General features: G+C 67.0%; 54 protein-coding genes and 5 tRNA genes. 23 read left to right on the plus strand and 36 right to left on the minus strand.

Features of this window, described 5'->3' with window-relative positions; translation table 11 throughout:
- Positions 1-142: 142 nt before the first annotated feature.
- From rplL to XarbCFBP7408_RS00695, 19 genes are all read right to left on the minus strand, one after another.
- Entirely contained in the window at positions 143-508 is a 366-nt protein-coding gene (gene rplL / locus XarbCFBP7408_RS00600) for a 50S ribosomal protein L7/L12 (RefSeq protein ID WP_104560434.1), read from the minus strand.
- A 54-nt stretch (positions 509-562) separates the two neighbouring features.
- Positions 563-1,096 carry a 50S ribosomal protein L10 gene (gene rplJ, locus XarbCFBP7408_RS00605; RefSeq protein ID WP_016900680.1) on the minus strand — a complete coding sequence of 178 codons (534 nt, stop codon included), beginning with the start codon at positions 1,094-1,096 and terminating at the stop codon, positions 563-565.
- 546 nt (positions 1,097-1,642) lie between these two features.
- Positions 1,643-2,341, minus strand: coding sequence for a 50S ribosomal protein L1 (rplA, locus tag XarbCFBP7408_RS00610; protein ID WP_016900681.1), 699 nt, complete (start codon positions 2,339-2,341; stop codon positions 1,643-1,645).
- A gap of 3 nt (positions 2,342-2,344) precedes the next feature.
- Entirely contained in the window at positions 2,345-2,773 is a 429-nt protein-coding gene (gene rplK, locus XarbCFBP7408_RS00615; protein WP_046345810.1) for a 50S ribosomal protein L11, read from the minus strand.
- Positions 2,774-2,971: 198 nt separating this feature from the next.
- Positions 2,972-3,529 carry a transcription termination/antitermination protein NusG gene (gene nusG / locus XarbCFBP7408_RS00620; RefSeq protein WP_104560436.1) on the minus strand — a complete coding sequence of 186 codons (558 nt, stop codon included), beginning with the start codon at positions 3,527-3,529 and terminating at the stop codon, positions 2,972-2,974.
- A gap of 13 nt (positions 3,530-3,542) precedes the next feature.
- On the minus strand, positions 3,543-3,953 hold the full coding sequence (gene secE, locus XarbCFBP7408_RS00625) for a preprotein translocase subunit SecE (protein ID WP_104560438.1): 411 nt from the start codon (positions 3,951-3,953) through the stop codon (positions 3,543-3,545).
- 49 nt (positions 3,954-4,002) lie between these two features.
- Positions 4,003-4,078 (minus strand) — tRNA-Trp (locus tag XarbCFBP7408_RS00630).
- 106 nt (positions 4,079-4,184) lie between these two features.
- Positions 4,185-5,375, minus strand: coding sequence for an elongation factor Tu (gene tuf, locus XarbCFBP7408_RS00635; RefSeq protein ID WP_104560428.1), 1,191 nt, complete (start codon positions 5,373-5,375; stop codon positions 4,185-4,187).
- A gap of 46 nt (positions 5,376-5,421) precedes the next feature.
- A tRNA-Thr gene (locus XarbCFBP7408_RS00640) sits at positions 5,422-5,497 on the minus strand.
- Between the two features lie 33 nt (positions 5,498-5,530).
- Positions 5,531-5,604, minus strand: a tRNA-Gly gene (locus tag XarbCFBP7408_RS00645).
- Positions 5,605-5,633: 29 nt separating this feature from the next.
- Positions 5,634-5,719: transfer RNA gene (locus XarbCFBP7408_RS00650), tRNA-Tyr, on the minus strand.
- A 154-nt stretch (positions 5,720-5,873) separates the two neighbouring features.
- A complete protein-coding gene (gene ychF / locus XarbCFBP7408_RS00655; protein ID WP_104560440.1) occupies positions 5,874-6,965 on the minus strand; it encodes a redox-regulated ATPase YchF in 1,092 nt (363 codons plus the stop codon).
- A 78-nt stretch (positions 6,966-7,043) separates the two neighbouring features.
- The gene (pth, locus tag XarbCFBP7408_RS00660; RefSeq protein WP_104560442.1) at positions 7,044-7,625 is read right to left on the minus strand and encodes an aminoacyl-tRNA hydrolase; all 582 of its coding nucleotides are present in this window, start codon (positions 7,623-7,625) and stop codon (positions 7,044-7,046) included.
- 49 nt (positions 7,626-7,674) lie between these two features.
- The gene (locus XarbCFBP7408_RS00665) at positions 7,675-8,310 is read right to left on the minus strand and encodes a 50S ribosomal protein L25/general stress protein Ctc (protein ID WP_104560444.1); all 636 of its coding nucleotides are present in this window, start codon (positions 8,308-8,310) and stop codon (positions 7,675-7,677) included.
- 110 nt (positions 8,311-8,420) lie between these two features.
- Complete coding sequence (locus tag XarbCFBP7408_RS00670) at positions 8,421-9,380, minus strand: ribose-phosphate diphosphokinase (protein WP_002811729.1); 960 nt, start codon at positions 9,378-9,380, stop codon at positions 8,421-8,423.
- A 186-nt stretch (positions 9,381-9,566) separates the two neighbouring features.
- Positions 9,567-9,643: transfer RNA gene (locus tag XarbCFBP7408_RS00680), tRNA-Gln, on the minus strand.
- A gap of 3 nt (positions 9,644-9,646) precedes the next feature.
- On the minus strand, positions 9,647-10,534 hold the full coding sequence (gene ispE / locus XarbCFBP7408_RS00685) for a 4-(cytidine 5'-diphospho)-2-C-methyl-D-erythritol kinase (RefSeq protein ID WP_104560446.1): 888 nt from the start codon (positions 10,532-10,534) through the stop codon (positions 9,647-9,649).
- Positions 10,516-11,163, minus strand: a complete 648-nt coding sequence (gene lolB, locus XarbCFBP7408_RS00690; protein ID WP_104560448.1) for a lipoprotein insertase outer membrane protein LolB — start codon at positions 11,161-11,163, stop codon at positions 10,516-10,518. The genes ispE and lolB overlap by 19 nt, the downstream gene beginning before the upstream one ends.
- Entirely contained in the window at positions 11,160-12,848 is a 1,689-nt protein-coding gene (locus XarbCFBP7408_RS00695; protein WP_104560450.1) for a tetratricopeptide repeat protein, read from the minus strand. The genes lolB and XarbCFBP7408_RS00695 overlap by 4 nt, the downstream gene beginning before the upstream one ends.
- A 65-nt stretch (positions 12,849-12,913) precedes the next feature.
- Between XarbCFBP7408_RS00695 and hemA the strand changes: the two genes are divergently transcribed.
- From hemA to ppk2, 5 genes are all read left to right on the plus strand, one after another.
- The gene (gene hemA / locus XarbCFBP7408_RS00700) at positions 12,914-14,212 is read left to right on the plus strand and encodes a glutamyl-tRNA reductase (RefSeq protein ID WP_104560452.1); all 1,299 of its coding nucleotides are present in this window, start codon (positions 12,914-12,916) and stop codon (positions 14,210-14,212) included.
- Positions 14,190-15,275, plus strand: coding sequence for a peptide chain release factor 1 (gene prfA / locus XarbCFBP7408_RS00705; RefSeq protein ID WP_104560453.1), 1,086 nt, complete (start codon positions 14,190-14,192; stop codon positions 15,273-15,275). The genes hemA and prfA overlap by 23 nt, the downstream gene beginning before the upstream one ends.
- On the plus strand, positions 15,272-16,978 hold the full coding sequence (locus XarbCFBP7408_RS00710; RefSeq protein WP_104560455.1) for a tetratricopeptide repeat protein: 1,707 nt from the start codon (positions 15,272-15,274) through the stop codon (positions 16,976-16,978). Before prfA ends, XarbCFBP7408_RS00710 begins: the two co-directional genes overlap by 4 nt.
- Positions 16,979-17,323: 345 nt before the next feature.
- The gene (moaB, locus tag XarbCFBP7408_RS00715) at positions 17,324-17,842 is read left to right on the plus strand and encodes a molybdenum cofactor biosynthesis protein B (RefSeq protein WP_104560457.1); all 519 of its coding nucleotides are present in this window, start codon (positions 17,324-17,326) and stop codon (positions 17,840-17,842) included.
- Positions 17,843-17,872: 30 nt separating this feature from the next.
- Entirely contained in the window at positions 17,873-18,655 is a 783-nt protein-coding gene (ppk2, locus tag XarbCFBP7408_RS00720) for a polyphosphate kinase 2 (RefSeq protein WP_104560459.1), read from the plus strand.
- Here the strand turns inward: ppk2 and XarbCFBP7408_RS00725 are convergent.
- From XarbCFBP7408_RS00725 to XarbCFBP7408_RS00740, 4 genes are all read right to left on the minus strand, one after another.
- Positions 18,637-19,866, minus strand: coding sequence for a hypothetical protein (locus tag XarbCFBP7408_RS00725; protein WP_104560461.1), 1,230 nt, complete (start codon positions 19,864-19,866; stop codon positions 18,637-18,639). The genes ppk2 and XarbCFBP7408_RS00725 overlap by 19 nt on opposite strands.
- A gap of 84 nt (positions 19,867-19,950) precedes the next feature.
- On the minus strand, positions 19,951-20,217 hold the full coding sequence (locus XarbCFBP7408_RS00730) for an acylphosphatase (protein ID WP_104560463.1): 267 nt from the start codon (positions 20,215-20,217) through the stop codon (positions 19,951-19,953).
- Positions 20,217-20,825: a TlpA family protein disulfide reductase gene (locus tag XarbCFBP7408_RS00735; protein ID WP_104560473.1), complete on the minus strand. Its 609-nt coding sequence runs from the start codon at positions 20,823-20,825 to the stop codon at positions 20,217-20,219. The genes XarbCFBP7408_RS00730 and XarbCFBP7408_RS00735 overlap by 1 nt, the downstream gene beginning before the upstream one ends.
- Positions 20,822-22,099, minus strand: a complete 1,278-nt coding sequence (locus XarbCFBP7408_RS00740; protein WP_104560475.1) for a YihY family inner membrane protein — start codon at positions 22,097-22,099, stop codon at positions 20,822-20,824. The genes XarbCFBP7408_RS00735 and XarbCFBP7408_RS00740 overlap by 4 nt, the downstream gene beginning before the upstream one ends.
- Before the next feature lie 51 nt (positions 22,100-22,150).
- Here XarbCFBP7408_RS00740 and wrbA point away from each other — a divergent pair, with 51 nt between their 5' ends.
- From wrbA to ybaK, 4 genes are all read left to right on the plus strand, one after another.
- Complete coding sequence (gene wrbA, locus XarbCFBP7408_RS00745; RefSeq protein ID WP_181106139.1) at positions 22,151-22,807, plus strand: NAD(P)H:quinone oxidoreductase; 657 nt, start codon at positions 22,151-22,153, stop codon at positions 22,805-22,807.
- Positions 22,804-23,148 (plus strand): DUF2069 domain-containing protein, encoded by a 345-nt coding sequence (locus XarbCFBP7408_RS00750; protein ID WP_104560479.1) that lies wholly within the window; start codon positions 22,804-22,806, stop codon positions 23,146-23,148. Before wrbA ends, XarbCFBP7408_RS00750 begins: the two co-directional genes overlap by 4 nt.
- Before the next feature lie 85 nt (positions 23,149-23,233).
- Positions 23,234-23,719: an asparaginase domain-containing protein gene (locus tag XarbCFBP7408_RS00755; RefSeq protein ID WP_102583828.1), complete on the plus strand. Its 486-nt coding sequence runs from the start codon at positions 23,234-23,236 to the stop codon at positions 23,717-23,719.
- A 4-nt stretch (positions 23,720-23,723) separates the two neighbouring features.
- Positions 23,724-24,197 (plus strand): Cys-tRNA(Pro) deacylase, encoded by a 474-nt coding sequence (ybaK, locus tag XarbCFBP7408_RS00760; RefSeq protein ID WP_104560481.1) that lies wholly within the window; start codon positions 23,724-23,726, stop codon positions 24,195-24,197.
- Between the two features lie 207 nt (positions 24,198-24,404).
- Here the strand turns inward: ybaK and XarbCFBP7408_RS00765 are convergent, their stop codons facing one another.
- The 5 genes from XarbCFBP7408_RS00765 to sufT all read right to left on the minus strand — a co-directional run bounded on the left by XarbCFBP7408_RS00765 (position 24,405) and on the right by sufT (position 31,874).
- On the minus strand, positions 24,405-26,102 hold the full coding sequence (locus tag XarbCFBP7408_RS00765; RefSeq protein WP_104560483.1) for a S8 family peptidase: 1,698 nt from the start codon (positions 26,100-26,102) through the stop codon (positions 24,405-24,407).
- A gap of 342 nt (positions 26,103-26,444) precedes the next feature.
- Positions 26,445-27,854 carry a S8 family peptidase gene (locus XarbCFBP7408_RS00770; RefSeq protein WP_104560485.1) on the minus strand — a complete coding sequence of 470 codons (1,410 nt, stop codon included), beginning with the start codon at positions 27,852-27,854 and terminating at the stop codon, positions 26,445-26,447.
- A gap of 260 nt (positions 27,855-28,114) precedes the next feature.
- Positions 28,115-29,860, minus strand: a complete 1,746-nt coding sequence (locus XarbCFBP7408_RS00775) for a S8 family peptidase (RefSeq protein WP_104560487.1) — start codon at positions 29,858-29,860, stop codon at positions 28,115-28,117.
- A gap of 309 nt (positions 29,861-30,169) precedes the next feature.
- Positions 30,170-31,255: a branched-chain amino acid aminotransferase gene (locus XarbCFBP7408_RS00780; protein WP_104560489.1), complete on the minus strand. Its 1,086-nt coding sequence runs from the start codon at positions 31,253-31,255 to the stop codon at positions 30,170-30,172.
- A gap of 64 nt (positions 31,256-31,319) precedes the next feature.
- On the minus strand, positions 31,320-31,874 hold the full coding sequence (gene sufT / locus XarbCFBP7408_RS00785) for a putative Fe-S cluster assembly protein SufT (RefSeq protein ID WP_017156958.1): 555 nt from the start codon (positions 31,872-31,874) through the stop codon (positions 31,320-31,322).
- Positions 31,875-32,048: 174 nt separating this feature from the next.
- On the opposite strand from sufT, the gene XarbCFBP7408_RS00790 reads away from it, so the two are divergent.
- Entirely contained in the window at positions 32,049-32,468 is a 420-nt protein-coding gene (locus XarbCFBP7408_RS00790) for a hypothetical protein (protein ID WP_104560491.1), read from the plus strand.
- Between the two features lie 380 nt (positions 32,469-32,848).
- Here the strand turns inward: XarbCFBP7408_RS00790 and XarbCFBP7408_RS00795 are convergent, their stop codons facing one another.
- On the minus strand, positions 32,849-34,306 hold the full coding sequence (locus tag XarbCFBP7408_RS00795) for an NAD(P)(+) transhydrogenase (Re/Si-specific) subunit beta (protein ID WP_104560493.1): 1,458 nt from the start codon (positions 34,304-34,306) through the stop codon (positions 32,849-32,851).
- Positions 34,303-34,608, minus strand: coding sequence for an NAD(P) transhydrogenase subunit alpha (locus XarbCFBP7408_RS00800; RefSeq protein ID WP_104560774.1), 306 nt, complete (start codon positions 34,606-34,608; stop codon positions 34,303-34,305). Before XarbCFBP7408_RS00800 ends, XarbCFBP7408_RS00795 begins: the two co-directional genes overlap by 4 nt.
- Positions 34,609-34,731: 123 nt before the next feature.
- Here XarbCFBP7408_RS00800 and XarbCFBP7408_RS00805 point away from each other — a divergent pair, with 123 nt between their 5' ends.
- Genes XarbCFBP7408_RS00805 through XarbCFBP7408_RS00815 form a run of 3 tightly spaced genes read left to right on the plus strand, consistent with a single transcriptional unit; the run spans position 34,732 to position 36,139 of the window.
- Positions 34,732-35,295, plus strand: coding sequence for an RNA polymerase sigma factor (locus XarbCFBP7408_RS00805; RefSeq protein ID WP_104560495.1), 564 nt, complete (start codon positions 34,732-34,734; stop codon positions 35,293-35,295).
- Positions 35,292-35,636 carry a hypothetical protein gene (locus XarbCFBP7408_RS00810; RefSeq protein WP_104560497.1) on the plus strand — a complete coding sequence of 115 codons (345 nt, stop codon included), beginning with the start codon at positions 35,292-35,294 and terminating at the stop codon, positions 35,634-35,636. The genes XarbCFBP7408_RS00805 and XarbCFBP7408_RS00810 overlap by 4 nt, the downstream gene beginning before the upstream one ends.
- Before the next feature lie 5 nt (positions 35,637-35,641).
- A complete protein-coding gene (locus tag XarbCFBP7408_RS00815) occupies positions 35,642-36,139 on the plus strand; it encodes a DUF3106 domain-containing protein (protein ID WP_104560499.1) in 498 nt (165 codons plus the stop codon).
- A gap of 338 nt (positions 36,140-36,477) precedes the next feature.
- Here the strand turns inward: XarbCFBP7408_RS00815 and XarbCFBP7408_RS00820 are convergent, their stop codons facing one another.
- Together XarbCFBP7408_RS00820 and XarbCFBP7408_RS00825 are read right to left on the minus strand one after the other, a co-directional pair.
- A complete protein-coding gene (locus XarbCFBP7408_RS00820) occupies positions 36,478-37,569 on the minus strand; it encodes an NAD(P) transhydrogenase subunit alpha (RefSeq protein ID WP_104560501.1) in 1,092 nt (363 codons plus the stop codon).
- Between the two features lie 60 nt (positions 37,570-37,629).
- Positions 37,630-38,226 carry a TetR/AcrR family transcriptional regulator gene (locus XarbCFBP7408_RS00825; RefSeq protein ID WP_104560776.1) on the minus strand — a complete coding sequence of 199 codons (597 nt, stop codon included), beginning with the start codon at positions 38,224-38,226 and terminating at the stop codon, positions 37,630-37,632.
- 144 nt (positions 38,227-38,370) lie between these two features.
- On the opposite strand from XarbCFBP7408_RS00825, the gene XarbCFBP7408_RS00830 reads away from it, so the two are divergent.
- On the plus strand, positions 38,371-39,240 hold the full coding sequence (locus XarbCFBP7408_RS00830; RefSeq protein ID WP_104560503.1) for an alpha/beta hydrolase: 870 nt from the start codon (positions 38,371-38,373) through the stop codon (positions 39,238-39,240).
- 32 nt (positions 39,241-39,272) lie between these two features.
- Here the strand turns inward: XarbCFBP7408_RS00830 and XarbCFBP7408_RS00835 are convergent, their stop codons facing one another.
- Positions 39,273-41,630 carry a DUF1631 domain-containing protein gene (locus tag XarbCFBP7408_RS00835; protein ID WP_104560505.1) on the minus strand — a complete coding sequence of 786 codons (2,358 nt, stop codon included), beginning with the start codon at positions 41,628-41,630 and terminating at the stop codon, positions 39,273-39,275.
- A gap of 222 nt (positions 41,631-41,852) precedes the next feature.
- The gene (locus XarbCFBP7408_RS00840; protein WP_104560507.1) at positions 41,853-44,099 is read right to left on the minus strand and encodes a DUF1631 domain-containing protein; all 2,247 of its coding nucleotides are present in this window, start codon (positions 44,097-44,099) and stop codon (positions 41,853-41,855) included.
- A gap of 130 nt (positions 44,100-44,229) precedes the next feature.
- On the opposite strand from XarbCFBP7408_RS00840, the gene XarbCFBP7408_RS00845 reads away from it, so the two are divergent.
- Genes XarbCFBP7408_RS00845 through XarbCFBP7408_RS00860 form a run of 4 tightly spaced genes read left to right on the plus strand, consistent with a single transcriptional unit; the run spans position 44,230 to position 47,114 of the window.
- Positions 44,230-44,805 carry a nitroreductase family protein gene (locus tag XarbCFBP7408_RS00845; protein ID WP_104560509.1) on the plus strand — a complete coding sequence of 192 codons (576 nt, stop codon included), beginning with the start codon at positions 44,230-44,232 and terminating at the stop codon, positions 44,803-44,805.
- A 14-nt stretch (positions 44,806-44,819) separates the two neighbouring features.
- Positions 44,820-45,788, plus strand: a complete 969-nt coding sequence (locus XarbCFBP7408_RS00850; protein WP_181106138.1) for a 5'-3' exonuclease — start codon at positions 44,820-44,822, stop codon at positions 45,786-45,788.
- Positions 45,785-46,336 carry an NUDIX hydrolase gene (locus XarbCFBP7408_RS00855; protein WP_005988855.1) on the plus strand — a complete coding sequence of 184 codons (552 nt, stop codon included), beginning with the start codon at positions 45,785-45,787 and terminating at the stop codon, positions 46,334-46,336. Before XarbCFBP7408_RS00850 ends, XarbCFBP7408_RS00855 begins: the two co-directional genes overlap by 4 nt.
- Positions 46,329-47,114 carry an N-formylglutamate amidohydrolase gene (locus XarbCFBP7408_RS00860; protein ID WP_181106137.1) on the plus strand — a complete coding sequence of 262 codons (786 nt, stop codon included), beginning with the start codon at positions 46,329-46,331 and terminating at the stop codon, positions 47,112-47,114. The genes XarbCFBP7408_RS00855 and XarbCFBP7408_RS00860 overlap by 8 nt, the downstream gene beginning before the upstream one ends.
- Positions 47,115-47,290: 176 nt before the next feature.
- On the opposite strand, the gene pip is transcribed toward XarbCFBP7408_RS00860, so the two are convergent.
- Both pip and prmC read right to left on the minus strand, forming a co-directional pair.
- Complete coding sequence (gene pip, locus XarbCFBP7408_RS00865) at positions 47,291-48,232, minus strand: prolyl aminopeptidase (protein ID WP_104560513.1); 942 nt, start codon at positions 48,230-48,232, stop codon at positions 47,291-47,293.
- A gap of 213 nt (positions 48,233-48,445) precedes the next feature.
- A complete protein-coding gene (prmC, locus tag XarbCFBP7408_RS00870) occupies positions 48,446-49,297 on the minus strand; it encodes a peptide chain release factor N(5)-glutamine methyltransferase (protein ID WP_104560515.1) in 852 nt (283 codons plus the stop codon).
- Positions 49,298-49,502: 205 nt separating this feature from the next.
- Here prmC and ahpC point away from each other — a divergent pair, with 205 nt between their 5' ends.
- The 5 genes from ahpC to tal all read left to right on the plus strand — a co-directional run bounded on the left by ahpC (position 49,503) and on the right by tal (position 54,811).
- Positions 49,503-50,066: an alkyl hydroperoxide reductase subunit C gene (ahpC, locus tag XarbCFBP7408_RS00875; protein ID WP_104560517.1), complete on the plus strand. Its 564-nt coding sequence runs from the start codon at positions 49,503-49,505 to the stop codon at positions 50,064-50,066.
- Positions 50,067-50,281: 215 nt separating this feature from the next.
- The gene (gene ahpF / locus XarbCFBP7408_RS00880) at positions 50,282-51,874 is read left to right on the plus strand and encodes an alkyl hydroperoxide reductase subunit F (protein ID WP_104560519.1); all 1,593 of its coding nucleotides are present in this window, start codon (positions 50,282-50,284) and stop codon (positions 51,872-51,874) included.
- A gap of 79 nt (positions 51,875-51,953) precedes the next feature.
- On the plus strand, positions 51,954-52,895 hold the full coding sequence (locus XarbCFBP7408_RS00885; RefSeq protein WP_104560521.1) for a LysR substrate-binding domain-containing protein: 942 nt from the start codon (positions 51,954-51,956) through the stop codon (positions 52,893-52,895).
- Between the two features lie 452 nt (positions 52,896-53,347).
- Positions 53,348-53,770, plus strand: coding sequence for a nucleoside diphosphate kinase regulator (gene rnk / locus XarbCFBP7408_RS00890; protein WP_104560523.1), 423 nt, complete (start codon positions 53,348-53,350; stop codon positions 53,768-53,770).
- 75 nt (positions 53,771-53,845) lie between these two features.
- Positions 53,846-54,811 (plus strand): transaldolase, encoded by a 966-nt coding sequence (gene tal, locus XarbCFBP7408_RS00895; protein ID WP_104560525.1) that lies wholly within the window; start codon positions 53,846-53,848, stop codon positions 54,809-54,811.
- Positions 54,812-54,834: the final 23 nt, after the last annotated feature.

A 54,834-nucleotide genomic window follows, 5' to 3' on the forward strand; every position in this document is an offset into this window, starting at 1 on the left:
ATTGGGGATAGGCGAAGATTGCCTTCGAATCCCGAATGCCGACTCTCAAATCCCGGCTTTCCATCAACGGCCAAAGGCCGGGAGCTCTACGCTCCCAGCCTTCAGTGCATCACCGTGAAACGCTGGCGATGCAAGGGACTGCTTACTTGATTTCGACAGTCGCGCCAGCTTCGGTCAGTTCCTTCTTGATCTTCTCGGCTTCGTCCTTCGAAGCGCCTTCCTTCAGCATGCCACCGGCTTCGGTCAGGTCCTTGGCTTCCTTCAGACCCAGGCCGGTCACGGCACGGACGGCCTTGATGACGCCGACCTTGTTGGCGCCGCAGTTGACCAGCACCACGTTGAACTCGGTCTGCTCTTCGACCACGGCAGCCGGGCCAGCTGCAGCAGCAGCGACCGGAGCGGCGGCGGAGACGCCGAACTTTTCTTCGATGGCCTTGACCAGCTCCATCACTTCCATCAGGGACTTCTCGGCGATGGCGTCGACGATCTGTTCGTTGGTAAGGGACATTGTGATTACCTTTAAATGATTTTCTGGATTGGGGTTCTAGCGAACGCTAGGACATCAAGCTTCGGCAGTCTCGGCGACCGGCGCGGCGGCTTCGTCGCCACCACCTTGCTTGTCGCCCACGGCCTTGACGGCACGGGCAAACATGGCAGCCGGTTCGGACAGCACGCGGGCCAGCATGGCCAGGGCCTGATCGCGGGTCGGCAGCGAAGCCAACACGTCGACGTGGCCAGCCGGGAACAGTTCCCCGCCGATGGACACGACCTTGGCCTGCAACTTGTCGTTGCCCTTGGCGAATTCCTTGATCAGGCGACCGGCGGCGCCGGGCTCCTCCATCGAAAACGCATACAGCAAAGGACCGACCAGCTTGTCAGCGACGACAGCAAAATCGGTACCTTCAACGGCGCGCGCAGCCAGGGTGTTCTTGACAACCTTCAAGAACACACCGGTTTCGCGGGCCTGCTTGCGCATCGCGGTCATCTGGGAGACCGTGATGCCAGCGTATTCGGCGGCGATCAAGGAGTGAGCCTTGGCGGCGATGTCTGCCAGCTCGGCGACTACTTCTTGCTTCTGAGACAGATTGAGAGCCATTGCACTCCTCCGTTAAAGCCGGGATTGGAGATTGGTGATTCGGGATTCGCCAGAGCCGTGAAGCAGCCCCTGCAATCCTCAATGCCGAATCTCTCATCCCCGCTTCAAACTACTCCGCTCGCGGCTCCTGCCGGTTGCGGTCCAGGGCAGCCTCCTTCCTGGAAGCCGGGAACATCGACCGATGCTCCTTTGGTGGCCGTTCTAGACCTGGAGTGGGCTCGATCCGGGATGTCCCAGACGCGCGTAAACCAGAAAGCTCCAGAAGGGCGACACCATCTACGCCGGCCGGCTCTTGCGAACCCGATTAAGCGATCCCGCTGCATCGACGGCGACTCCTTGCCAGTGCGAGCATCCGTGCCCGTCGTCGATCTGCGCTGACCGCGCCTGCGGTCTTTGACGGCTACCGCCGGACATGCCGGCGATCGCCTTCAAAATGTCCGTTACCCCAAAGGAGGGAACGGACTCCCAGCACACGGTGACCCGGGCCGGAAAAACAATGCTGTACTACAGACGGGGTCAGGCCCGTGACAGGCCCGTCCCATCAACTCACTTCAGCGCAAGGCTGGACTGGTCGACCGTCACGCCAGGGCCCATCGTCGAGCTGACCGACACCTTCTGCAGGTAGGTCCCCTTCGAGGTGGCCGGCTTGGCCTTGATCAGGTCCAGCAGCAGCGCCTGCAGGTTCGACTTCAGCGCTTCGTCATCGAAGCTGGCCTTGCCGATGGTGCAGTGGATGATGCCGGCCTTGTCGGTGCGGTAACGCACCTGACCCGACTTGGCATTCTTGACCGCTTCGCCCGGATTGGCGGACACGGTGCCGACCTTCGGGTTCGGCATCAGGCCGCGCGGGCCCAGCAGGGTGCCGAGCTTACCGACGACGCGCATCGCGTCCGGGGTGGCGATGACCACGTCGTAGCTCAGATCGCCGGCCTGCATCTTCTCGGCCAGGTCGTCCATGCCCACCGCCTCGGCACCTGCGGCCAGGGCTTCGTCAGCCTTGGCACCGGCCGGTGCGAACACCGCAACGCGGACGCTCTTGCCGGTACCGGCCGGCAGCACGGTGGAACCGCGCACCTGCTGGTCGGATTTCTTGGCGTCCACGCCCAGGCGCACGGCGACGTCGATCGACTCGACGAACTTGGCCTTGGTCACGGTCTTCAGGATCTTGATTGCGTCTTCGAAGGCATAGGTCTTGCCCGGAACGACAGCGGCCGCAATGGCCTTAACGCGCTTGCTCTGTGCCATGTCTTAGCCCTCCACCGTCAAACCCATGCTGCGGGCAGAACCCGCAATCGTGCGCACCGCCGCTTCCAGCTCGGCCGCCGTCAGATCGGCTTCCTTGACCTTGGCGATCTCTTCCAGCTGCTTGCGCGTCACCTTGCCCACCTTGTCGGTGTTGGGGCGCTTGGAACCGGAGCTCACGCCTGCAGCCTTCTTGAGCAGCACGCTGGCCGGGGTGCTCTTGGTGATGAAGGTGAAGGTACGGTCGGAATACGCAGTGATGACCACCGGCGTCGGCAGACCCGGCTCCAGCTTGGACGTCGCTGCGTTGAACGCCTTGCAGAATTCCATGATGTTCAGACCGCGCTGACCCAGTGCAGGGCCGACCGGCGGCGCAGGATTGGCCTGACCGGCCTTGACCTGCAGCTTGATGTAAGCAGTTATCTTCTTTGCCATTTCGATACTCTCCGGGTGCTAGCGCCTGCTCGGCAGGCTCCCCATCGGACCGGGATTCACGCGTCCCGGCTTCACGTTTCTGACCACACGCAGATGGCTGCCATGCGGCAGCCATTGGTTCCCGGCGGTACGCCAGGTCAGCGAGCCGCTCACTATAGCAGCATTCAAGGCAGGCGCCTAGACGGCGCCCGACCGGGATCAGCCCTTCTCGACCTGACCGAACTCGAGCTCGACCGGCGTGGAGCGACCGAAGATGAGCACGGCAACCCGCAGCCTGCTCTTCTCGTAATTGACCTCTTCCACCACGCCATTGAAGTCGTTGAACGGACCGTCGGTGACGCGCACCATCTGACCTGGCTCGAACAGCACCTTCGGACGCGGCTTCTCGACGCCGTCCTGCACGCGCTGCAGGATCGCATCGGCCTCTTCGTCGCGAATCGGCAGCGGACGGTCGGCAGTGCCGCCAATGAACCCCATCACCTTGGAAGTTTCCTTCACCAGGTGCCAGCTTTCATTGTCGATGCGCGGGATACCGGCCTCTTCGTGGGTCTCGATCTGCACCAGCACGTAGCCGGGGAAGAACTTGCGCTCGGACCGACGTTTCTGGCCGGCGCGCATTTCGATGACCTCTTCGGTCGGCACCAGCACATCGCCGAAACGATCTTCCATCCCGGCACGGGCGATACGGTCACGCAATGCCTGCGCAACGGATTTTTCGAAGCCTGAATAGGCGTGAACGACATACCAACGCTTCACTGCTTGATTCTCCTCAACGAGCCAGGAACCACTGCGTGAGCTTCTGGATGACAAAGTCGAAGCCGCCCAACAGCAAACTCAGAATGATCACAACGACAATCACGACCCAGGTGGTGCGAATGGCTTCCTGGCGCGTCGGCCAGACCACCTTGCGCAACTCGAACCTGGATTCGGACATGAATTCACGGGCTTCACGGCCCTTGCCGGTTCCCAAAAACACGAACGCACCCGCCACCAACCCCACGATCACCGCCAGCGCACGCAACTGCGGCGTCCAGGCACCAAACTGGGTGGCGCGCTCGGGCGCAGAAAACCAGAACCACACAAACAACCCCGCGATCACCAGGAGCGCGGAGATGACGTATTTCACGATATCGGCGCTGGCAGCAGACGCGCTTTTGGAAGGCTCGATTTTGCTATTCATCCGGCTCTAGTTACCGATCTGACCCGAATCGCTGGGCCGGAAAGAGGAGTGGCACGCCAGGAGGGACTCGAACCCCCAACCTGCGGTTTTGGAGACCGCTGCTCTGCCAATTGAGCTACTGGCGTATGTACTCGTTTACCGCAAACCCCAAGACAACGAAGGCGGACCGCGGTTCAGCCGGCCCGCCATTCGTTTGAATCCAGCCGCCGCAAGGCGACTGGATGCAGGCACTTACTTGATGATCTTGGCGACCACGCCGGCGCCGACGGTACGACCGCCTTCACGGATGGCGAAGCGCAGACCTTCGTCCATCGCGACCGGGTTGATCAGGGTCACGACCATCTTCACGTTGTCGCCCGGCATCACCATCTCCACGCCTTCCGGCAGCTGGCAGGCGCCAGTGATGTCGGTGGTGCGGAAGTAGAACTGCGGACGATAGCCCTTGAAGAACGGGGTATGACGGCCACCCTCGTCCTTGGACAGCACGTAGACTTCGGCCTCGAAGTCGGTGTGCGGCTTGATCGAACCCGGCTTGCACAGCACCTGGCCGCGCTCGACGTCGTCACGCTTGGTGCCGCGCAGCAGCAGACCGGCGTTGTCGCCTGCCTGACCCTGGTCCAGCAGCTTGCGGAACATTTCCACGCCGGTGACGGTGGTCTTCTGGGTGTCGCGGATGCCGACGATTTCGATTTCGTCGCCGACCTTGATGATGCCGCGCTCGATACGACCGGTCACCACGGTGCCGCGGCCGGAGATCGAGAACACGTCTTCGACCGGCATCAGGAACGGACGGTCGACGTCGCGGGTCGGCTCCGGAATGAACGAATCCAGCGCCTCGACCAGCTTCAGGATCGCCGGCACGCCGATGTCGCTCTGGTCACCGTCCAGCGCCAGACGCGCCGATCCGTGGATGATCGGGGTGTCATCGCCCGGGAAGTCATACTTGCTGAGCAGCTCGCGCACTTCCATCTCGACCAGCTCAAGCAGCTCGGCGTCGTCGACCATGTCGGCCTTGTTCAGGAACACCACGATGTGCGGCACACCGACCTGACGCGAGAGCAGGATGTGCTCACGGGTCTGCGGCATCGGGCCGTCAGCGGCCGAACACACCAGGATCGCGCCGTCCATCTGCGCCGCACCGGTGATCATGTTCTTGACGTAGTCGGCGTGGCCGGGGCAGTCGACGTGCGCGTAGTGACGGGTCGGGGATTCGTATTCGACGTGGGCGGTCGAAATCGTGATGCCGCGCGCCTTCTCTTCCGGCGCCGCGTCGATCGCGTCGTACGCCTTGAACTCGCCACCGAAACGCTCAGCACCGATCTTGGTCAGCGCGGCTGTCAACGTGGTCTTGCCATGGTCGACGTGACCGATGGTGCCGACGTTCACGTGCGGCTTGGTGCGCTCAAATTTAGCTTTTGCCATGGGTGCGTGTCTCGGTAATCGTTTGGAGTTGAAGACGATTGAGTAGTGGTGCTCACGAAAGGAATCGAACCTTCGACCTCCTCCTTACCAAGGAGGTGCTCTACCGACTGAGCTACGTGAGCGAGTTTTGTATTATGCCATGCATTTGCGTTCAATGGAGCGGGAGACGGGAATCGAACCCGCACCATCAGCTTGGAAGGCTGAGGTTCTACCGTTGAACTACTCCCGCGCCGGGAACTGCATGCCACAACATGAAACTGGTGGAGGGAGGTGGATTCGAACCACCGAAGGCGTAAGCCAGCAGATTTACAGTCTGCCCCCGTTGGCCGCTTGGGTATCCCTCCAGCTTTTACTACCGGACCGGTGCGCGATGAGGCGAATTCGGTTCGGGGTGAAGCAGCCCGTTATTTTGTTGTGGGACGCATGCAGTGTCAACAAAAATTTTGAGCAAATCGTCAGTGCCGGAGACGCGCGACCATCGGGGTCGCGCGCAACCGGTCAGACGTTGAAGCGGAAGTGCAGCACGTCGCCTTCCTGCACGCGGTATTCCTTGCCTTCCAGGCGCAGGCGCCCCGCATCGCGCGCGCCGGCTTCGCCGCGGTGCTTGATGAAGTCGTCGAAGCCGATCGTCTCGGCGCGGATGAAGCCCTTTTCGAAGTCGGTATGGATCACCGCCGCCGCCTGCGGCGCGGTCGAGCCAGCCCTGACCGTCCACGCACGCACTTCCTTGACGCCGGCGGTGAAGTAGGTCTGCAGGCCAAGCAGCTTGTAGGCGGCACGGATGACGCGATTCAGACCCGGCTCGTCCAGACCCAGGTCGGCCAGGAAGGTGTCGCGGTCCTCGTCGTCGAGCTGCGACAGCTCTTCCTCGATCGCCGCCGAGACCGGTACCACTTCGGCACCTTCGGCCGACGCATGCCGACGCACCGCGTCCAGGTGCGGATTGTTCTCGAAGCCGTCCTCGAGCACGTTGGCGATGTACATCACCGGCTTGAGCGTCAACAGGAACAGATCGCGCACCAGCGCCTTTTCATCGTCGTCCAGCCCGGCTGCACGCCCCGCCTTGCCGTCGGACAGCGCGGCCTGCAACTTGGCCAGTACCGGCTTGCGCGCCGCAGCGTCCTTGTCGCCCCCCTTGGCACTACGCTCGGCACGGTTGAGCGCCTTTTCCACGCTGTCCAGATCGGCCAGCGCCAGTTCGGTATCGATGGTTTCGATATCGCTGATCGGGTCGACCTTGTTGTTCACATGGATGACGTCGTCGTTTTCGAAGCAACGCACCACGTGGGTGATCGCATCGACTTCGCGGATATGCGCCAGGAACTTGTTGCCCAGCCCTTCGCCGCTGGCCGCACCCGCGACCAGGCCGGCGATATCGACGAACTCGACCGCGGTCGGAATCAGCTTCTGCGGCTTGACGATCTCAGCCAGTTGATTGAGGCGCGGATCCGGCACCGGCACGATGCCGACGTTCGGCTCGATGGTGCAGAACGGGAAATTGGCCGCAGCGATGCCCGCCTTGGTCAGCGCATTGAACAGGGTCGACTTGCCGACGTTGGGCAGGCCGACGATGCCGCATTTGATACCCATGAGGTTTTCCAATGAATGGAGAATCGGGAATGGAGAATGGCAAGAGCAGCGCCCTGTCCATTCCCAATTCCCCATTCTCTATTTTTTTTCGGTGTGCAGCCGTTTCATCGCCTCGCTGAAATTACCTTCCATCACCAGCGGCACCACGTCGATGGCAGCGTCGATGGCAGTGCCGATCGCAGCATCATCCTCGCGCCCTGCCCGCCCCAGCACCCAGGGCACCACACGGTCCTTATGACCGGGATGGCCAATGCCGACGCGTAAACGATGAAATTTGCCGTGCCCGAGCAGGCGAATGGTGTCGCGCAAGCCGTTTTGTCCGCCGTGTCCGCCATCGAACTTGAGCCGCGCCGTACCCGGCGCCAGATCCAGTTCGTCGTGGGCGACGAGCAGGTGTTCCGGCTCGATCTTCCAGAACCGCAACGCGGCGACGATTGACTTGCCACTGAGATTCATGAAGGTGGCCGGCTTGAGCAGCCAGACCGGCTGGCCGGCGATCTCGACCTTGGCGGTCTCGCCGAACAACTTGGCATCCAGGCCCCAGCGCACGCCATGGCGCTCGACCAGGGCATCGACGAAACGAAACCCGGCGTTGTGCCGGGTTTGCGCGTGTTCCGGACCGGGATTCCCGAGTCCGACAATCAGGCGGAGTGCAGACATGCCAGTGACCGCAGCCGATCCCGCGCAGTGCGGGGGATCGGCCGACGGCTTACTTGGTCTCGGCGCCTTCGCTGCCTTCTTCACCGGCAGCGTCTTCTTCCTCGATCCGCACGTGCTTGGCAGCAACCACCGCCACATCGTGCTCCTTGCCCAGCTTCAGTTCCGGGATTTCCACACCTGCCGGCAGCTTGATCTCGGACAAGTGGATCACGTTGCCCACTTCCAGGGCACCCAGGTCCACTTCGATGAACTCCGGCAGATCCTTCGGCAGGCAGACGACCTGAACTTCGTTCAGCTCGTGGGTCACGACCACTTCGCTGGACTTACCGGCCGGCGAGCTTGCTTCGTTGACGAAGTGCAGCGGCACGGCGGCGCTGAGCTTCTCGTTGGCGCTGACGCGCTGGAAGTCGATATGGATGATCAGCTGCTTGAACGGATGGCGCTGCATGTCACGCAGCAGTACCTGCTGCACGTCGCCATTGAGGTTCAGGTCGAGGATCGACGAGTAGAACCACTCGTTCTGCTGGGCCAGCCAGATCTGCTCGTGGTCGAGCTGGATGCTGACCGGCTCGAGTTCGCCACCGTAAACGATGGCCGGAATGACGCCAGCGTGACGCAGGCGGCGGCTCGCACCCTTCCCCTCGTTCGCGCGGCGCTCGACCTTGATTTCATGTGTCTTTGCCATTGGATTTCACTACCTGGTTTGGAATATCGCCTCGCGGCGATGAAGCGTCTCACCCGCGACCAGGCGAGACGTAGTACCGGCACCCGGAACTCCGGGCGCCGAATGCGGCATCAGTCGACGTAGAGCGAACTCACCGACTCGCCGAAGGCGATACGGCGAATGGTCTCGGCCAGCAGTTCGGCCACGCTCAGCTGACGAATCTTGGCGCAGGTGCGCGCGGCTTCGTTCAGCGGAATCGTGTCGGTGACCACCAGCTCGTCGAGCTGCGAATTGTTGATGTTGTCCACTGCCGGGCCGGACAGCACCGGGTGGGTGATGTAGGCCACGACCTTGAGCGCGCCGCGCTGCTTCAGCGCCGCGGCGGCGGCGCACAGGGTCCCGGCGGTATCGACCAGGTCGTCGACCAGCACGCAGGTCTTGCCCTGCACGTCGCCGATGATGTTCATCACGGTGGCGACGTTGGCGCGCGGACGGCGCTTGTCGATGATGGCCAGATCGGCATCGTCCAGACGCTTGGCCACCGCGCGCGCGCGCACCACGCCGCCCACGTCGGGCGACACCACGATCAGGTTGTCGGTGCCGTAGGCGCGCCAGATGTCGGCCAGCAGCAGCGGCGAGGCATAGACGTTGTCGACCGGGACGTCGAAGAAGCCCTGGATCTGGTCGGCGTGCAGATCGACCGTCAACACGCGGTCGGCCTCCATCGCGCAGATCATCTTGGCGGCGACCTTGGCGGTGATGGGCACGCGCGAGGAGCGCATGCGGCGGTCCTGGCGCGAATAGCCGAAATACGGGATCACCGCAGTCACCGACGCGGCGCTGGCGCGCTTGAGCGCGTCGATCAGCACCAGCAACTCCATCAGGTTTTCCGCGCTCGGCGCGCAGGTCGGCTGGATCACGAACACTTCCTGCCGGCGCACGCTTTCTTCGATCTCGACCTGTACCTCGCCATCGGAGAAGCGCGTGACCAGCGCCTTGCCCATGCGGACGCCGAGCTCCTTGCAGATGCTCAGGGCAAGCGGCTTGTTGGCATTGCCGGAGAACACCAGCAGGTTACGTTGGTCTTGCATGGGATCTCTCGGGCGGCGGCAAAGAGCGTGCGGGCGATGATGGAGCTGGACAAAGCCGACCAAATGCCGGGCTTTTCGTTGAATCCCCGCACATGGATGTGCGGGCTGTTGCAGAGGGACCTGCATATACGGCTGTTGCAGGGGACCTGCATGTACCACTGTTGCAGAGGGACCTGCATCAACAACTGGCAGGGGCGGTAGGATTCGAACCTACGAATGCCAGGATCAAAACCTGGTGCCTTGGGCCTCTTGGCGACGCCCCTGCATCAAACCTGTCTCGCATCCAGCGCGTCGAGCAGTGGCGAGTGCGCTGCACCTTCCACGACCCACGCCCTCAGGCTGCCCGGCAACTGCGCCATGGCCTGCTCTGCAGCAGCGCGCGTGGCGAATTCGACGAAACACCCGCCCCCTGACCCGGTCAAACGCGGCGTCCCGATCCTGGACAGCGCCTGGAACACTGCCTCGATGGCGGGTTCACGGCGCCGCAGGACCGGCTCGAACGCATTGTCCAGCAGGGAACCCGAAGCGAAGTCCGCTATTTTCACGGGCGCAGCATCCCGCGTCAATTCCCGTGATTGAAATAAGACCGGGGTGGACACGTGAATTCCCGGATCGACCAGCACGTAGGACGCTGCCGGGAGACCGATCGGGGTCAGTCGCTCGCCGACACCCTCGGCCCAGGCATTGTGACCGCGCACGAACACCGGCACGTCGGCGCCCAGCCGCAGCCCCAGGTCGGCCAACGTCCGGACCGGCAAGCCCAGGCCCCACAAGGCATTCAGCGCGACCAGCACGGTGGCGGCATCCGACGATCCGCCGCCGAAGCCGCCGCCGGCGGGGATGCGCTTGTCGACCCGGATGTCGGCGCCGGCCTGCGTGCCCGCGCTGGATTGCAGCAGGCGCGCGGCCCGGATGACCAGGTCATCGGCTTCCGCCACGCCGGGCAGGCTGTCGCCGATGCGCCGGATCAGCCCGTCGTTGCGCACACGAAGATGAATGGTGTCCCCCCAATCCAGCAGCCGGAACACGGTCTGCAGCAGGTGATAGCCATCGGCGCGGCGCCCGACGATCTGCAGGAACAGGTTGAGCTTGGCCGGCGCGGGCCACGCCGACCAGCCCGTCTCCACCGCGGACATCAGGGCGATACCGTCCATTGATCGACCAACAGGCGCACCTTGGCCTCGCCGTTGCGGGCTTCGATGCGCTGCGGCAGCTCGGGTTGCCCGGCGCCGGCCGGCGCCCAGGCAAGAAAATCGATCGTCCAGCCATCCTGCTGCAAGGTACGCGGCCGCCCGGCCGCATCCAGATCCGCGCGCTCGGCGCCGGCGATGCGCAGCGCGCGCACCCAGTCCGGCATCTGCTTGACCGGGATGGTCCAGCCGGTCGCTTCCAGCAGCACCTGCTCGGCATCCGGACCGCTGCGCGGGCCGCCGTCCAGCCCTTCCAGGCGTCCGCCGCCGCTGGCGGTATCGCCGGTGAGCACCCAGCTCTGCCGGGTCACCGGCGCGCTGAGCTGCACGCGGTACTGCGCACCGTCCTGCTGCCAGTCGATGCGGCCGCTACCGCCGTTGCTGCCCTTGCTGATCGCCACCCGGCCCTGGAACGACCAGGCCGGATGCGCCTGCAGCCAGGCCTGGCGTGCGGCTTCGGCCTGCCGCGCCCCGTCGGAAACCTGCTCGACCACCGCGCCGCCACTGCCCTGCCCGCGCGGCACGCTGACGCAGCCCGACAGCCCGAGCAGCACCAGCCCGCCCAGGGCCAGTGTTCGGATCGTCCCGCTCATAGCCCGAATTTTTCCACCGCACGCTGCAGCGCGCGGTTGTCCGGATCCAGACGCCGCGCTTCATCGAAGTAGCGCCGCGCTTCGTCCTGCTTGCCGCTGACCCACAGCACCTCGCCCACGTGCGCGGCGATTTCCGGGTCCTTGACCAGCGCCCAGGCGCGGCGCAGCTGCACCAGGGCTTCCTTGGTGCGGCCCATGCGATACAGCACCCAGCCGTAGCTGTCGACGATTGCGGGGTTGTCCGGGTCGGCGGTACGGGCGCGGTCGATCAGCGCCAGCGCTTCCTTGTAGCGGGTGGTGCGGTCGGCCAGGGTATAGCCCAGCGCGTTCAGCGCCGCCACGTTTTCCGGTTCGGCCACCAGGATCTTGCGCAGGTCGGCCTCGGCACGCGCGACATCGTCGCGGCGCTCCCAGGCCAGGCCGCGGGCGTACAGCAGCGCGCCGTCGTCCGGATAGGCGGCCAGGCCGCGCTCGAAGGCCTCCAGTTCGCCCGCTGCATCGTCGGCGCGCTGGTGCAGCTCGGCTTCGAGCACGTAGGCGTCGCGACGCGCGTCGTCGTCGGCGCTGGCATCGCTCTGCAATGCGCGCGCTTCGGCCAGCGCCTCGGGCTTGCGGCCCAGCTCGTACAGGGCGCTGGCGGCGCGCAGGCGCGCTTCGCTCAGCTGCGGCCCCCCGGGCACGCCGCGATACCACTCCACTGCCTCGTCGTAGCGCTTGAGGAATTCGGCGATTTTGCCGAGCAGCAGGCGGCGGTCCGGGTCGGGCTTGGTGGCGTTGCGCTTGAGCTCGCCGTACAGCGCTTCCAGCGCGGTGCGATCCTTTTCCTTGGCCAGCATGGAGGCACGCAGCCCGTAGGTCTGGGTGTCCTGCGGCCCGGTCGACAACACCCGCGCGGCGGCTTCGGTCTGGCCCATGGCGTCGTAGGCAAAGGCCAGCGCGCCGCGCAGCTCCGAATCCTTGACCGCCTGCGGCTCGACATTCTTCAGCAGTGCCAGCGCTTCGTCGTTCTTGCCTTCCTGCTGCAACTGGGTGGCGTGCAACAAGGCCACGCGCGGCTCTTCGGGGAAGCGGCGCACCACTTCGTCGACGATGCGCTTGGCCAGCGCCGGGCGCTCCATGCGCAGGGCGAGCCGGCCGAATTCCTGCCAGGCTTCGATCTGGTTGGGGATGGCGCCGGCCTTGACCAGGTCTTCGAGCACGTCGGCGGAGGCTTCCGGCTCGCGGCCGCCGTTGGCCAGGGCGATCAGGGCGAAGCGCCAGCCGCGCGGGTCGGGCTCCTTGAGCAGGCCGAGCAGGTCACGGCGGGCGGTACGCAGGTCGTTGCGGCGCAGGGCCAGCGAGGCTTCGGTACTGCGCATGGACATCGACGCCGGTGCGCGGGAGCGCCACAGCGCCAGGGCCTCGATCGCACGCGGGTCGTCGTTGGCCAGCATGGCGATGCGGGCGGCGCGTTCGGCCAACCCGGCGTCGCCGGCCTCGGCCCTGGCGGCATCCAGGTAGGCGCGGGCGGCATCGTCCAACTGCCCGGCCTGCAAGGCGAATTCGCCGGCGAGCACCGGCTCCAGCGAGTTGGCGCCGGCGCGACCGGGCGGTGGCGCGGGCGGTGCTTTCTTGGGTACTGCAGTGGCACTGGCGGAGACTGCGACCAGCAAAAGAACACACAGGATGCGAATCGGTACAGGCATCGGGGGCAACCGGGCCGTAAAATGGGGCCCTGAATGGCCGCCAGCTTATCGCAAGCAACTGAACAATGACGTTGTGGGTGCTCGGACTGAATCACCAGACCGCACCTGTGGACCTGCGCGAACGCGCGGCGTTCGCAGGTGACGCGTTGCCGCGCGCGCTCGAATCCCTGCGCGCGTTGCCGCAGGTGAGCGAGGCCGCGCTGCTGTCCACCTGCAACCGCACCGAGCTGTATGCGATGTCCGACGACCCGCACAGCCTGGTGAGCTGGCTGGAAACCCATGCGCCGGGCTTGAGCGGTTACCTCTATCAGCATCAGGAGGAAGCGGCGGTGCGCCACCTGTTCCGCGTCGCCACAGGGCTGGACTCGATGGTGCTGGGCGAGCCGCAGATCCTGGGCCAGGTGAAGGATGCCTGGGCCGTGGCCCGTGCACATGGCGCGCTGGGTAGCGGGCTGGACCGCCTGTTTCAGCAGACCTTCTCGGTCGCCAAGCGGGCGCGCACCGATACCCGCGTCGGTGCCAATCCGGTGTCGGTGGCCTCCACTGCGGTACGACTGGCGCAGGAATCCTTCGCGCGGCTCAATGAATCCACCGTGCTGCTGATCGGCGCGGGCGAAACCATCGAGCTTGCGGCCAAGCATCTGAGCGAAGGCCGCGTGCGCCGCCTGTTGATCGCCAATCGCACGCTTGCGCATGCGCAGACGCTGGCCAGCCAGCACGGCGGTTACGCGCTGCCGCTGAGCGATCTGGACCGCCATCTGGCCGAAGCCGACGTGGTGTTCTCGGCCACCGCCGCGCGCGAGCCGATCGTGACGCGCACGCAGGTGGAACAGGCGCTGCGCGCGCGCAAACGCAAGCCGATGCTGTTGTTCGACCTGGCGGTGCCGCGCGATATCGAAGCCTCCGTGGCCGAACTCGGCGACGCCTACCTGTACACGGTGGACGATCTGGAACGCGCGGTCGAAGACAACCGACGCGGCCGCCGCGAAGCCGCCGACCAAGCCGAAGTCATCATCGACCTGCAGGTGGCTCGCTATGTCGAAGCCTTGCAGGCCAACGCGCGCCAGGCGCCGCTCAAGCGCCTGCGCGCGTTCGGCGACAGCACCCGCGACGAACTGCTGGCCAAGGCGCGCCAGCAATTGTACAACGGCAAGCCGGCCGACGAAGTACTGGACCAGCTGGCGCATGCGCTGACCAACCGGCTGCTGCATCCGCCCACCGCCGCGCTGCGCGATGCCGCGCTCAACAACGACCTGGAATTGACCAGCGCGGCCGACCGGCTGTTTCCGGAAAAGCCGGGTTACCGACACCCCCCTGTAGCCACCCCGATCGTGAGGACCGATGACGCCGACCCTGCGCCGTAAGCTCGAAGCGCTGGCCGAGCGCCGCGAAGAACTGCAGCACCTGCTCTCCGACCCCGAGGTGGTCAGCAACAACGACAGGTTCCGCACGTTGTCGCGCGAACTGTCGCAGCTGGAGCCGGTCGCGGTGGCACTGGAAGACGAAGCGCGCGCCAAGGCCGACCTGAGCGCAGCCGAAGCCATGCGCAACGACCCGGAAATGCGCGAGCTGGCCGAAGAGGAGATCGCCGCCGCACAGGCGCGCCTGGAAGAACTGGATGCGCAACTGGCCTTGCTGCTGGTGCCGCGCGACCCGCGCGACGACGGCAACCTGTTCCTGGAAGTGCGCGCCGGCACCGGCGGCGACGAAGCGGCGATCTTTGCCGGCGACCTGTTCCGCATGTACGCACGCTACGCCGAGCGCCAGGGCTGGAGGGTGGAAATCGAATCCGACAGCCCCGGCGAACACGGCGGCTACAAGGAAGTGGTGGCGCGGGTGGTCGGACGCGGCGCGTATTCGCGCTTGAAGTTCGAATCCGGTACCCACCGCGTGCAACGCGTGCCGGCGACCGAATCACAGGGCCGCATCCACACGTCGGCTGCGACGGTGGCGATCATTCCCGAAGCCGACGATGTGGAAGAGATCGTGATCAACCCGGCCGACCTGAAGGTGGACACCTTCCGCTCGTCCGGTGCCGGCGGCCAGCACGTCAACAAGACCGAGTCGGCGATCCGCATCACCCATGTGCCCAGTGGCGTGGTGGTGGAATGCCAGACCGAACGCAGCCAGCACGCCAACCGCGACAAGGCGATGAAGCGGCTGAAGGCGCAGTTGGTGGAAGCCGAACGCAGCAAGGCGGCCGCCGCCGAAGCGCAGACGCGCAAGTTGCAGGTGGGCAGCGGCGACCGCAGCCAGCGCATCCGCACCTACAGCTTCCCGCAGGGCCGCATCACCGACCACCGCGTGGAAGGCCTGACGCTGTACGACCTGCCCAACATCATCGAAGGCGATCTGGATGCACTGATCGCACGACTGCTGCACGAGCATCAGGCCGACGAACTGGCACGGTTGAGCGACAGCCCGTGAGTGCGCAGGTCCCGCGCGAGCTGCTGCAGCTGCGCGAGGCGGTGCGACGCCAGCCGGGCGATTTCATCGCCTGGCTGATGCTGGCCGATGCCGAGCTCGGCATGGGCGCAATCGTTGCAGGCGAGGCCGCGGTACAACGCGCGCTTGCACTGCAGCCGGGCCATCCGGAAGCGGTGGCGCGGCTTGGCCGGGTGCGCTGGACACAGCAACGGCATGCCGACGCGGCAGCGTTGTTGCAGCAGGCATCGGACCTGGTGCCGCAGCATCCGGGCATCGCGCTGTGGCTGGGGCATGCATTGGAAGATGCAGGCCAGGCCGAAGCTGCCGCGGCCGCGTATACGCGTGCGCACCAACTGCTGCCCGACGAGCCGTATATCGCTGCGCAACTGCTCAACTGGCAACGCCGCCTGTGCGACTGGCGCGAGCTGGATGCGCTCGCTGCGCAGGTGCGCAGCGCCGTGGCCCAGGGCGCTGCCGCGGTGGAACCGTTCGCCTTCCTGAGCGAGGACGCCAGTGCTGCAGAGCAGCTTGCGTGCGCCCGCACCCGTGCGCAGGCGATTGCCGCGTCTCTGCGCCCGCTGCCAGCGGCAATGGTGCGCAGCCACGGCGCACTGCAGCTCGGCTTCGTCTCCAACGGCTTCGGCGCGCATCCCACCGGCTTGCTGACCGTGGCGTTGTTCGAAGCGCTGCAGCGACGTCAGCCGGACCTGCAGCTGCACCTGTTTGCGACCAGCCATGACGACGGCAGCGAGATTCGCGCGCGCCTGGCACAGGCCACGCAGTTGCACGACGTCACCGCGCTAGGGCATCTGGCGACCGCGCAGCACATCCGCGACCAGGGCATCGACCTGCTGTTCGATCTGCGTGGCTGGGGCGGTGGCGGACGTCCGGAAGTGTTCGCGCTGCGGCCGGCACCGGTGCAGCTCAATTGGCTGGCGTATCCGGGCACTTCGGGCGCGCCGTGGATGGACTATGCGCTGGGCGACGCCGTTGCATTGCCGCCGTCGCTGCAGCCGTTTTATAGCGAACAGGTGCTGCGCCTGCCGCGCGCGTTTCAGCCGTCCGACACCTCGCGCACGCTTGCCGAGCCGCCATCGCGTGCGCAGTGCGGGTTGCCCGAGAACGGGGCGGTGCTGTGCTGCTTCAACAACAGTTACAAGTTCAATCCACGCAGCATGGCGCGCATGCTGGCGGTGGTGCGTGCGGTGCCCGATAGCGTGCTGTGGCTGCTGTCCGGCCCGGGCCAGGCCGACGCACGACTGCGTGCGGCCGCACAGGCACAGGGCGTGGATGCGCAGCGCCTGGTATTCATGCCGAAGTTGCCGCATCCGCAGTATCTGGCACGCTATCGGCATGCGGACCTGTTTTTGGATACGCATCCGTACAACGCGCACACCACCGCTTCCGATGCGTTATGGGCAGGATGCCCGGTATTGACCACGCCAGGTGAGACATTCGCTGCACGCGTGGCTGGCAGCCTCAATCAGCATCTGGGGCTTCATGAAATGAATGTGGCCGATGATGCTGCGTTCGTGTCCAAAGCGATCGAGCTGGCGAGCAATGCGGAGGCCTTGCGTGTCGTGCGTGCGCAGCTGGCGGAGCAACGCCTGCGCAGTGGCCTGTTCGATATGGATGGATTTGCGGATGACCTGGCCGCGCTGCTGCGTGGTGTTGCTCAGCGCAGTGGATGGCTGGAGGTTTAGTCGTTGGTGCCTGACTTGGTTTATTGGGTGCTGCGAGTTGGCCTCGCTGCTGTGTTGGCCTGAGATGGCATGGCTGAAAACGCTGCCCAAAGCGGCGGATACGCATCGACGCTGTATTCCCTTCTCGCGTCGGGACATTGCTCCCCCTTCGTGGAGGACAGGTGGTGCGTAGCGCGGGATGAGGCTACGTCTGCGGCAATCACACTGCTCGACCGTACCCTCACCCCTCTCCCGCAGGAGAGGGGCTAACGGCAATGCATCAGTCCGTGCCCGATAGTCAGGCGCTCCGTGCAACTTCACACCGCGGCGCTGTACCCGGCCGTCCAGGCTCGCTAGGCTGCGCGCATGCCTTCCAATCTCGATTTCATTCCCTTGCGCCTGTGCGTGCTGACCGTGTCCGACAGCCGCACCCTGGCTGATGACCGCTCTGGCGACTACCTGGCCGATGCGCTCACCCACGAAGGCCACGTGCTGCACGAACGTGCGCTGTGCCCGGACGACCGTTACCGCATGCGTGCGATCGTGTCCGGCTGGATCGCCGATGCGCAGGTCGATGGCATCCTGATCACCGGTGGCACCGGTTTTACCGGCCGTGACAGCACACCGGAGGCGATCACGCCGCTGCTGGACAAGACCATGCCCGGTTTCGGCGAGTTGTTCCGCGCGGTCAGTGTCGACGAAATCGGCACCTCGTCGCTGCAGTCGCGCGCGTTTGCGGGGCTGGCCAATCACAGTTTCGTGTTCTGCCTGCCCGGCTCCACCTCGGCCTGCCGCACGGCCTGGGAAAAGATCGTGCGTGCGCAGCTGGATGCGCGGACCAAGCCCTGCAATCTGGCGACACTGCGTCCACGCCTGGGCGAATAGCCTGCGCGCTCCATCGCTGCTGGAACGCGCATGTCGCACCTGAAACGCAAGGCCTACAAGAAGTTGCTGGCACCGCTGCAGCTGGAACTGGTCAACATGGCGCGCTGGCTGCGGCATACCAACCAGCGCGCGCTGGTACTGGTGGAAGGCCGCGACACCGCCGGCAAGGGCGGTGTGATCCAGGCCATCGCCAGCCATCTGAACCCGCGCCAGTGCCGGGTGGTGGCGTTGCCGACACCCAACGACCGCGAAAGCACGCAATGGTATTTCCAGCGCTATGTGGCGCACCTGCCAGCGGCCGGCGAGTTGGTGCTGATGGATCGCAGCTGGTACAACCGCGCCGGCGTGGAACGGGTGATGGGCTATTGCACCGACGGGCAATACGACGCGTTCCTGGAGCAGGCGCCGCGCTTCGAACAACTGCTGGTCGACGACGGCATCCTGTTGTTCAAGTACTGGCTGTGCGTGGATCAGGCCGAGCAGGAACAGCGCTTTGCCGAACGCCAGGAAGATCCGCTCAAGGGCTGGAAGCTGTCGCCGGTGGACCTGCAGTCACGCAGCAAGTACGAGGCCTACACCGCCGCGCGTGAGCGCATGCTCGAGGTGACGCATACGCCGGACGCGCCGTGGACGCTGGTGGATTTCAACGACCAGAAGCGCGGCCGGTTGAGCCTGATCCGCAATCTGCTGGATCGACTCCCGGACACCGCGGTGCCAGATGACACGCTGCAGCTGCCGCCACTGGACGGCAAGCCGCAAAAGGAACGTTACGGCGTGCTGGAACCGATCGACGATTACGCCGGCCAGTCCTGAGAGATCTCGTCGCTGGCCGCGGTGGCGCGCGGCAACGGATACAGGCCGGCCTGGCGTTCGGCTTGCTCGGCCTGCAGCACCAACTGGCTCAGGCGCTGACTGAACAGCTGCATGAAACCGCGATGCAGCGGGCGCATCGCTTCAATGTAGTCGACGTCGTCGGCCTGCGCGCCGAGCGGGCTGCAGGACGACAGCAGCACTTCGTCCAGGCGTAGCGCGCTGTCGGGCAAACGCACCAGCGCGGCGCGGCGCAACCAGTCGCGCATGCCCTGGCGGTACTCGGCAGCCAGGATGTAGGCCACTTCGACCTGGTCCAGGTCCACATCCGGATTCCACGCCAGCACCTGGATGACCTGCGAGCGCTCGTCCAGCATGCGGCTCTCGGCAACCAGGCCGTGCAATTGCTGCAGCAGACGCCACTGGACGCCGGCGGCCTCGCGCTGCGGGGCCGGCATGGTCTCGATCGCCAGCGCCAGGCGGCGTGCGAACAGTGCCGGCACTTCGGCCAGGACGATCGGGCCGGCATCGGCGCCAAGCAGGAAACGTTCGGTGCGCAGCGTGGCGGTGTCGGGCAGGTAGCCGTCCTGCAGCGGGCGCATCACGCCGTGGTCGAGCAGCGACAGCACCACATCCAGCCAGTAGCGACGCTCCTGTTGCAGCGCGCGGTTGGCGGTGGCGTTCTGCCAGGCCGGACGGAGATCGTCCAGACGCGCGATGCAGGCCTGGGCATCGAAGGTGTCCCAGGGCGCGCGGGTGGCGTCGTTGGGATCGAAATTCTCCACGCTGAGCATGCCGCCGCCGAAACGGTGCCAGGCTGCGCCGCGCTGGCTGCCGGCAGGATCCGGCCTGGACGCCGACAGCGGCGCCGCGGGGGCCGGGCGCAACAGCGCCGCGTAGGCGTCGGCCCAGGAATCGGGCAGACGCGCAGATAGCGGATAGCTGGCCGCGGGCGCGCCCAGGCCGTGGCGTGCGAGCTTCAGGCTCCACAGCACTGCAGCGATCACGATGCCGCCGAAGATCCAGGCCAGCAGCCAGCTGGTGGCCGCCTGCCCTGGCTGCAGCACACGGGTCTGCGGCTGCTGAAACAGCAACCAGCCGCTGCCCGACAGGATGCCCAAATACAGCCATGGCGCCAGCTGCGCCAGGCGACGGTTGCGGTGGTGGGCAGGCAGTGCGCGCCCGTCGGTGTGATCTTGAGATGGAGCGGCCATATATTCCCCCTGCACGCCTGATCGCGCTGAGAAGGTTATCGGCGACGCATCGCAAGTCTGTTGGCCTGCCCGGCTGGCAGCGACTCAGCCAGTTACAAATGCTTCAGTCGGCGGCGGCGCGCAGGGCGTGCGGGTCACCGCCGCGACCCTGGCCGCCGGCGGGCCTTGCCATAGCCAGGCTTCCAGCGCGTCCAGCGCGGCGTCGGTCCCGGCAGCGACCACCTCCACGCTGCCGTCGGGCTGGTTGCGCGCATGCCCATGCAGACCCAGCGCAACCGCACGCTCGCGGGTGGAGGCGCGGAACCACACGCCCTGCACCGCGCCGGTGACGATGAAGCGCGCCGCCTGCATCAGCCGGCCTTGCCGGTGATGCCGACCGCCGTTTCGATGTCGCGTGCGGTCACCGGGCCGAGGAACTGCTTGGCCACCTTTCCGTCCGGCCCGATCAGATACGTCATCGGCAAGCCGCGCGGCGTGGCGAAGTCCTGCGGCGGCTGGTAGGGGTCGAGGATGGCGATCGGGTACGACACCGGGTGGTCCTTCAGGAACACCTGCATGTCGGCACTGCTGATGTCTTCATAGGCCAGGCCCACTACTTCGATGCTGTCGCGCATGGTATGCAGCGCCGACAGCTCGGGCATTTCCTTCAGGCATGGCGCGCACCAGGTGGCCCAGAAATTGACCACCACCCACTTGCCGCGATGCGCGGCCAGGTCATAGGCAGCGCCGGTCACGGTCGGCAGCGACAGCTTGGGCATTTCGGCGGTCTGCTGCACCACCGCGGTGTCGGTTGGGCTGGCCGGGTCGGCGGGGGCGGCCGGCTTTTGCGGCGTCGGTGCGGTGGTCGCCGGCGCTGCACCGCCGGCGGCGGGCGTGCCCTCGCCGGTGGGCTTGCAGGCGGTCAGCAGCAACAGCGGCAACAGCAGCGCACAGGCGCCGCGCACAAGGCGCACGGTCATGGGAGGTCTCCGGGAAGGTGGGTGTAGAGGTCGCCGACCGGTTGCGCCAGCACGCTGCGCAAGGGTTGGCGCAGTTGTTGCAGCGCAGCGGCAGCGGCCTGGCCGTAGGCATCGTCGCGGCACGGCAGGGGGCGGTCTTCGATCGGCACGCGCAGCTGGCAGCTTTCGTAGAGTTCGGCCAGCGGCACCACGTCCAGGTCGCGCGCCAGCAGCCATTGGCCGCGCTCGTCGCGGCGCAGCAGGCGGATGCGTTTGAGTTCGCACAGCAACTCCTGCATCAGCGTGTCGGTGAGCATCGGCTCCAGCGCCAGGATGCGGTCTTCGTCCAGGCCGTTGCCGTGGATGCGTGCCTGGCGGAAGCGGCCGAGCAGGCGCAGCAGGCCATAGATCTCGAAGCCCGGCGGCAGCCGCATGGCTTCGGGCTGGTAGCGGAATGCCGCCATCGACGAAGCCAGGGAGGCGCCCAGCAGCACCGAGACCCAGCTCAGGTAGATCCACAGCAACAGGATGGGCAGCGCCGACAGCGCGCCGTAAATGCGCTGGTAGGTCTGGAAATTGCCCAGATAGAAGCCGAAGCCCCATTTGACGATTTCCATCAGGATCACCGCCAGCAACGCGCCCGGCAGCGCATGCCGCAGGCGTACCCCATGCTGCGGCACCACGCGGTAGATCAGCACGATGCAGACGAACTCCACCGCCATCGGCGCCAGCCGCCAGGCGAATTCGGCCAGCCACTGGCCTTCGGTGGTGCGGAACAGCGGCAGCGCGAACACGTAGGCGGCCATCGCCATCGAGGCGGCGGCCAGCATCGTGCCCAGGGTCAGCACCGTCCAGTAGATCAGGAAGCGCGTCACCTTCGGCCGTGCGGCGGCCACCCGCCAGATGCTGTTGAAGGTCTGCTCGATGCTGTGCAGGGTGATCAGCAGCGAGGCCACCAGCGCGACCATGCCAGCCACGGTGAACTTGCCCAGATCCTCCAGCGAACGATTGAGGTAGTTCTGCACCGAGCGTGCCGCGCCGGGCACGAAGTTGTTGAAGATGAAGTCGGTCAGCGCGTCCTTCCACTCGTTGAAGGCCGGGAACGCCGACAGCACCCCGAACACCACGATCGCCAGCGGCACCAGCGCGAACACCGTGGTGTAAGCGAGCGAGGCGGCCGCCTGGAACAGGCGGTCGTCGAGAAAGCGGCGCCACAGGAAGCGCCCGAAGCTGACCGTCCGCGCGCGGTCGCGCAGCCGTTCTTTCCATTGGTGGATTTTGTTCACGCGCAACATCGCGCAAGGGTACCCGATGCGCCGTTATCGCGGCCTTGCCGCAACTGCGGCGTGCAGGCAGGCGGTGGCTTGGCCGATACTGCGGCAACTCACACAGGCGGTGGATGCGCGATGGCGGAGATTCTGGTGCTGTATTACAGCCGTGGCGGTTCGGTGGCGCGGCTGGCGCGGCAGATCGCGCGCGGCATCGGCGAAGTGCCGGGCATGGGCGCGCGGCTGCGCACGGTACCACCGGTGGCGGCGGTGACCCAGACCAGCGCCCCGCCGGTGCCGGACGAGGGCGCGCCGTATGTGGACAAGGCCGATCTGTCCGAATGCAGCGGTTTGCTGCTGGGCAGCCCGACCCGCTTCGGCAACATGGCCGCGCCGATGAAGCATTTCCTCGACAGCCTGGGCGCCGAATGGGCCAGCGGCACCCTGGCCGGCAAGCCGGCCGGCGTGTTCACCTCCACCGCCTCGATGCACGGCGGGCAGGAATCCACCTTGCTGTCGATGCACCTGCCGCTGCTGCACCACGGCTGCCTGATCGTCGGCATCCCGTTCACCGAGGCTGCGCTCAGCCATACCACCAGCGGTGGCACGCCGTATGGCGCCAGCCACGTCTCCGGTGCCGGCGGCGACCCGCAACCGAGCGAGGACGAAGCGCTGCTGGCGCGTGCGCTGGGCCGCCGGGTGGCCGATATCGCCCGGCGCCTGGCCAGCCCATGAGCCTGCGCGCCACGCATTGGCTGCTGACTGCGACGCTGATCGCGCTGACGGTGCTGTTCGTGAGCTGGTTTCACGACGACCGCCATCGGGTCGCGGCGCTGCTGGTGTTTGCGGTGCCGCCGGCGCTGATGGCCGTGCTGGCATTGCGCAGCGCACGTGCGCGTTTCTGGGCCGGCGTGTTCGCGCTGGGCTGGTTCAGTCACGGCGTGATGGCCGCCTGGAGTCAGCCGCAGGCGCGTGGGCTGGCCTGGCTGGAAGTGCTGCTGGCCCTGCTGGTGGTGGCATTGGTGGGCGGCCCCGGCATGGCGGCGCGCTTCGGCCGCAAGCGCCCTCCACGTTGACCGGCTTGGGCAGCACCCGCGCCGGGGTCGTATCATGACGGCCCTCGCGCGGCCTGCACCGCGCCCGTTTGAAGGACCCGCAGCAATGGAAGACCTCCTGATCGTCACCACCGGTGGCACGATCGACAAGATCTACTTCGACGACAAATCGGATTACCAGATCGGCGACCCGCAGATCGGCCAGATCCTCAAGGAGCTGGGCGTGACCTTCCGCTTCTCGGTGATTCCGATCATCCGCAAGGATTCGCTGCACATCACCGCTGCCGACCGCGAACTGGTGCGCGCCACCATCGCCGCCCAGCCGACGCGCCACGTGCTGATCACCCACGGTACCGATTCGATGGTGGAAACCGGCAAGGTGCTGCAATCGATCGCCGACAAGACCATCGTGATGACCGGCGCGCTCAATCCGGCGCGCTTCCGCGGCTCCGATGCCGAGTTCAACATCGGCTGCGCAGTCGGCGCGGTGCAGTCGCTGCCGGCCGGCGTGTACATCGCCATGAACGGGCGCATCTGGAATCCGGAAAAGGTGCGCAAGAACGTCGCCGCCAACCGCTTCGAGTCGCTCTGACGCCATGAGCAAGGCCACCCGCGCCACCAAGGCACTGGACGCTGCCGGCGTGGGTTACGTGTTGCACCCGTACGCCTATCAGGCCGATGCCGATGCAAAGGGGTTGCAGGCTGCACACGCGTTGGGGCTGCAACCGCACACCGTGTTGAAGACGCTGATGGCATGGGTCGACGACAAGCCGGTGTGCGTGGTGATTCCATGCGATCGCCGGGTGTCGTTGAAGAAACTGGCCAGTGCCTGCAACGGCAAGTCGGCACGCATGATGGAGGTGGCCGATGCCGAGCGTCGCACCGGCTACAAGGTCGGCGGCATCAGCCCGCTCGGCCAGCAACGGCAGGCGCCGGTGCTGGTTGAAACCACCGCACTGGACGCACCCGCGCTGTGGATCAACGCCGGCCAACGCGGTTTGCTGCTGGAATTGCCAGGCGCGCAGCTATTGCATGCACTCGCCGCACGCGCGTGTTCACTGTGCGAGTAAGCGCATCGCCACACTCCGCGCGTGCCGGCCGGTGCGCGCACCGCTTGCCCAGATTTAGGCTTGCGCAGTGCTTCGCAGTCGATCATCGGCCTGGATGTTGACCTCCAGCCGATGCTGCGCTGCACTGCACGCCTGCGCTGACGATCGCCCGTAGAACGGCAGTCGTCAGCGCATCCCGGAACGGCAACAACAGCGCGCCGGGATGACTCAATACGCCGCAGTGACGCTGACGCCGGAAAAGCCCAATGCGGCCTTCAAGCGGACGTAATAGACGCCTGCCGCAGGCGCAGCCAGCGTGCAGCTGTCGCCATTGCCCGGCAGCATGCTGCGGCAGCTGTACGCAGCATCGGTGGGTAACGCGCCCGCCCGCAGCGAGAGATCAGCATTGCCGCTGCCACCGGCGAGCGTGACCTTGAGCGAGCGTGTGCCGGCCGGCACGTTGACCTGGTAATACAGCGAATCAGAGAGCGCTGCGCTCAACCCGGTGCGTGCCACATTCCGGGTCAAGGTGGTCGACGCGATCACCGCCGCCACCGCGCCATCGGCATTCACCAGCCCTGCCCCGCAGCCCTGCGTGCAGGCCACCGGCAATGGCCGTGCGCTGCTCTTGAGCAGTGCTTTTACCGTTGCCGGCGTGAGCGGATTCAACGCCACCGACTGCATCAGCGCCACCACGCCGGCCACATGCGGCGCCGCCATCGAGGTACCGCTGTACACCGCATATGCGGCATTGCCCGGCACCGTGGTGCCGGTATTGAGCGTGGACACGATCGATTGCCCGGGCGCGGCGATATCCACGCCCTTGCCGAAGTTGGAGAAGCTCGCCTTGGCGCCGGCCGAGGTGGTGGCCGCCACCGCGATCACATTCGCGCAATTGGCCGGCACGCTGGTGGAGACATCCATATTGCTGTTGCCGGCCGCCACCACCACCGCGCTGCCACGTGTCACCGCCGCGGTAATGGCGTTGCTCAACGTCGTCGAGCATGTGCCGGTGCCGCCCAGCGAGAGATTGATCACCGTGGCCGGATTCGGGTTGGCCGGCACGCCGCTGACCTTGCCGCCCGCCGCCCACACGATCGCATCGGCGATGTCGGACATGTAGCCGCCGCATCGGCCCAGCACCCGCAGCGGCAGGATCTTGGCGTTGAACGCGGTACCGACCACGCCCACCGCGTTGTTGCCCACCGCCGCCACGATGCCCGCCACATGCGTGCCGTGCCAGCTGGAATTGGTTGCCGATGCGCCGGGCCCGCATTCGTTGGCCGCGGCCCAGTCGCCCTGGTCGATGGCGCTCGCATCGCGCGCATTGCCGTCGCGCGCGCTCGCCGGGGCGGCGATGAAGTCGTAGCCGGGCAGCACGTTGGCTGCCAGGTCCGGATGATTGGTGATGCCGGTGTCGATCACCGCCACCACGATGCCCTTGCCGGTGGAACGGTCCCAGGCCGGACGCACATTGAGGCTGGCGGCGGTCGCGCCCATCGCCCACTGCTGCGGTACGCCCGGGTCGTTGGGCACCAGCAGCGGCCGCATCAAAATGTCCACTTCCACGCGCTTGACGGCCGGGTCGGCGGCCAGGCGCCGCATCAGGCTTTCCGAATCCACGCGGTCCAGCTTGCGGTCGGCCACCAGCAACATCGGGCCGCTGCTGAGCCGGCGCGTGGCCGACAGACCCAACGCGCGTCCGCGCGCTTCCGGCACGGCGCGTGCGATGTCGCGCCATGGCGCAGACAACCCGGTTGCCCGGCTGCTGCCGACGCGATCCTTGTAGCTGACGATGAAACGCTGATGCGTGCTGCTGGAGTTCAAGCCCTGCAAACTGACCTCGCCGGCAGCGGCATGAAACGTGCATGACAACGCACAGACAAATGCAACGCGGCGCAGTGCGCCAACTGAGTGATACGACATAAATCCATCCCTCCCCCAAGGAGCTGGCAACCCGGATGGCAACGCGCCAACGCTACTGCAATGCGCGTTGCCTGATGCGTGGGCGTGCATACCTACCTGCCTCACGTGGGGTGGCTATCGGCGTGCCGTAGGCGGCACTGAAGCGGCCGATCTGCGCGGGCGGGGGCTTCGTTCAGCCGGCGCCGCCTGGCCTGCCTGGTGGCCCGGCAACTGCCGCTGCCCGAACGCACACTGCCCCGCGCAAGGCGGGGCAGTGCAGGTTTCAAAACACCGACAGTGGCGTCGGGGCAAGCCCGACGTGATGCCGGCAGCAGCGCCGGCATCGATGTTGTCGGCACACTGTTACGGGGTCTGGCTGACCGCACCGGCCGCGTTGACGATGCCGGCGCCGCAGCCGCCCGAGCAGGCGCCCGGCAGCGGACGCGCGGTGTTCTTCAACACCGTTTCCACTGCCGCCGGGGTCAGCGGACGGCTGGCCACCGACTGCACCAGCGCCACCACACCGGCCACGTGCGGGGCCGCCATCGACGTCCCATTGTAGGAGGCGTAGCTGGCACTGCCCGGGGTGGTGGTGCCGCTGTTGAGCGTGGACAGGATCGCCGAGCCGGGGCCGGAGATGTCGATGGTGCTGCCGAAGTTGGAGAAGCTCGAACGCGCACCGGCCGAGGTGATCGACGCCACCGAAATCACGTTGGCGCAGCTGGCCGGGGTGAAGTTGGCCACATCGGCATTGCTGTTGCCGGCCGCCACCACCACCGTGGTGCCGCGCGAGACCGCACCGTTGATGGCGTTCTGGTAGGTGCTCGAGCAGGTGCCGTTGCCGCCCAGCGACATGTTGATCACTTCGGCCGGGTTGGCATTGGCCGGCACACCGGACACGGTGCCGCCCGAGGCCCACACGATCGCATCGGCGATGTCGGAGGTGGTACCGCCGCACAGGCCCAGCGCACGGATCGGCACGATGCGCGCATTGAATGCGGTGCCGGCCACGCCGGTGCTGTTGTTGGTGACCGCCGCGATGGTGCCGGCGACATGGGTGCCGTGCCAACTGGAATTGGCGGCGGCCACGCCGCTGCCGCACTGGTTGGCAGCGCGCCAGTCACCCTGGTCGGCCGGATTGTTGTCGCGGCCATTGTTGTCGCGCGCACGCGCCGCATCGCTGATGAAGTCGTAGCCCGGCAGCACGTTCGCATTGAGGTCCGGGTGGCTGGTAATGCCGGTGTCGATGACCGCCACCACCACGCCGGTGCCGGTGGCGGTGTCCCACGCCGGGCGCACGTTGATGCTGGAGGCGGTGGTACCGAAACCCCACTGCTCGGACAGACGGGTGTCGTTCGGGGTCAGCACCGGGTACATGATCTGGTCGACTTCCACATAGTCCACGCTGGGGTCGGCGGCGATGCGGCGCATCAACGTTTCGGCTTCGGCGCGGTCCAGGCTACGGTCGGTCTTGAGCACTTCTGATCCCAGTGCGGTGCGGCGCACGTGATTCAGGCCCAGCGCACGGCCGGCGCGTGCCGGCACGGCGGTGGCGACCGAATTGAGCGATGCGCGCATTGAGGTCGGGCTCACCGCGGCGCTGGAACCGTCCCGGTACTTGACGATGAAGCGGTCCAGGGTGGGCTGCGAATCCAGCCCGGAAAGATTGACCTGACCGGCAAACGCCGGCACCGCCAGCAGCGAGGTCAGCGCGGACACACCCAGGACCACCAGCGCGCGCGTGGGCGCACGACGTTGCGACACATTGGACATCGATCGTTCCTTATTGGAGAGGTGCCGCAGCTGCGGCGAGAGGGCCGAGCCTTCGCCGCACGCTGCGGATCGAGGTCGGAAACTGCACGGGCGCCAGGCCCGTCGAAACGACTGGCCGGTGTCCATCCCGGCCGAGCGGCAACAGCTCGCTTGCGCCTGCCGGAATGGCAGACCTGGGCGGGACATCGCGAATGGGGTGAAGCGAAGGAGACAGCGTTCCCTGGCGGCATGGCCAGGGAACGCACCCAGCTAGTGAGCGCTCAGTAGCTGGCTCGCAAGGTCAGGCCGGAAAACGTGCTGTAGGCCTTGACGCGCACGTAATAGATTCCCGACGGCGACGTGATGGTGCAGGTTTCGGCATTGCCGCTGCGGTACGGGCGGCAGGTGTAAACCGTGTCGGTCGGCGCACTGCCGGCGCGCACGTACAGATCTGCATCGCCGCTCCCGCCACTGGTGGTCACCGTCAGCGTGCCGCTGCCGGCCGGGACGGTAATGGTGTAGTTCAACTCCGCACCTGTCGCTGCGCCCAGTCCGGTGACCGGCGTGCCGTTGGTCAAGGTATTGCCGGTCCCGCCACCACCGCCACCGCTGTTACCCGCAATGGCGGCCGTCACCGCCGCATCGGCGTTGACGATGCCCGCACCGCAACCGCCCGAGCAGGCACCCGGCAATGCGCGGGCGGTGTTCTTCAGCAGCGTTTCCACCGCAGCCGGCGTCAACGCGGTCGGCGCGACCGACTGCACCAAGGCGACGACCCCGGCCACATGCGGTGACGCCATCGACGTGCCGTTGTACGAGGCGTAGCTGGCGCTGCCCGGCGTGGTGGTGCCGCTGTTGAGCGTGGACAAAATCCCCGAACCAGGCGCAGAGACATCGATGCCGGTGCCGAAGTTCGAATAGCTGGCCTTTGCGCCGGCCGAGGTGGTGGCCGCCACTGCGATCACATTGGCGCAGTTGGCCGGAAACGAACCGGACACGTTGGCCGCGCTGTTGCCCGCCGCCACCACCACCGTGGTGCCGCGCGAGACCGCACCGTTGATGGCGTTTTGCATGGTGGTCGAACAGGTGCCGCCGCCGCCGAGCGACATGTTGATCACTTCGGCCGGATTGGCATTGGCTGGCGCGCCGCTCACGCTGCCGCCAGAAGACCACACGATGGCGTCTGCGATATCCGACAGCGAACCGCCGCACTTGCCGAGTACGCGCACCGGCACGACCTTGGCGTTATAGGCGGTCCCCGCCACGCCGGTGGTGGTGTTGGTCACCGCAGCCACCGTGCCGGCCACATGGGTGCCGTGCCAGCTGGAATTGTCGGCGGGAATGCCGCTACCGCATTCGTTGGCGGCATACCAGTCGCCTTCGTCGGCCGGGTTGCTGTCGCGCCCGTTGCCATCGCGCGCGGTGGTGGCGTCGCTGATGAAGTCGTAGCCCGGCAGGATGTTGGCGCTGAGATCGGCGTGGGCGGTGATGCCGGTGTCGATCACTGCGACCACGACGTTGGCACCGGTGGCTTTGTCCCAGGCCGGGCGGATGTTGAGGCCGGCGTTGGTGGTGCCGAAGGCCCATTGCTCGGACAGGCGGGTGTCGTTGGGGGTCAGCGTGGCGTGCAGGATCTGGTCCACTTCCACGCTCTGCACGTTGGGGTCGGCGGCCAGCTGACGCATCAGGGTTTCGGCTTCGGCGCGATCCAGCGCGCGGTCGGCCTGGACCAGTTCCGGCCCCACCGCCAGGCGGCGCACGCTGTTCAGGCCCAGCGGCTTGCCGGCCTTGGCCGGAAGCGCACGTGCCGCGCTGCGCAACGAGGTGGTCAACACGCTCGGGCTGCTCAGGGCGCTGCTGCCGTCCTTGTAGGTCACGATGAACTTCTGGTGGGTCTGCGCGGTAGCCAGGCCGCCCAGGTAGACATCCCCGGCAAATGCCGGCGTTGCCAGCAATAGCGAGGTGAGTGCCGATGCACCCAGGATGCAGAGCGCACGGTGGCGCGGACGAAACGACGCATTGGACATCGAATTCCCTTCCAGTCAAGAGAACCGCCGAAGCGGTAGTTCCGAAACCGCCGCAATGTCGGATGTCCCGGGGTCCCGGATCGCCCCCTGTTACCGATCCGTTCAGCGAACCTATCTCAAATAAATCGGACTGGACAATACACAGTTGGTAATTTTAGAAATAAAATTTCAGTTATGTGACATAACTCACAAATTGCCCATGCTGAATTCGACCCTTTTCTGGTCGAAAAACGCGCTTTTTGCTGTTTCGCAAACAAAAAAGCCCCCGTGCTGACACACGGAGGCCACTGTTTGACGAAAGATGTCCGACTACGACAAACGCACCAGCCATCCATGACGGTCCGGGACGCGCCCGTACTGGATGTCGGTCAGCTCCTGACGCAGCGACATGGTCACCTCGCCGGCCGGTGCGGACAGATCGCCGACAGCAAAGCCGTTGCCCTTCAACTCGCCGATCGGGGTCACCACCGCCGCGGTGCCGCAGGCGAACACCTCGGTGATCTCGCCGGAGGCCACGCCCTGCTTCCATTCGTCGATGGCGACCTTGCGCTCGATCACCTGCATGCCGCGGTCGCGGGCCAGTTGCAGGATGCTGTCGCGGGTGATGCCCTCCAGGATGCTGCCGGACAATTCCGGCGTCACCAGCGTGCCGTCCCTGTAGACCAGGAACACGTTCATGCCGCCCAGTTCCTCGATGTACTTGCCTTCCACCGGGTCCAGGAACAACACCTGCGAGCAGCCCTGCGCATAAGCCTTCTGCTGCGGCAGCAGCGAAGCGGCGTAATTGCCGCCGCACTTGGCCGCGCCGGTCCCGCCCTTGGCCGCACGTGCGTATTCGGTGGACAGCCAGATCGACACCGGCGCCACGCCCTTGGCGAAGTACGGGCCGGCCGGGCTTGCGATCACGTAATACGAGGCCTTGTGCGCCGCGCGTACGCCCAGGAAGGCCTCGTCGGCGATCATGAACGGGCGGAAATACAGGCTGGTTTCCGGTGCCGACGGCACCCAGCTCGCATCCACGGCCACCAGCTGGCGCAGCGATTCGACGAACAGGTCCACCGGCAGTTCCGGCAGCGCCAGACGGCGCGCCGAGCGCTGCAGCCGCTCGCCATTGGCCTGCGGGCGGAAGGTCCAGATCGAGCCATCGGCATGCCGGTAGGCCTTGATGCCTTCGAAGATCTCCTGGCCGTAATGCAGCACCGAGGCGGCCGGATCCAGTTGCAGCGGGCCGTATGCGCGGACCTGCGCGTCATGCCAGCCCTGCTCGTTGTTCCAGGAAATGGCGACCATGTGGTCGGTGAAATGCAGCCCGAAACCGGGCGCGGCCAGGATCACGGACAGTTCGTCGGCGCTGCGCGGCGACGGAGAACGGGTGGAAGCGAAGGACACGGACACCGGGAGATTCCTGTATGGCGGGCGAAAGGACGCGGCGCCACATCGTGGACATGGCGCGTGACGATCAGAGCATGCCGGTCTCGAGACGGGCCGCTTCGGACATCATATGCCGGCCCCACGGCGGGTCGAACACCAGCTCGACATCGGCCTCGGCAATGGTCGGGATCATTTCGACCTTGCTGCGCACGTCGTCGACCAGGATCTCGCCCATGCCGCAGCCAGGTGCGGTGAGGGTCATCTTGACGTCGACCCGGCGCTGATCGTCTTCCTCGCGATGGCTGACCACCGCCTCATAGACCAGGCCCAGGTCGACGATATTGAACGGGATCTCGGGGTCGAAACAGGTGCGCAACTGCTGCCACACCAAGGCTTCCACCTCTTCGTCGCTGGCATTGGCAGGCAATTCCAGCCCCGGCGGGGCCTCCTTGCCGATCGCATCGCCATCCTTGCCGGCAATGCGGAACAGGTTGCCTTCGACAAACACGGTGTAGCTGCCACCCAGCGCCTGGGTGATATAGCCGTAACTGCCTGCGGGCAGGGTCACCGAATCGCCCTGCGGCACCATGACGGCATCGCAATCGCGTTCGAACTGGACGGGTTCGCTGCTACGGGAGTACATGGGCTGGATATGGGGCCGCGGCGGATGCGCGCAAGTCCGCCATTCTAGCCGACCACGGCAAGGCCGCTGCCGCTGCGGGATGGAGCCGGCGACGACGCTGCATTCCATCGGCGCGCCCATCACCGCGCAAAGCACGTCGCGCGCCTTATCATGTGCGCACTGTCAGGAGCTCCAATGCCGCCCACCACCGCGTCCGCCAGAACCGCCCACTGGCTCTGGCCCCCGCTCCTGCTGCTGGGATGCGTCACCGCCCTGATCGCCTGGATGCTCATCGCGCTCGCCCTGGGCAACCAGGCCGGCTGGATGGCGGTGCTGGTGGCCCTGGAAATCGTCTGGATGCTGCGCCTGGGCACGCTGGGCGCCGGCCCGTTGCGCATCGGCGTCGCGGTCGTGGCGACCGCGCTGATCATCGTCGGCGCCAACTGGGGCATCGCCTCGGCGCAGCTGGGCGGCGCACTGGGCCTGGACCCGTGGACCTCGGCGCAGAAGATGGGCACCGGGCTGGCCTGGACGCTGCTGCAACTGGCCAACAACGGCTTCGACCTGCTGTGCTATGCCACCGCGCTGGTCCTGGCGTGGTGGGCGGCGCGCTGAGTCGGGCGCGATTGTTTCGGTAGCCAACGTCGGACGTCGTTGAAGCTGATGCGGTAGCTGCACAGATTCGAGCACCGCGGCTCGTCAAATGCCATCGCTCTCATCAGAGATACATGAGAAAGCGCTGCGCGTTTGCCGCAGGGCCCTTGCCGATTGCGGGACCGTTGGCGGCATGGATGCCGTCATCGAGCCTTATCTGTTCGGATTCTGCCAGTCTCCAGGGACGGATTTACGGCGTGTCCCGCAAGCGGTGAGGGCGCCGCGCCTTCGACTAACCCCGGCTTTGATCCGCGCGTGTAAGCGCCCCCGGTAACGCAACAGGACACGACCGACCCGGCGTTGCCTTAAGCATCTGAGCGCGCCTGGCGATACACCAACACTCAATGCCCGCTGCCATCCAGCGCCTTCAATTCACTCACCAGCGCACCAGCGGCTTCTGCCCCATCGCCGTACAACATGCGCGTGTTGTCGGCATAGAACAGCGCGTTTTCGATGCCGGCAAACCCCGTCCCCTTGCCGCGCTTGATCACCACCGTGTTGCGGGAATTGACCACATCCAGGATCGGCATCCCGTAGATCGGGCTGGCCGGATCGGTCTTCGCGACCGGATTGACCACGTCGTTGGCACCGATCACCAGCGAGACATCGGTGCTGGCGAATTCCGGATTGATGTCGTCCATGTCGGCGATCAGGTCGTAGGGCACGCCGGCCTCGGCCAGCAGCACGTTCATATGCCCGGGCATGCGCCCGGCGACCGGGTGGATCGCGAACTTCACCTTGACCCCGCGCGCGATCAGCCGCTGCGCCAGCTCCCAGATCTTGTGCTGCGCCTGTGCCACCGCCATGCCGTAGCCGGACACGATCACCACCCGCTCGGCGAACGCCATCATCGCCGCCACGTCGCCGGCCTCGATCGGCTTCTGCGCCCCGGCGATCTCCTGCGCCTGCCCGCCGCCGCCGAAGTTGGAAAACAGCACCCCGCTGATCGGCCGGTTCATCGCCTTGGCCATCAGGCGCGTCAGCAGGATGCCGGCCGCGCCGATCATCATGCCGGCGATGATCAGCGCCTCGTTGCCCAGCACATAGCCTTCGAAAGCCACCGCCAGGCCGGTGAAGGCGTTGTACAGCGAGATCACCACCGGCATGTCGGCACCGCCGATCGGCAGCGTCATCAACACGCCCAGCGCCAGCGCCACCACGAAGAAGGCGATGATCGCCAGCGGCTGCAGGCTGCTGGCCGCCCAGATGCCGAGCGCCAGCACCGCGATTGCCACCAGCAGACTGAAGACCTGCTGGCCGGGGAAGGTCACCCGCCGATCGAGCCGGCCGTCGAGCTTGGCCCAGGCCACGATCGACCCGGACAGCGACACCGCACCGATCGCCGAACCGACCACCGCCAGCACCACCGTGGTGGTATCCGGTCGCCGCGCCGCCAGTTCGGCGATCGCCTGGGCGCTCCAGTGGGCGGTATCGCGGTTGGCGAAGAAGGCAAAGCGCAGCAACTCCACTGCCCCGATCGCCGCCGCCGACCCACCGCCCATGCCGTTGTACAGCGCCACCATCTGCGGCATGTCGGTGATGGCGACCTTCCTGGCCGACCACCACGCCACCCCGGTACCGATCGCCAGCGCGGCCAGGATCAGCGGTACGTTATGCAGCTCGGGCAGGAAGAATGTCGCCACCGTGGCGATCAGCATGCCCAGCCCGGCCCAGCGGATGCCGCTGCGCGCGGTCAGCGGCGACGCCATGCGCTGCAGCCCGAGCAGGAACAAGGTCGCCGCGACCAGATAGCTGGACTTCACCAACCACACCAGCAGCTCGGCGGTGGAGACGTTCATGGCGCGTCCCCGCCCGGCGGCTTCCTGCTGGACTTGAACATGTCCAGCATCCGCTCGGTCACCACGTAACCACCGGCCGCGTTGCCCGCACCCAGCATCACCGCGACAAATCCCAGCGCCTTCTCCAGCGCGGTATCGGCATGCCCCAACACCACCATCGCCCCGATCAGCACGATGCCGTGGATGAAGTTGGAGCCGGACATCAGCGGCGTATGCAGGATCACCGGCACCCGCGAGATGATCACGTGGCCGGCGATGGCCGCCAGCATGAAGATGTACAGCGCTACGAATCCATCGCTCATCGTCTTTCGCTCCACTGGCCGGTGCGGCCCGCCGATCATACCCACGCCGCGCGCGCCCGGGCGCGTGTCAACCGAATCCGCACTCGCCCGTTGACGTCGTATCGTCTCCGCGGAAGCTACGCTGTGCTGGTGGGAACCCCTTTCGATCCGCAACCTGCCGCACCGGCCGCCACCGCGCCGGTTTCGCTGGACGCCTTCCTGGCCGGCATCGGCCCGCGTGCGTTCCGCTTTGCCGAGGCCGGCCTGCGTCACCGCGAAGATGCGCTGGACGCCGTGCAGGACGCCATGGTGAAGCTGCTCGGCTACCGCGAGCGCCCGGCCGCCGAATGGACGCCGCTGTTCTGGAGCATCCTGCGCAGCCGCATCGTCGACCTGCAGCGCCGGCGCAGCTTCCGCCTGAAGTTCTGGGCACCGGCCGAACGCGCCGACGACGAAGGCCCCATCGACTGGGCCGACCCCGGCACCGGGCCGGTGGACGAACAACAGCATCAACAGGCCTACCAACGGCTGGTCGAGGCCTTGCGCAACCTGCCGGCGCGCCAGCGCGAAGCGTTCACGCTGCGCGTGCTGGAAGACCTGGACGTGGCCACCACCGCCAAGGCGATGGGCTGCTCGGAAGGCTCGGTCAAAACCCACCTGTCGCGCGCGCGCGACGCGCTGCAAGCACAGTTCGAGGATTTCCTGTGAACCGCTCCCACGACACCGCCCGGCTGGACGCGCAGCTGCGCCAACTGCATGCCACCGCACTGACCAGCCTGCCGCCGCAGACCCTGGCGCGCCTGCGCCAGGCCCGTCACGCGAGCGCTCCCACGCGCGCGCGGCGCGGCTACTGGCTGCTGGCGACCGCGTGTTCCGGCCTGCTGGCAGTCGGCATCGGCCTGCAGCTGCGCCCGGGCGAGCGCACCTCGCCCGACAGCACCCCGACCCAGGTGGTCGCCGGCACCACCACCGATACCGACGACATGCTGACCCAGAACCCGGACCTGTACGTCTGGCTGGGGTCCGATACCGCCCTGGCCATGGAATAAGCACGATGACCCGCACCACCCGCCTGTTGTTGACCCTGCTGCTGTGCGCCGCGCCCTGCGCGCCCTGCGCGCCCTCGCTGGCCCAGGCCCGTTCCCCCGGACCGCCGGGGCCGCCGCCGGATGGCCCCGGCCCGCGAGGACCCGGACCGCGCGAGGCAGACACGCCGATGCCCGAGTGGGACAAGCTCACCCAGCAGCAGCGGCAGGTGCTGATCGATGCGCTGCGCGAACGCTGGAACGATGTGCCGGAAGAACGCCCGCGCATGTATCGCCATGCGCGCCGCTGGCTGGACATGACCCCGGAGCAGCGCAAACAGGCCAAGGCCGGCATGGACCGCTTCCGCAACATGAGCCCGGAGCAACGCCGCGAGGCCAAGGCCTTGTTCGAACGCATGCGCACGCTCAACCAGCAACAACGCAATGAGCTGCAGCAACGCTGGCAGAAGATGAGCCCGGCCGAGCGCGGCACCTGGCTGCGCGAGCATCCGCCCACCGACGATTGACGCAGCGCACCGGTGCATCCCAGTCACGCGCGGCCACCGTAGGAGCGCGCTGGCACCGACCAGCGTGTCTTGTTCGTCATCCGAGTCGTAGGAGCGCGCTGGCGCGCGACGGAGCGTTACCGACAAAGCGCCATCGCGCGCCAGCGCGCTCCTACCCGCCAATGCGCAGGGCGCATGGGCCCGGCGGGGCTATGTAGTCGCCGTCGCCGACCAGCGTGTCCTGTTCGGCATCCCAACCGTAGGAGCGCGCTTGCGCGCGATGGAGCGTTACCGATAAAGCGCCATCGCGCCAGCGCGCTCCTACCCACCAATGCGCAGGGCGCATGGGCCCGGCGGGGCTACGCCGTCGCCGTCGCCGACCAGCGTGTCCTGGCCAGCAGTTCGTCGTCCCAGTCGAACGACAGCGCGCCATCCTTGATCAGCAATGCGGCGAACGCGTAGACATTGCGCGCGAACATCTCACTGGCGTGCACCGCGCCCTGGCTGGCCAGATTGAGCGGGCCGGCGATCACCACGCCGTCGCGCTCATAGGTATCGCCGGGCCGGGTGGCGGCGCAATTGCCGCCGGTTTCCGCGGCCAGGTCGACGATCACGCTGCCGGCGCGCATGCCGTGCAGCATCTCCATGCTCAGGATCTTGGGCGCCGGCCGGCCGGGCACGGCGGCGGTGCAGACCACCACGTCCACGCTCTTGAGGTGTTCGGCCAGCCGGCGTTGCTGTTCGGCGCGTTCCTCATCAGTGAGCTGGCGCGCATAACCGCCCTCGCCGGCCGCGCTCACGCCCAGATCCAGGAAGCGCGCACCCAGCGAGGCGATCTGCTCGCGCGTTTCCGGGCGCACGTCGAAGCCTTCGACCTGCGCGCCCAGCCGCCTGGCGGTGGCGATCGCCTGCAGCCCGGCCACGCCCGCACCGATCACCAGCACCTTGCACGGGCGCATGGTGCCGGCGGCGGTGGTCAGCATCGGAAAGAAGCGCGGCGCCAGTTGCGCGGCGATCAGCACGGCCTTGTAGCCGGCCATGCCGGCCTGCGAACTCAGGACGTCCATCGATTGCGCACGCGTGGCGCGCGGCAGGCGCTCCAGCGGAAACGCGACCAGCGCAGCGGTGGCGATCGCCTGCGCACGTACCGGATCGGCGTCCGGCGCCAGCATGCCGATCAGCACGGTGTGGGGTCTGCATTGCTGCAGCAGCTCGATGGGCGGTGCCTGCACGCTCAGCAGCACCTCGGCCTGGGCCAGCGTGTCTGCCGTGGCGAGCTGCGCCCCGGCCTGCAGATACGCCGCGTCGGCCATGCTGCTGGCGCCGCCGGCGCCCGGCTCGATCCACACGCTGGCGCCGAGCGCGACCAGTTTCCTGACCGTTTCCGGCGTGGCGGCGACACGGCGCTCGCCTGCCGCGCGTTCTTTCAGCACCAGCACCTGCACAGCCATGGCTTGCCCCGCTCGCGCGCCTGTCGTCGCGGCGATGCTAGCAGAGCGCGGCAGCCACGCTCACGGCGTCAGCAAGGCCGGCAGCATCGGGGCCAGCAATTGCTCGGGCGGCGCCAGCGCCACCGCGTCGGTGCGGTGGTCGATGGCCAGGCACGCGTAGCCATGCGCCGCGCTCCAGGCCAGTAGCACCCGTTGATGCAGCAGCTGCGCATCCGGCGCACTGCCGTGCCGGGCCAGCCAGGCCGCCTGCAAGGCATCGCGCAGGCAGGCCATCGCCGCCTCGGTGGCCGCCAGCAGGCGCGGCAGGCCGCGTCGCTGCGGCTCCAGGCTCTGCATCAGGCGAAACTGCTGCGGGTAGGCGATGGCGAAACGGATATAGCCCAGGCCGCCGCCCAGCAGCGGATCGACCTCGCGCTGGGCCCGGACGATCCACTCGACCATGCATTCGTAACCGTCCGCGACCAGTTCCACCACCAGCCCTTCCAGCGAGCCGAAGTGATGCGCCGGCGCGGCATGCGAAACGCCCGCACGGCGGGCGCATTCGCGCAGGCTCAGCCCGCGCGGACCCGATTCGCCGACGATCTCCCAGGCGGCCCGGCGCAGGGCGGCGGGCAGATCGCCGTGGTGATACGTAGCTGACCTGGGCGCGTGGGACATGGCGGCTTCGCACATCGGGATGTCATTGGAGCAGGGAATCTTGACGCTGACAAGATCGGCGATGCAGACTCGCCCCCGCATCTTGCCAGCGTCAAGATTTGGCGGCGGATGATGTAGCCCCTTCCTCCAGCGAGTCTTTAATCAATGGCCAAGGCATCCTCCCGCTGGCGCATGCGCCTGACCCGCGCGTTGTTCGGGCTGGCCAGCCGCCTGGCCCCCGGCCCGACCGGCCGCCTGCTGGCGCGCCGCTTCGTGACGCCGGATGCGGCATCGCGCCGGCACGCCGCAGCCGCCCTGGCCACGCTGTCCGACGTGGGCCGCGACAGCCTGTCCATCGATGGCATCGAGATCGCGGTGTATGTCTGGGGCGATCCGGCGCAGCAACCGTATGTGCTGCTCTCCCACGGCTGGTCCAGCTATGGCCTGCGCTTTGCGGCCTGGGTGCCACGGCTGCAGGCGCTGGGCTACGCGGTGGTGGCCTTCGACCAGGCCGGGCACGGATTGAGCGGTGGGCGCATCAGCTACATGCCGCACTTTGTCGAGGTGCTGCGCCGGATCGGGCGGCGCTTCGGCCGGCCGGCTGCCTTCATCGGCCACTCGCTGGGTTCGGCATCGATCGTGTTCGCCGACGAAGCCGCCTGGCAGCCGGCGCGCTACGTACTGATCGCGCCATTGCTGGCGCCGGCCGACGCCGCGCACCGCCAGTTCCGCGCGTTCGGCATCGCGGCCAGGACCTTCGTACCGTTCGAGAACCTGCTGCGCACGATCACCGGCAAACGCTTCGCCGATTTCGATGCGTCCCCGCATCTGCCGCGTTTCCAGCGCCAGGCCCTGATCATCCATGACCGCCGCGACCGCGAGACACCCTGGGACGAAGGCGCGCGTTTTGCGGCGCTGTGGCCGCAGGCGCAATTGCTGACCACCGAAGGCCTGGGCCACAACCGCATGGTCGACCATGCCTCGGTCATCGAAGCGGCGCTGGACTTTATCGGCCCGGCGCGGGCCGGACCATAAGGCGATGCGGCGAGCGCATCGCTCGGCACCTGCTAATGCACGGTGCTGTTGTGCAGCGGATCCAGGCGGTCGATGACGCCCTGCATGGCGCTGTCGAAGACGCCGTCGTTGATGTGTTCGCGCAGCCGGCCCAGGCGCACCATCACCGCCAGTTCCTCCGGCGAGGCGACGCAGAAGCGCACGCCGCGGCGATTGACGAACAGCAGCCGCTGCGAGATCGGGCTCACCCATGACAGCTTGCCCGCCTGCACCTTGCCGTCCTTGTCGACAAAATCCAGCCAGGTGCCGATATCCATCGCACGGAAACGCTCGGCATCGGCGCTGTCGATGCTCTGCGCCACCGCCTCGGCACCCAGCACCACGCTGACGCTTTCGGCAGCCGGCGGCGGCAGGTTGACCTGCGGCAGCTCCGGCAAGGCCTTTTCCAGCTCCGGGCGCGCCTCGGCAATGGCCTGCAAGGTGTCGTGCAATGCGGTGATCGCCACCACCACCGCGTCGCCATGCAGGCCGACGCTGGCAAACACGCGATGCAATGCCGGCTGCCAGACCTGCAGCCACGGCTTGCCGACGATGTGGCGACGCGCCTCGGCCAGTTCTTCCAGCACGCCGTCGGCCAGGGCCAGCGCCTCGACGGTGCCCGGACCTTCCTCGCCATCGCGCAGGATCGCCATGGTCAGATGGTGCAGCCACGGCTGGCGCAGGAAATCCTCCACGGCCCTGGGCAGCGGCGTGCCGGCCTGGGTGCGCTGTTCCAGTTCCGACAGCGCGCGGCTGCGTGCCAGTTCGAGCTTTTCCTGGCCGCGCTGGGTTTCGGTGGCGCGCCGCTCGGCGATTTCCACCCGGCGCCGGTGCTGCGACAGGAAATCGCGGAATTCCTCTTCCAGGGTCAGGAAGATCGCCAGGTTCTCGTTGAATTCGGCCACCAGGCGGTCGACGATTTCCTCGACCTTGCCCATCAGCACGCGCTCGGCAGCGCTGTCGCCGTTGTTGCCTTCGCAGGCCTCGGCCAGCGAATTGAGCAGGCGCCGTGCCGGATGGGTCTTCTGCACGAACATCTTGCGGTCCAGCAGCGCGACCTTGACGAAGGGCACCACCAGCCGGCCGATCATCTCGCGCGAGCGGTTTTCCAGATCGCGCTCGTCCAGCATCACGTCGAACAGCATGCCGACCAGATCGATCGCATCCTCGTCCATCGGGTCCAGGCGCGCGGTCGCCGGGTCCACGCCCAGCCGGGTGGCGCTGGACAGCACTTCGTTCTTCAGCCGCTGCGCCAGCGACTCGGTATCGTCGCCGATGGCCGCCTGCAGCGTCGCGCTCGGCGTGGCCTGCAGCAGCGACAGCACCGACATCATCTCGCGCTGGCTCAGCGGGCGTTGCTGGCCTACCGCCACCGATGCCGCAGAGGCGGTGTTGTCGCGCACGCTGCGGGTCTGCTGCAGCAGTTCGTGCAGCGCTTCCAGCAACATGCCCTGGCTGCCACCGGGGTGATCGGCCTCGCCGCCGTCCATGCCGCCGGCAGCGCCGCCACCGGCCTGGCCACGCTGGGCGGCGGCCTGCATGCGGCCGCGGCTATGCGCCCAGCGGTCCAGGAAGCGGTTGGCCCAGGCCGGTGCGTACTGGTCGTTCGGATCGTCGCCGCCCATATCGGCAGCCGCGCCCTGGGCCTCGGCCTGGGCGCGCTCTTCGGGCGTGTCGCCACGCGGCTGCATGCGCGGCGGCGGGCGCTTGGGCTGGGAGATTTCCGGCATGACCCCGGCCTTGGCCAGCGTCTCGTCCAGGCGCGCATACAATTTGCCGATCGGCTCGGCCAGGTCGCGCTCGCACAGCTTGATCAGCACCAGACGCACTTCCGGCGCCAGGTCGCAGGTGGCGAAGGCTTCGTGGATCGCCACGCCCAGATGTTCCGGACCGAGCGGGTTGGTGTCGGCCACCAGCTCCAGGCCGCCGGCGATCCAGCCCAGGCGGCGGTCCACCCGCGCCAGCACCTGCTTGAAGTCGCGCAGCAGCACGGTGGCCAGGTTGCGCACCGCCAGCCGCGATTCGAGCACGTGTTCGGGCACCAGACTCAGCGGGCCGGCGCCGACGTCGCCTGCCAGGACCACCTCGGCCGACAGCGGCTCGCCCAGCAGCAGCGCCTGCCAGCCGTCGTCCAGCTGCTGGCGGAACTGCGTGGCCACGTCGTCGCGCTTGCGGCGCAACTCGCGCATGCCATCGAGAAACAACAACTGCGATGCGCCTGCGGATTCGGCGCGATCGAACAGCACATCGTCGAAATGTGCGACTGCAGCTGCGAAAACCTGCGCAAGTGCGGGCACGAACACGGCATGCGCCTGTTCGAGCAAGCGTTGGTCACGGCCCGGATGTCCCGACGGACTGGGCTGAAAAGTCATGCGCAAAGGCTCCCCGCCCCTGCAGGCGTGAAAATATTCAAACGAAAGGAAACAGACGCGGCCCCAAATTCCGCCACCGCATGGTAGGCGTTTCGCTCGTTTGTTAAGTGTGACGCAATTCTCACTTTAGCCGTGACCGCCCAGGGTTTGCGTGTCAGGCGGACATCGTAGCTCGCATCGCTGCGGTGGCGCTTGCCGACACGCGTCAGGCGCCTGCGGAGGTTAAGCCTTCAGCATGCGCGGCCGGTCCAGCGCATCGACCACGTCCTGCATCGCGCTGTAGAACGCGTCCTCGTCCCGATGCAGACGCAGGCGGTCCAGCCACACCATCATCGCCAGTTCCTCCGGCGAGGACACGCACAGCCGCCCGCCGCGCCGGTTGACGAACATCAGCCGCCCGGAAATCGGGCTGATCCAGGACAACCTGCCGGCCTGTACACGGCCGTGCCGGTCGACGAACTCCAGACAGGTGCCCAGCGCCATGCCGCGGAAGAAGTCGGCGGTGACGCGATCGAATTCCACCCGCGCGGTGGCATCCAGCATCGGCGTCAGCGGCTCGCCGACCGGATCGGCCGGACCGGGGTTCGGGCGCAGCGCGCTCAAGGTCGGCGCAAACGGGGCCGGATCCGGCGCTCCCGCCGCCGGTACCGGTGGCGTGGACAGCAGCGCGCGCTGCAGTTCCTGCAGGGCCAGCTCGGCGTCGCCTTGCGCCAGGCCGGCCAGCGCGAAGGCCTGCAGCAACTGCGCACGCTGCGGCGCCAGCGCGGTGTCACCAGGCGCAGCACCCGGTCGCGCCAACACCGCATCGCCCAGGGCCAGGGCGGCGTCCAAGGCCGGGCCGTCGCCGTCGCCACGCAATGCCGCCTGTTGCACATACGGCTGCCAGACGCGGCCGAGGAAGTGCTCGACCAGCGGCGGCAGCGGCCCGCGCGCCAGGCGCTCTGCCAGCGCCTGCGCGGCCGTGCTGCGTGCGGCTTCGCGGCGTTCTTCGGCGCGCTGCAATTCGCTGGCGCGGCGCTCGGCGATTTCCACCCGCCGCCGATACTGTTCGTAGCTGGCGCCGAACTCGGCCTCCAGCGTCAGAAACAGCCCCGGATGCTCGTCGAAATCGCGCACCACCGTGTCGATCACCGCCTGCACCTGGCCGAGCAAGGCCTGCTCTGCCGCGGTTTCGCCGGCATTGCCATCGCAGGCGTCGACCAACAGGTTGAGCAGGCGGCGTGCGGGATGGCCGTCGCGCACGAACAGGTGGCCGTCCAGCATCGCCAGCTTGGCCATCGGCACCAGCAACTGGCCGAGCAGGCTGCACTGCGCATCCGACAGATGGCTCTGCACCAGGATCGCGGCGAACAACAAGGCCACCAGATCCAGCGCGTCCTCGTCGTCGGGGTTGAGGCAGGTGGTGGCCGGATCCACCCCAAGCGCGGCGGCGGCGCGCCTGACCTGCTGCCGCAGGCCACATGCCAGGCCCGAATCGGTGCCGTCGATGGCCTCGAAGCCGGCCGCAGGCATGGTCTGCAGCAGCGACAGCGCCGAGACCACCTCGCGCGGCGACAGCAGGCGCTGCCCGGCAGCTGCGGGCGTGTCGCCATCGGGTTCGCGTTGGCGGCGTGCATGCTGCAGCAAATGGTGCAGGCCGGCCGGCAACAGCGCGCGGCCGCTGCGCAGATGCACGTCGATCGCCTCGACGCCGGCCAACGCGCCCTGCCCGCCCGACCAGTCGGCGAAGAAGCGCGCGATCCAGTCCGGCGTCTCGGCGGCCTGCTCGCCGGCGGCTTCGTCCTGGCGCGGAATGCCGCGCCGCCGGCTGCGCGGCTGCGGCAACTCGCGCAAGCGCGCCACCTGCGCCAATGCCTGTTCCAGCGCGCCGTAGCGCTGGCCGACGCGTTCCATCAGGTGCTGCTCGCAGATGTTGATCACCGCAAGATGCGCCTTGGGCGCCAGCGTCACCCCCTGAAAGGCCTCGTACAGGGCCACGCCCAGGTGCTCCGGCCCGAACGGATTGCTGTCCCCGTCGATACGCAGCCCGCCGGCAATGAAGCCGAGATAGCGATTGAGCCGCATCAGCTCCGTGCGCCACTGGTGCTGCAGCGCGCCGGCCAGGTTGCGCACCGCCAGGCGCACCTCCAGGTCCTGCTCGGGCAGCAGGGTCAGCCCGGCCGCGCCGCGCCCCAGGCTGCGATCGGCCGACAACGGCCGCCCGGATTCCAGACCCTGCCAGGCCCTGGCCAGATGCCCGCGGAAACGCGCGGTGATCGGCTCGCGCTGCTGCCGCACCGCCTGGATCGCTTCCAGGAAGTCGTTCTGGGCCGTGCCGGCATCGGCCGCCAGCCGGAACAGCGCCTCGGCCAATGTGTCCTGGAATTGGACAAAGGCATCGGCCAGCGGCACCAGCACGATCTCGCGTACCTGATCGAGCAGCTGCGGATTGCGGCTGGGAAGCACGGGGGTGGACACGAACTGGGTCATCGGGCGGCGCACAGGGCGAACATGGAAGGGATGTCACGACCGGGCCGGCATCGGCCCGCCGCCCATGATGCGGCGGGCGTTGGGAAGGGCCCGTCTATAATTGCCCGTCTCCTCGCCTCGACCCGGAATTATGCACGCACCGTATTCGCTCCAGGCGCTGGACGCGCGCCGCTCGGTCCCCTCCAAACAGCTGGGCGAACCCGGCCCGGATGAAGACACCCTGCTGCGCATGCTCGCCTCGGCGGTGCGCGTACCCGACCACGGCAAGCTGGTGCCGTTCCGTTTCTTGCGCATCAGCGGCGATGCCCGTCAGGCACTGGGCGATTTCCTGGCCGAGCGCAGCCTGGCCGCCGACTCGCTGGCGCCGCCCGCAGCGGTCGAAAAAGACCGCAACCGCTTCAACGATGCGCCGCTGGTGATCGTGGTGATCGCCGCGCTGCGCCCCGGGCACAAGGTGCCCGAGCAGGAACAGCTGCTCACCGCCGGCTGCGTGTGTTTTGCGCTGCTGCAGGCCGCGCAGGCGCATGGCTTCGGCGCGCAATGGCTGACCGCATGGATGGCCTACGACCCGGCGGTGACCGGCTATCTGGGCCTGGAGCAGAACGAGCGCATCGCCGGTTTCATCCACATCGGCACCCCGCGCCTGCAGGTGCCCGAGCGCGAACGCCCGGATCCGCGTGCGCTGCTGCGCGACTGGACCCCGTGACCACGCAGGCCCCCATGCCTGCGGGCGCGCCGGCGGCGATCAGCCGCCCGACCCCGCTGTATCTGGTCGATGCCAGCCTGTACGTGTTCCGCGCCTGGCATTCGATCCCGGACGACTTCCAGGATGCGCAAGGCTGGCCGACCAACGCCGTGCACGGCTTTGCGCGCTTCCTGCTCGACCTGCTCGAACGCGAGGATCCCCAGCACATCACCATCGCCTTCGACGAGGCGCTGGACAGCTGTTTCCGGCATGCGCTCTACCCGGCCTACAAGGGCAATCGCACCCCGGCACCGGATGCGTTGCGGCGCCAGTTCGCGCATTGCAAGGCGCTGTGCGCGGCCTTGGGCCTGAGCGTGCTGGCGCATCGCGATTACGAGGCCGACGACCTGATCGGCAGCGCCCTGCACAGCGTGCGTGCGCACGGCCTGCGCGGGGTGATCGTGTCGGCCGACAAGGATCTGTCGCAGCTGCTGCTCGAGCACGACGAGCAGTGGGATTACGCGCGCAACCTGCGCTGGGGCATGGACGGGGTCAAGGCGCGCCACGGCGTGCACGCCCATCAGATCGCCGACTACCTGGCGCTGTGCGGCGATGCAATCGACAACATTCCCGGCGTCACCGGCATCGGCGCCAAATCGGCGGCGGTCCTGCTGGCGCATTTCGGCAGCCTGGATGCCTTGCTGGAGCGCATCGACGAGATCCCGTTCCTGCGCCTGCGCGGCGCGGCGCAGATGGCCGCGCGCCTGCGCGAGCAACGCGAGCACGCGCTACTGTGGCGTCAGCTCACCACCATTGCGCTCGACGCGCCGCTGGCGCTGACCGATGCCGGTTTCACGCGCGCGCCAGCCGATACCGACATGCTGGGCGGCTTGTGCGAGAGCCTGCGCTTCGGCCCGCTCACCCGGCGCCGGTTGCTGGCCGCCTGCGGCGGCGCGGCGGCACCGCGCACTCCCGTTTCCCTGGAACAAGGCCTGCATCCATGAACCGACACGACACCCCGCCCACCGTGGTCTACGAAGGCAAGTACCAGCGCATGGTCGTGCGCGGCACCTGGGAATATTCCGAACGCGTGCACGCCGGCGGCCTGGCCGCGATCATCGTGGCGGTGACCCCGGACGATGCGATGTTGTTCGTCGAACAGTTCCGCGTGCCGCTGCAGGCCCGCACCATCGAAATGCCGGCCGGCCTGGTCGGCGACGTGCATGCCGACGAGTCGATCGAGCTGTCGGCCATTCGCGAACTGGAAGAAGAAACCGGCTGGACCGCCGAGCACGCCGAAGTGCTGATGATCGGCCCGACCTCGGCCGGCGCCAGCAGCGAGAAGATCGCCTTCGTGCGCGCCACCGGCCTGCGCAAGGTCGGCGCAGGCGGCGGCGATGCCAGCGAAGACATCACCGTGCACGAGATCCCGCGCGCGCAGGTCGGCGCCTGGCTGGTGCAGAAGATGGCCGAGGGCTATCAGATGGATCCCAAGCTGTGGGCCGGGCTGTATCTGGTCGATCACGCACTGGACGGCACCCCGCGTGGCTGAAGCGACCGCTGCCCGCCTGCTCGGCGCCGACGATCCCGCACCGTTCAGCGTGCACAACCCGCAGGCCGCCTCGCCATGGCTGCTGATCGCCGACCACGCCGGTCAGCGCGTGCCGGCGCGGCTGGCCGATCTGGGCCTGCCGCAGCAGGAACTGGACCGCCATATCGGCTGGGATATCGGCATTGCCGAGGTCACCCGCCTGCTGGCCGATGCGCTGGATGCGGTCGCCATCGCACAGACCTATTCGCGCCTGGTGGTCGACTGCAATCGCCCGCATGGTTCGGCCACGCTGATGCCCGAGGTCAGCGACGGCACCTCGATTCCGGGCAACCTGCAACTGTCGGCCGACGATCGGCAGCAGCGCATCGATGCGATCTTTGCGCCGTACCACGCGCGCATTGCGACGGAACTGGATGCACGCGCACAGCGCGGGCAACCCACCGTGCTGGTGTCGATGCACAGCTTCACGCCGATCATGGCCGGCCATGCACGGCCCTGGCATGCCGGCGTGCTGTACAACCGCGACACGCGGCTGGCGCGGCGCCTGCTGCAGGCCTTGCGCAACGAGCCGGATCTGGTGGTTGGCGACAACCAGCCCTACGCGGTCAGCGACACCAGCGACTACGCGATTCCGGTCTACGGCGAAGGCCGCGGACTGCTGCATGTGGAACTGGAACTGCGCCAGGATTTGATCGCCGATGCGGCGGGGCAACAGGCGTGGGCGCAGCGCCTGGCACGCATCCTGCCGCCGCTGGCGCAGGCGCTGCTGCCGCACTGACTCCTACGGAGCATGCGGCGGCCGCGCTGATCTGCAGCCTCGGTGACGACGGTTGCCTCGTAGGAGCGCACCCGGGCGCGACAGGCCGTCCCGTTACCCTACGTCGCGCCCGGGTGCGCTCCTACCGCTGGCGCGCGAGCGCTGCTGCAGCTTCCCGTGCACGCTCGCGGTTGCGCTCAGGCGAACCCGTCGGTGGCGCGCACCAGCGCATCGACATTTTCCGGCTCGAAGGCCGAATGCCCCGATGCCGGGCTGATCTGCAGCTGCGCCTTCGGCCACACCTTGTGCAGGTCCCAGGCGCTTTGCAGCGGGCACACCACGTCGTAGCGGCCGTGCACGATCACGCCGGGGATCTCGGCGATGCGGTGCGCGTCGCGCAGCAGTTGGTCTTCGACCTCGAAGAAACCGCCGTTGACGAAGTAGTGGTTCTCGATGCGCGCGAACGCCAGCGCGAAATACGCATCCTCGTGCCCGCTGACGAAGTCGGCGTCCACATGCAGGAAGCTGGTGGCACCTTCCCACACGCTCCACGCCTTGGCCGCGGCCAGACGCGTGGCTTCGTCGTCGCTGGTCAGGCGGCGATGGAAGGCCGAAATCAGATCGGCCCGCTCCACCACCGGAATCGCGTTGAGGTAATGCTCCCAGGCATCCGGGAACAGCCGGCTGGCGCCTTGCTGGTAGAACCATTCCAGCTCGAAACGGCGCAGCAGGAAGATGCCGCGCAGCACCAGCTCGGTGACCTGCTGCGGATGGGTCTGCGCATAGGTCAGCGCCAGGGTCGAACCCCAGCTGCCGCCGAACACCTGCCAGCGCGCGATGCCCAGGTGTTCGCGCAGGCGCTCGATATCGGCGACCAGGTCCCAGGTGGTGTTGTTCACCAGATCGGCATGCGGGGTGGAACGGCCCGCGCCGCGCTGGTCGAACAGCACGATGCGGTACTTGGCCGGGTCGTGGAAGCGCCGCATCTTGTCGTTGCAACCGCCGCCGGGGCCGCCGTGCAGCATCACCACCGGCTTGCCCTGCGGATTGCCGCACTGCTCGAAATACAGGGTGTGGCGGTCGTCGACCTGGAGGGTGCCATGGTCGTACGGCGTGATCTCGGGATAGAGCGTGCGCATGCGTCGGTCCTGCGGGAAACCGCTAGTGTATCGACAGCCGGTCTGCACACGCGGGCGCCCATGCAATCGAGCAAGGGCAGGCTCACCGCGAAGCACGACGGCTTGGAGACGGAGCAAGGCTCCTGCGCGCAGCGCCGGACGGGCGCGGTCGGTGCCCGGAAGCGGCATGTCCTGTTTCAGTTCTGAGCGTCATCAGCCTCCACCTGGCGACCGCTAGCCCGCAGCCGGCGACCAGCGCCCCGACGTCACCCGGTCACGCTGCTCCAGGTCCTGGTGCGTGGTCACCGCATCGAAGCCACGCGCCTGCAGCAGCGCGGCCACCGCCGCGCCCTGGTTCCAGCCGTGTTCGAGCAGCAGCCAGCCGCCCGCCAGCAGATGCGCAGGCGCATCGGCGACGATCAGGCGGATGTCGTCCAGGCCATCGAGGCCGGAAGCCAGCGCACTGGCCGGCTCGTAGCGCAGGTCGCCTTCGCCCAGATGCGGATCCTGCGCGGCGATATATGGCGGGTTGCTGGCGATCAGGTCGAAGCGCTCGCCGGCCAACGGCGCGAACCAGCTGCCCTGCCGGCAGTCGACATTGCGCAAGCGGTGGCTGTCGGCATTGCGCCGGGCAACCGCCAGCGCCGCCGCGCTGGCATCGGTGGCGATCACCTGCGCCTGCGGCCGCTCGCTGGCGATGGCCAGCGCGATCGCGCCGCTGCCGGTGCCCAGATCGGCAACGCGGCGGTCTGGCCGGGCGTCCAGGCGCTCAAGTGCCAGCTCGACCAGCACCTCGGTGTCGGCGCGCGGGATCAGCGTGGCAGGGGAGACCGCCAGATCCAGCGTCCAGAACCCCCGCGTGCCGGTCAGGTAGGCCACCGGTTCGCCGGCCTGGCGCCGCTGCACCAATGCCTCGAACGCCTGCGCCACAGGCGCCTGGACCGGATCGCGGCCATGCGCGAACAGCCAGGCGCGGTCGCGGCCCAGCGCGTGCAGCAGCAGCGGTTCGGCATCGCGGCGCTCGATCCGCTCGACCGCGCGCCGCAACAGCTGCTCGGCGGCAAGACCGGCTGGGTCCTCGCTCATACGGATCATTCACTCCTGCGCAACATCGGCCCACCATTATCGGAGATGGAATCGGCCCCTGCAGCGGCAGACGCCGTCTGCACACATGATAGCCTCAGCCTATATATATAATTCCATCAATCGATTTGAGAAATCTATCGATCCTGCCTACCATGGCGACTGTTCCATCCCCCGCCCCCCCCCCTCCACCGCACGAGGAAACTCAATGTCTCTCATCAACACTCAGGTCCAGCCGTTCAAGGCGAATGCGTACCACAACGGCAACTTCATCGAAGTCACCGAGGCCAGCCTGAAGGGCAAGTGGTCGGTGCTGATCTTCATGCCGGCCGCCTTCACCTTCAACTGCCCGACCGAAGTGGAAGACGCCGCCGATAACTATGCCGCGTTCCAGAAGGCCGGCGCCGAGGTCTACATCGTCACCACCGATACCCACTTCTCGCACAAGGTGTGGCACGAAACCTCGCCGGCCGTGGGCAAGGCGCAGTTCCCGCTGATCGGCGACCCGACCCACAAGCTGACCCGCGCGTTCGGCGTGCACATCGAAGAAGAAGGCCTGGCCCTGCGCGGCACCTTCATCATCAATCCGGACGGCGTGATCAAGACCCTGGAAATCCACGACAACTCCATCGCTCGCGACGTCACCGAGACGCTGCGCAAGCTGACCGCTGCCCAGTTCGTCGCCAACAACCCTGGCCAGGTCTGCCCGGCCAAGTGGAAGGAAGGCGCCAAGACCCTGGCTCCGTCGCTGGACCTGGTCGGCAAGATCTAAACCGACTGCCACCTCCGGCCTGTGGTTGAGGCCGGAGCATCTCCGGCCCAGTACTGGGCCGGGGGTGAACCGGAGCCGGTGCCGGGCTGCCCGCCAGCCATCGCCAGCACGCATTCCCGACATCGCGCCGGCTGCGGTTCATCCCCTCCTCCCCGGCGACCTGCCTCAGCGCAGCGACGCCACGCCCTCCCCTTGCCCATTCCCAGGAGTTCTCCATGTTGGATGCCAACCTCAAGACCCAGCTGACCGCCTACCTGGAACGGGTTACCCGTCCGATCCAGATCAATGCCTCGATCGACGAGAGCGCCGGCTCGCGCCAAATGCTCGACCTGCTCGAGGATCTGGTGCTGCTGTCGGACAAGATCAGCCTGGACATCCACCGCGACGACCACCAGCGCAAGCCCTCGTTCGCGCTGACCACGCCGGGCCAGGACATCTCGCTGCGCTTTGCCGGCCTGCCGATGGGCCACGAGTTCACTTCGCTGGTGCTGGCGCTGCTGCAGGTGGGCGGCCACCCGTCCAAGGCCGCCGCCGAGCTGATCGAGCAGGTGCAGCACCTGAATGGCGACTACCAGTTCGAAACCTATTTCTCGCTGTCGTGCCAGAACTGCCCGGACGTGGTGCAGGCACTGAATCTCGCTGCCGTGCTCAACCCACGCATCAAGCACGTAGCCATCGACGGCGCGTGGTTCCAGGACGAGGTCGAAACCCGCCAGATCATGTCGGTGCCCACCGTCTACTTGAACGGCGAGCTGTTCGACCAGGGCCGCATGACGCTGGAGCAGATCGTCGCCAAGCTCGACACCAATGCCGCAAAGCGCGACGCCGCCAGGATCGCCGCCAAGGACGCCTTCGAGGTGCTGGTGGTCGGCGGCGGCCCGGCCGGTTCGGCAGCGGCCGTCTACGCCGCACGCAAGGGCATCCGCACCGGCGTGGCCGCCGAGCGTTTCGGTGGTCAGGTGCTGGACACCATGTCGATCGAGAACTTCATCTCGGTACCGGAAACCGAAGGTCCGAAGATGGCCGCAGCGCTCGAGCAACACGTGCGCCAGTACGACGTGGACATCATGAACCTGCAGCGCGCCGAGCAGCTGATTCCGGCCGGTGCCGATGGCCTGATCGAGATCAAGCTGGCCAATGGCGCCTCGCTCAAGAGCAAGACCGTGATCCTGTCCACCGGCGCGCGCTGGAGGCAGATGAACGTGCCGGGCGAAGACCAGTACAAGAACAAGGGCGTAGCCTATTGCCCGCATTGCGACGGCCCGTTGTTCAAGGGCAAGCGCGTGGCGGTGATCGGCGGCGGCAATTCGGGTGTCGAGGCCGCGATCGATCTGGCCGGTATCGTGGCGCATGTCACGCTGGTGGAGTTCGACGACAAGCTGCGTGCCGACGAAGTGCTGCAACGCAAGCTGCGCAGCCTGCACAACGTGCGCATCATCACCAGCGCGCAGACCACCGAGGTGCTGGGCGATGGCCAGAAGGTCACCGGCCTGGTCTACAAGGACCGCACCGGCGGCGACATCCAGCATGTGGACCTGGAAGGCGTGTTCGTGCAGATCGGCCTGCTGCCCAACACCGAATTCCTCAAGGGCTCGGTGGCGTTGTCGCCGCGCGGCGAGATCATCGTCGACGACCGTGGCCAGACCAATGTTCCGGGCGTATTCGCTGCCGGCGACGCCACCACGGTGCCGTACAAGCAGATCGTGATCGCGATGGGCGAAGGTTCCAAGGCTGCGTTGAGCGCGTTCGATTACCTGATCCGCTCCAGCGCACCGGTCAGCGCCGACAACGTCGCTCAGGCAGCGTAAGCGCACTCAAGCCAAGGCCCGGCCAGGCCGGGCGCCACGCTCCAGTCGTACCCCGTCACCGCAATGAGGGCTGCTGCACATGAATCTGCGTGACCTGAAATATCTGGTCGCCCTGGCCGACCACAAGCATTTCGGCCGTGCCGCGACGGCCTGCTTCGTCAGCCAACCGACGCTGTCCACACAGATCAAGAAACTCGAAGACGAACTCGGCGTGCCGCTGGTGGAACGTGCGCCGCGCAAGGTGATGCTGACCCCGGCAGGCCGCGAAGCGGCGATGCGCGCACGCGGCATCGTGGCCGAAGTGGAACAGATGAAGGAAGCCGCGCGGCGCAGCCAGGATCCGGAAGCCGGCACTGTGCGGCTGGGCATCTTTCCCACCCTGGCGCCGTATCTGTTGCCGCATGTGGTGCCGCGGATCCGCGAGCGGTTCCCGCGCCTGGAACTGCTGCTGATCGAGGAAAAAAGCGATCAGCTGGTGCACCAGCTGCGCGAAGGCCGTCTGGATGCGGCGCTGCTCGCACTGCCGTTGCAGGATGAGCAGCTGCATGCCGAATTCCTGTTCGAGGAACCCTTCGTGCTGGCCGTGCCGGAAGGCCATCCGCTGTCGCGCCACGACAGCATGACGTTGGACGACCTGTCCGAGCAGCGGCTGTTGCTGCTGGAAGACGGCCACTGCCTGCGCGAGCAGGCGCTGGATGTCTGCCACCTTGCCGGTGCGCTGGAAAAATCCGAATTCCAGGCCACCAGCCTGGAGACGCTACGCCAGATGGTGGCCGCCAACGTCGGCGTGACCTTGCTACCGCTGCTGGCGGTCAAGCCGCCGGTCGCGCGCTCGGAGAACATCCGCCTGATCCGTTTCCGCGAAGACAAGCAGCCCAGCCGCCGCATCGCCATGGCCTGGCGTCGCAGCTCGGCCATGACCGCGTTTCTGGAGCAGCTGGCGCAGCTGTTCAAGGAGCTGCCGGAGAGCCTGTTCACGCTGGATCAGCCGGCAACCGGGCTCAAGGCGGTTGCGGCTTGAGGAATCGGGAATCGGGAATCGGGAATCGGGAATCGGGAATCGGGAATCGGGAATCGGGAAATCGTTTCATGGCTGCGGTTGCTTGACGTGATTTTTTTCACCTTTTCTCGGACATAAGCGACGCGCAAGCGTCGTTTTTTGTTTGGTGGGTGGTTATGACGCGATGTCTCTGGAAGCACCTGGCGGTTGTGGTGTCATTGGCACGTGGTGGACTCCCACGAGGCACTTCAAGTCAGTCGCTGGGTGATGGCGGATGGCACGCACCTGGGCGCTGCAGCGCTGCCTGCCTGATGCGCTGGCCACGGCCCGCTACTCGCGATGCCACGCCGGCCTCGCCCGATACCTGCCGTGCACTGCGCCATCTCGCCATGCATTGCGATCGGGCAGCGGCGCCCTCATCTGGGCAGCGAGGCTTGCCATGTTGGCGGGCCGTCATCGTCAAGGAGATTGCCATGACTTCGCAGCACCACAGCGGCCTGCCGCCGTCCATCCTGGTTTCCAGCCATGACCTCGCCCGGCTTGAGGCCCTGCTCGACTCCCCCGCTTTCAACAAGCACCCGGCCGCCACCGCGCTGAGTGACGAACTGGGCCGCGCACGCGTCGTGCCGCCCGACCAGATTCCCGGCGATGTCGTCACCATGCACTCCCGCATCGATTGCGAAGATGAGCTGCATGGCGAACGCCATACGCTCACCCTTGTGTATCCGCACGAAGCCGATGTGCAGCACGGCCGCATCTCGGTGCTGGCGCCGGTCGGCAGTGCGCTGCTTGGCCTGTCGGTCGGTCAGCGCATCGACTGGCGTACGCCCGACGGGCGCGACCTGCGTCTGCGCGTGAACGCCGTGCACGATCAACATGCCCTGGCCGGCGCCTGACTTCACACGCCAGGCGCGCTACCGTAGCGCGCTGCGTCCTATCCACGACCCGTTCCACGATTCGAGAGAACCCGCATGACTGCTCCCTCCAAGCTTGCCCAGTTGCGTGACCTGTCCGTCGTCGTTGCCGACACCGGCGACTACGACGCCATCAAGCGCCTGAAGCCGGTCGACTGCACCACCAATCCCACCCTGGTCAAAAAGGCATTGGATCTGCCGGTGTATGCCGACCTGATCGAGCGCGAACTGGCCTGGGGCCGCGAACACGGCGGCGAAGACCGCACCAGCACCGTCAACGAAGTGGCCGACCGCCTCACTATCGGCGTCGGCGTCAGGCTGGCCGAGCTGGTCCCCGGCCGCGTCTCCACCGAGGTCGATGCCGACCTGGCGCACGACACCGAGGCGACCATCGCCAAGGCGCGCAAGTTCATTGCGATGTACGCCGAGCGTGGCGTGTCCAAGGACAAGATCCTGATCAAGATCGCGGCCACCTGGGAAGGCATCGAGGCTGCGCGCCAGCTGCAGCGCGAAGGCATCGACTGCAACCTGACCCTGATCTTCAACCGCTCGCAGGCGCTGGCCTGTGCGGAAGCCGGCGTGTTCCTGATCTCGCCGTTCGTCGGCCGGATCCTGGACTACTACGTCGCCCAGGGGCAGACCCCGGCCAGCATCGACGAAGACCCGGGCGTGGTATTCGTGCGCACGGTCTACAACGAGTTCAAGCAGCGCGGCTCGTCCACCGTGGTGATGGGCGCCTCGTTCCGCTCCACCGCGCAGATCGAAGCCCTGGCCGGTTGCGATCGCCTGACCATCTCGCCGGAGCTGCTGGAAAAGCTCGACGCCGAACACGGCGAACTGCCGCGCAAGCTCTCGCCCGCGCAGGCCGACAACGCGCAGATCACCCCGATCGACAGCGACAGCTTCGCCGCCGATCTGGCGGCCGACCCGATGGCCACCGAAAAGCTGGCCAGCGGCATCGACGCCTTCGCCAAGGATCTGCAGGCACTGCGCAAGACCATCACCGACAAGCTCGCCAGCTGATCGCCGCGCCGCAGGTCGCGTTA

Origin of the sequence: Xanthomonas arboricola pv. guizotiae (assembly GCF_002940205.1) — a bacterium.
Lineage (GTDB): Bacteria > Pseudomonadota > Gammaproteobacteria > Xanthomonadales > Xanthomonadaceae > Xanthomonas > Xanthomonas arboricola_C.

What these genes read in the sequence shown, in the direction of transcription:
- rplL (WP_104560434.1), bottom strand. Translation starts at nt 508, where the DNA reads ATGTCCCTTACCAACGAACAGATCGTCGACGCCATCGCCGAGAAGTCC.
- rplJ (WP_016900680.1), bottom strand. Translation starts at nt 1,096, where the DNA reads ATGGCTCTCAATCTGTCTCAGAAGCAAGAAGTAGTCGCCGAGCTGGCA.
- rplA (WP_016900681.1), bottom strand. Translation starts at nt 2,341, where the DNA reads ATGGCACAGAGCAAGCGCGTTAAGGCCATTGCGGCCGCTGTCGTTCCG.
- rplK (WP_046345810.1), bottom strand. Translation starts at nt 2,773, where the DNA reads ATGGCAAAGAAGATAACTGCTTACATCAAGCTGCAGGTCAAGGCCGGT.
- secE (WP_104560438.1), bottom strand. Translation starts at nt 3,953, where the DNA reads ATGAATAGCAAAATCGAGCCTTCCAAAAGCGCGTCTGCTGCCAGCGCC.
- tuf (WP_104560428.1), bottom strand. Translation starts at nt 5,375, where the DNA reads ATGGCAAAAGCTAAATTTGAGCGCACCAAGCCGCACGTGAACGTCGGC.
- ychF (WP_104560440.1), bottom strand. Translation starts at nt 6,965, where the DNA reads ATGGGTATCAAATGCGGCATCGTCGGCCTGCCCAACGTCGGCAAGTCG.
- pth (WP_104560442.1), bottom strand. Translation starts at nt 7,625, where the DNA reads ATGTCTGCACTCCGCCTGATTGTCGGACTCGGGAATCCCGGTCCGGAA.
- XarbCFBP7408_RS00665 (WP_104560444.1), bottom strand. Translation starts at nt 8,310, where the DNA reads ATGGCAAAGACACATGAAATCAAGGTCGAGCGCCGCGCGAACGAGGGG.
- XarbCFBP7408_RS00670 (WP_002811729.1), bottom strand. Translation starts at nt 9,380, where the DNA reads ATGCAAGACCAACGTAACCTGCTGGTGTTCTCCGGCAATGCCAACAAG.
- ispE (WP_104560446.1), bottom strand. Translation starts at nt 10,534, where the DNA reads ATGGACGGTATCGCCCTGATGTCCGCGGTGGAGACGGGCTGGTCGGCG.
- lolB (WP_104560448.1), bottom strand. Translation starts at nt 11,163, where the DNA reads ATGAGCGGGACGATCCGAACACTGGCCCTGGGCGGGCTGGTGCTGCTC.
- XarbCFBP7408_RS00695 (WP_104560450.1), bottom strand. Translation starts at nt 12,848, where the DNA reads ATGCCTGTACCGATTCGCATCCTGTGTGTTCTTTTGCTGGTCGCAGTC.
- hemA (WP_104560452.1), top strand. Translation starts at nt 12,914, where the DNA reads ATGACGTTGTGGGTGCTCGGACTGAATCACCAGACCGCACCTGTGGAC.
- prfA (WP_104560453.1), top strand. Translation starts at nt 14,190, where the DNA reads ATGACGCCGACCCTGCGCCGTAAGCTCGAAGCGCTGGCCGAGCGCCGC.
- moaB (WP_104560457.1), top strand. Translation starts at nt 17,324, where the DNA reads ATGCCTTCCAATCTCGATTTCATTCCCTTGCGCCTGTGCGTGCTGACC.
- ppk2 (WP_104560459.1), top strand. Translation starts at nt 17,873, where the DNA reads ATGTCGCACCTGAAACGCAAGGCCTACAAGAAGTTGCTGGCACCGCTG.
- XarbCFBP7408_RS00725 (WP_104560461.1), bottom strand. Translation starts at nt 19,866, where the DNA reads ATGGCCGCTCCATCTCAAGATCACACCGACGGGCGCGCACTGCCTGCC.
- XarbCFBP7408_RS00730 (WP_104560463.1), bottom strand. Translation starts at nt 20,217, where the DNA reads ATGCAGGCGGCGCGCTTCATCGTCACCGGCGCGGTGCAGGGCGTGTGG.
- XarbCFBP7408_RS00735 (WP_104560473.1), bottom strand. Translation starts at nt 20,825, where the DNA reads ATGACCGTGCGCCTTGTGCGCGGCGCCTGTGCGCTGCTGTTGCCGCTG.
- XarbCFBP7408_RS00740 (WP_104560475.1), bottom strand. Translation starts at nt 22,099, where the DNA reads ATGTTGCGCGTGAACAAAATCCACCAATGGAAAGAACGGCTGCGCGAC.
- XarbCFBP7408_RS00750 (WP_104560479.1), top strand. Translation starts at nt 22,804, where the DNA reads ATGAGCCTGCGCGCCACGCATTGGCTGCTGACTGCGACGCTGATCGCG.
- XarbCFBP7408_RS00755 (WP_102583828.1), top strand. Translation starts at nt 23,234, where the DNA reads ATGGAAGACCTCCTGATCGTCACCACCGGTGGCACGATCGACAAGATC.
- ybaK (WP_104560481.1), top strand. Translation starts at nt 23,724, where the DNA reads ATGAGCAAGGCCACCCGCGCCACCAAGGCACTGGACGCTGCCGGCGTG.
- XarbCFBP7408_RS00765 (WP_104560483.1), bottom strand. Translation starts at nt 26,102, where the DNA reads ATGTCGTATCACTCAGTTGGCGCACTGCGCCGCGTTGCATTTGTCTGT.
- XarbCFBP7408_RS00770 (WP_104560485.1), bottom strand. Translation starts at nt 27,854, where the DNA reads ATGTCCAATGTGTCGCAACGTCGTGCGCCCACGCGCGCGCTGGTGGTC.
- XarbCFBP7408_RS00775 (WP_104560487.1), bottom strand. Translation starts at nt 29,860, where the DNA reads ATGTCCAATGCGTCGTTTCGTCCGCGCCACCGTGCGCTCTGCATCCTG.
- sufT (WP_017156958.1), bottom strand. Translation starts at nt 31,874, where the DNA reads ATGTACTCCCGTAGCAGCGAACCCGTCCAGTTCGAACGCGATTGCGAT.
- XarbCFBP7408_RS00790 (WP_104560491.1), top strand. Translation starts at nt 32,049, where the DNA reads ATGCCGCCCACCACCGCGTCCGCCAGAACCGCCCACTGGCTCTGGCCC.
- XarbCFBP7408_RS00795 (WP_104560493.1), bottom strand. Translation starts at nt 34,306, where the DNA reads ATGAACGTCTCCACCGCCGAGCTGCTGGTGTGGTTGGTGAAGTCCAGC.
- XarbCFBP7408_RS00800 (WP_104560774.1), bottom strand. Translation starts at nt 34,608, where the DNA reads ATGAGCGATGGATTCGTAGCGCTGTACATCTTCATGCTGGCGGCCATC.
- XarbCFBP7408_RS00815 (WP_104560499.1), top strand. Translation starts at nt 35,642, where the DNA reads ATGACCCGCACCACCCGCCTGTTGTTGACCCTGCTGCTGTGCGCCGCG.
- XarbCFBP7408_RS00820 (WP_104560501.1), bottom strand. Translation starts at nt 37,569, where the DNA reads ATGGCTGTGCAGGTGCTGGTGCTGAAAGAACGCGCGGCAGGCGAGCGC.
- XarbCFBP7408_RS00825 (WP_104560776.1), bottom strand. Translation starts at nt 38,226, where the DNA reads ATGTCCCACGCGCCCAGGTCAGCTACGTATCACCACGGCGATCTGCCC.
- XarbCFBP7408_RS00830 (WP_104560503.1), top strand. Translation starts at nt 38,371, where the DNA reads ATGGCCAAGGCATCCTCCCGCTGGCGCATGCGCCTGACCCGCGCGTTG.
- XarbCFBP7408_RS00835 (WP_104560505.1), bottom strand. Translation starts at nt 41,630, where the DNA reads ATGACTTTTCAGCCCAGTCCGTCGGGACATCCGGGCCGTGACCAACGC.
- XarbCFBP7408_RS00840 (WP_104560507.1), bottom strand. Translation starts at nt 44,099, where the DNA reads ATGACCCAGTTCGTGTCCACCCCCGTGCTTCCCAGCCGCAATCCGCAG.
- XarbCFBP7408_RS00845 (WP_104560509.1), top strand. Translation starts at nt 44,230, where the DNA reads ATGCACGCACCGTATTCGCTCCAGGCGCTGGACGCGCGCCGCTCGGTC.
- XarbCFBP7408_RS00850 (WP_181106138.1), top strand. Translation starts at nt 44,820, where the DNA reads ATGCCTGCGGGCGCGCCGGCGGCGATCAGCCGCCCGACCCCGCTGTAT.
- XarbCFBP7408_RS00855 (WP_005988855.1), top strand. Translation starts at nt 45,785, where the DNA reads ATGAACCGACACGACACCCCGCCCACCGTGGTCTACGAAGGCAAGTAC.
- pip (WP_104560513.1), bottom strand. Translation starts at nt 48,232, where the DNA reads ATGCGCACGCTCTATCCCGAGATCACGCCGTACGACCATGGCACCCTC.
- prmC (WP_104560515.1), bottom strand. Translation starts at nt 49,297, where the DNA reads ATGAGCGAGGACCCAGCCGGTCTTGCCGCCGAGCAGCTGTTGCGGCGC.
- ahpC (WP_104560517.1), top strand. Translation starts at nt 49,503, where the DNA reads ATGTCTCTCATCAACACTCAGGTCCAGCCGTTCAAGGCGAATGCGTAC.
- ahpF (WP_104560519.1), top strand. Translation starts at nt 50,282, where the DNA reads ATGTTGGATGCCAACCTCAAGACCCAGCTGACCGCCTACCTGGAACGG.
- XarbCFBP7408_RS00885 (WP_104560521.1), top strand. Translation starts at nt 51,954, where the DNA reads ATGAATCTGCGTGACCTGAAATATCTGGTCGCCCTGGCCGACCACAAG.
- rnk (WP_104560523.1), top strand. Translation starts at nt 53,348, where the DNA reads ATGACTTCGCAGCACCACAGCGGCCTGCCGCCGTCCATCCTGGTTTCC.
- tal (WP_104560525.1), top strand. Translation starts at nt 53,846, where the DNA reads ATGACTGCTCCCTCCAAGCTTGCCCAGTTGCGTGACCTGTCCGTCGTC.